General features: G+C 34.6%; 45 protein-coding genes and 2 tRNA genes (1 of these 47 running past the window's edge). 26 read left to right on the top strand and 21 right to left on the bottom strand.

Going from position 1 to position 57,671, the window contains the following annotated elements:
• From priA to nadC, 4 genes are all read right to left on the bottom strand, one after another.
• A protein-coding gene (gene priA / locus O9307_RS00425; protein ID WP_298294048.1) for a primosomal protein N' crosses the window boundary here: on the bottom strand, positions 1–2,112 show its 5' portion. 339 nt of this gene lie to the left of the window's left edge; only the first 2,112 of its 2,451 coding nucleotides appear in the window; it begins with the start codon at positions 2,110–2,112; its stop codon lies beyond the left edge, outside the window.
• Between the two features lie 151 nt (positions 2,113–2,263).
• Positions 2,264–2,695: a DUF2147 domain-containing protein gene (locus tag O9307_RS00420; RefSeq protein ID WP_298294046.1), complete on the bottom strand. Its 432-nt coding sequence runs from the start codon at positions 2,693–2,695 to the stop codon at positions 2,264–2,266.
• Between the two features lie 226 nt (positions 2,696–2,921).
• Positions 2,922–3,881: a YihY/virulence factor BrkB family protein gene (locus tag O9307_RS00415; RefSeq protein WP_298294043.1), complete on the bottom strand. Its 960-nt coding sequence runs from the start codon at positions 3,879–3,881 to the stop codon at positions 2,922–2,924.
• A 26-nt stretch (positions 3,882–3,907) separates the two neighbouring features.
• On the bottom strand, positions 3,908–4,765 hold the full coding sequence (gene nadC / locus O9307_RS00410; protein ID WP_298294040.1) for a carboxylating nicotinate-nucleotide diphosphorylase: 858 nt from the start codon (positions 4,763–4,765) through the stop codon (positions 3,908–3,910).
• A gap of 401 nt (positions 4,766–5,166) precedes the next feature.
• On the opposite strand from nadC, the gene prmA reads away from it, so the two are divergent.
• From prmA to O9307_RS00390, 4 genes are all read left to right on the top strand, one after another.
• Positions 5,167–6,009, top strand: a complete 843-nt coding sequence (gene prmA, locus O9307_RS00405) for a 50S ribosomal protein L11 methyltransferase (RefSeq protein WP_298294038.1) — start codon at positions 5,167–5,169, stop codon at positions 6,007–6,009.
• 29 nt (positions 6,010–6,038) lie between these two features.
• Positions 6,039–6,314 carry an ATP-dependent Clp protease adaptor ClpS gene (locus tag O9307_RS00400; protein WP_298294035.1) on the top strand — a complete coding sequence of 92 codons (276 nt, stop codon included), beginning with the start codon at positions 6,039–6,041 and terminating at the stop codon, positions 6,312–6,314.
• A 91-nt stretch (positions 6,315–6,405) separates the two neighbouring features.
• Positions 6,406–7,671, top strand: a complete 1,266-nt coding sequence (locus O9307_RS00395) for a sterol desaturase family protein (protein WP_298294032.1) — start codon at positions 6,406–6,408, stop codon at positions 7,669–7,671.
• 65 nt (positions 7,672–7,736) lie between these two features.
• Complete coding sequence (locus O9307_RS00390; RefSeq protein WP_298294029.1) at positions 7,737–8,408, top strand: lysoplasmalogenase; 672 nt, start codon at positions 7,737–7,739, stop codon at positions 8,406–8,408.
• A 77-nt stretch (positions 8,409–8,485) separates the two neighbouring features.
• Here the strand turns inward: O9307_RS00390 and O9307_RS00385 are convergent, their stop codons facing one another.
• Together O9307_RS00385 and O9307_RS00380 are read right to left on the bottom strand one after the other, a co-directional pair.
• Complete coding sequence (locus O9307_RS00385; protein ID WP_298294467.1) at positions 8,486–8,899, bottom strand: DUF6691 family protein; 414 nt, start codon at positions 8,897–8,899, stop codon at positions 8,486–8,488.
• Positions 8,900–8,909: 10 nt separating this feature from the next.
• Positions 8,910–9,470 (bottom strand): YeeE/YedE thiosulfate transporter family protein, encoded by a 561-nt coding sequence (locus O9307_RS00380; protein WP_298294026.1) that lies wholly within the window; start codon positions 9,468–9,470, stop codon positions 8,910–8,912.
• Positions 9,471–9,654: 184 nt separating this feature from the next.
• Between O9307_RS00380 and O9307_RS00375 the strand changes: the two genes are divergently transcribed.
• The 3 genes from O9307_RS00375 to O9307_RS00365 all read left to right on the top strand — a co-directional run bounded on the left by O9307_RS00375 (position 9,655) and on the right by O9307_RS00365 (position 11,908).
• On the top strand, positions 9,655–10,107 hold the full coding sequence (locus O9307_RS00375) for a 2-dehydro-3-deoxyphosphooctonate aldolase (RefSeq protein ID WP_298294024.1): 453 nt from the start codon (positions 9,655–9,657) through the stop codon (positions 10,105–10,107).
• A 120-nt stretch (positions 10,108–10,227) separates the two neighbouring features.
• Positions 10,228–11,046 carry a 3-deoxy-8-phosphooctulonate synthase gene (gene kdsA / locus O9307_RS00370; protein WP_298294021.1) on the top strand — a complete coding sequence of 273 codons (819 nt, stop codon included), beginning with the start codon at positions 10,228–10,230 and terminating at the stop codon, positions 11,044–11,046.
• Positions 11,047–11,074: 28 nt separating this feature from the next.
• The gene (locus tag O9307_RS00365) at positions 11,075–11,908 is read left to right on the top strand and encodes a hypothetical protein (RefSeq protein ID WP_298294464.1); all 834 of its coding nucleotides are present in this window, start codon (positions 11,075–11,077) and stop codon (positions 11,906–11,908) included.
• 405 nt (positions 11,909–12,313) lie between these two features.
• Here the strand turns inward: O9307_RS00365 and O9307_RS00360 are convergent.
• Positions 12,314–12,388, bottom strand: a tRNA-Val gene (locus O9307_RS00360).
• Positions 12,389–12,572: 184 nt separating this feature from the next.
• Here O9307_RS00360 and O9307_RS00355 point away from each other — a divergent pair.
• Positions 12,573–14,357, top strand: a complete 1,785-nt coding sequence (locus tag O9307_RS00355) for an ABC transporter transmembrane domain-containing protein (RefSeq protein WP_298294018.1) — start codon at positions 12,573–12,575, stop codon at positions 14,355–14,357.
• A gap of 59 nt (positions 14,358–14,416) precedes the next feature.
• Here the strand turns inward: O9307_RS00355 and ettA are convergent, their stop codons facing one another.
• From ettA to holA, 4 genes are all read right to left on the bottom strand, one after another.
• Positions 14,417–16,111, bottom strand: coding sequence for an energy-dependent translational throttle protein EttA (gene ettA / locus O9307_RS00350; RefSeq protein WP_298294015.1), 1,695 nt, complete (start codon positions 16,109–16,111; stop codon positions 14,417–14,419).
• A 142-nt stretch (positions 16,112–16,253) separates the two neighbouring features.
• Positions 16,254–16,436 (bottom strand): CAL67264 family membrane protein, encoded by a 183-nt coding sequence (locus tag O9307_RS00345; protein WP_298294012.1) that lies wholly within the window; start codon positions 16,434–16,436, stop codon positions 16,254–16,256.
• Between the two features lie 91 nt (positions 16,437–16,527).
• Positions 16,528–18,702 (bottom strand): response regulator, encoded by a 2,175-nt coding sequence (locus O9307_RS00340; protein WP_298294009.1) that lies wholly within the window; start codon positions 18,700–18,702, stop codon positions 16,528–16,530.
• Between the two features lie 197 nt (positions 18,703–18,899).
• Positions 18,900–19,904 (bottom strand): DNA polymerase III subunit delta, encoded by a 1,005-nt coding sequence (gene holA, locus O9307_RS00335; RefSeq protein WP_298294006.1) that lies wholly within the window; start codon positions 19,902–19,904, stop codon positions 18,900–18,902.
• Positions 19,905–19,993: 89 nt separating this feature from the next.
• Between holA and O9307_RS00330 the strand changes: the two genes are divergently transcribed.
• The 3 genes from O9307_RS00330 to O9307_RS00320 all read left to right on the top strand — a co-directional run bounded on the left by O9307_RS00330 (position 19,994) and on the right by O9307_RS00320 (position 22,359).
• Positions 19,994–20,461 carry a type I restriction enzyme HsdR N-terminal domain-containing protein gene (locus tag O9307_RS00330; RefSeq protein ID WP_298294004.1) on the top strand — a complete coding sequence of 156 codons (468 nt, stop codon included), beginning with the start codon at positions 19,994–19,996 and terminating at the stop codon, positions 20,459–20,461.
• A 4-nt stretch (positions 20,462–20,465) separates the two neighbouring features.
• Entirely contained in the window at positions 20,466–21,458 is a 993-nt protein-coding gene (locus tag O9307_RS00325) for a glycosyltransferase family 2 protein (protein WP_298294002.1), read from the top strand.
• Positions 21,459–21,525: 67 nt separating this feature from the next.
• Positions 21,526–22,359: an OmpA family protein gene (locus O9307_RS00320; protein ID WP_298293999.1), complete on the top strand. Its 834-nt coding sequence runs from the start codon at positions 21,526–21,528 to the stop codon at positions 22,357–22,359.
• 253 nt (positions 22,360–22,612) lie between these two features.
• On the opposite strand, the gene O9307_RS00315 is transcribed toward O9307_RS00320, so the two are convergent.
• Together O9307_RS00315 and O9307_RS00310 are read right to left on the bottom strand one after the other, a co-directional pair.
• Positions 22,613–23,233 carry an L-threonylcarbamoyladenylate synthase gene (locus O9307_RS00315; protein WP_298293996.1) on the bottom strand — a complete coding sequence of 207 codons (621 nt, stop codon included), beginning with the start codon at positions 23,231–23,233 and terminating at the stop codon, positions 22,613–22,615.
• 46 nt (positions 23,234–23,279) lie between these two features.
• Entirely contained in the window at positions 23,280–25,613 is a 2,334-nt protein-coding gene (locus O9307_RS00310) for a UvrD-helicase domain-containing protein (RefSeq protein WP_298293993.1), read from the bottom strand.
• 341 nt (positions 25,614–25,954) lie between these two features.
• Between O9307_RS00310 and O9307_RS00305 the strand changes: the two genes are divergently transcribed.
• Positions 25,955–28,126, top strand: coding sequence for a S9 family peptidase (locus O9307_RS00305; protein ID WP_298293990.1), 2,172 nt, complete (start codon positions 25,955–25,957; stop codon positions 28,124–28,126).
• Positions 28,127–28,289: 163 nt separating this feature from the next.
• Here O9307_RS00305 and O9307_RS00300 read toward each other — a convergent pair whose 3' ends face one another.
• Entirely contained in the window at positions 28,290–28,802 is a 513-nt protein-coding gene (locus O9307_RS00300) for an adenine phosphoribosyltransferase (RefSeq protein WP_298293987.1), read from the bottom strand.
• 113 nt (positions 28,803–28,915) lie between these two features.
• Between O9307_RS00300 and O9307_RS00295 the strand changes: the two genes are divergently transcribed.
• Positions 28,916–28,989 (top strand) — tRNA-Arg (locus O9307_RS00295).
• Between the two features lie 61 nt (positions 28,990–29,050).
• The gene (locus O9307_RS00290; protein WP_298293985.1) at positions 29,051–29,629 is read left to right on the top strand and encodes a pentapeptide repeat-containing protein; all 579 of its coding nucleotides are present in this window, start codon (positions 29,051–29,053) and stop codon (positions 29,627–29,629) included.
• 153 nt (positions 29,630–29,782) lie between these two features.
• On the opposite strand, the gene O9307_RS00285 is transcribed toward O9307_RS00290, so the two are convergent.
• The 7 genes from O9307_RS00285 to glyA form a co-directional block, all read right to left on the bottom strand.
• Positions 29,783–30,463: an ABC transporter ATP-binding protein gene (locus O9307_RS00285; protein WP_298293982.1), complete on the bottom strand. Its 681-nt coding sequence runs from the start codon at positions 30,461–30,463 to the stop codon at positions 29,783–29,785.
• 1 nt (position 30,464) lies between these two features.
• A complete protein-coding gene (locus tag O9307_RS00280; protein WP_298293978.1) occupies positions 30,465–31,721 on the bottom strand; it encodes an FtsX-like permease family protein in 1,257 nt (418 codons plus the stop codon).
• Positions 31,721–32,803: an efflux RND transporter periplasmic adaptor subunit gene (locus O9307_RS00275; protein ID WP_298293975.1), complete on the bottom strand. Its 1,083-nt coding sequence runs from the start codon at positions 32,801–32,803 to the stop codon at positions 31,721–31,723. The genes O9307_RS00280 and O9307_RS00275 overlap by 1 nt, the downstream gene beginning before the upstream one ends.
• A gap of 113 nt (positions 32,804–32,916) precedes the next feature.
• On the bottom strand, positions 32,917–33,090 hold the full coding sequence (locus O9307_RS00270) for a GNAT family N-acetyltransferase (RefSeq protein ID WP_298294460.1): 174 nt from the start codon (positions 33,088–33,090) through the stop codon (positions 32,917–32,919).
• Positions 33,091–33,110: 20 nt separating this feature from the next.
• Positions 33,111–33,413 (bottom strand): hypothetical protein, encoded by a 303-nt coding sequence (locus O9307_RS00265; protein ID WP_298293972.1) that lies wholly within the window; start codon positions 33,411–33,413, stop codon positions 33,111–33,113.
• 52 nt (positions 33,414–33,465) lie between these two features.
• Positions 33,466–34,059, bottom strand: a complete 594-nt coding sequence (locus O9307_RS00260) for a tRNA-(ms[2]io[6]A)-hydroxylase (protein WP_298293969.1) — start codon at positions 34,057–34,059, stop codon at positions 33,466–33,468.
• A gap of 128 nt (positions 34,060–34,187) precedes the next feature.
• The gene (gene glyA, locus O9307_RS00255; RefSeq protein ID WP_298293966.1) at positions 34,188–35,462 is read right to left on the bottom strand and encodes a serine hydroxymethyltransferase; all 1,275 of its coding nucleotides are present in this window, start codon (positions 35,460–35,462) and stop codon (positions 34,188–34,190) included.
• Positions 35,463–35,570: 108 nt separating this feature from the next.
• Here glyA and fahA point away from each other — a divergent pair, with 108 nt between their 5' ends.
• From fahA to O9307_RS00195, 12 genes are all read left to right on the top strand, one after another.
• Complete coding sequence (fahA, locus tag O9307_RS00250; RefSeq protein WP_298293963.1) at positions 35,571–36,854, top strand: fumarylacetoacetase; 1,284 nt, start codon at positions 35,571–35,573, stop codon at positions 36,852–36,854.
• Positions 36,855–37,623: 769 nt separating this feature from the next.
• On the top strand, positions 37,624–38,103 hold the full coding sequence (locus O9307_RS00245) for a T9SS type A sorting domain-containing protein (protein WP_298293960.1): 480 nt from the start codon (positions 37,624–37,626) through the stop codon (positions 38,101–38,103).
• Between the two features lie 56 nt (positions 38,104–38,159).
• A complete protein-coding gene (locus tag O9307_RS00240; RefSeq protein WP_298293956.1) occupies positions 38,160–39,590 on the top strand; it encodes a hypothetical protein in 1,431 nt (476 codons plus the stop codon).
• Between the two features lie 72 nt (positions 39,591–39,662).
• On the top strand, positions 39,663–40,331 hold the full coding sequence (locus O9307_RS00235; protein ID WP_298293953.1) for a hypothetical protein: 669 nt from the start codon (positions 39,663–39,665) through the stop codon (positions 40,329–40,331).
• A gap of 359 nt (positions 40,332–40,690) precedes the next feature.
• Positions 40,691–42,331 (top strand): hypothetical protein, encoded by a 1,641-nt coding sequence (locus O9307_RS00230; protein ID WP_298293950.1) that lies wholly within the window; start codon positions 40,691–40,693, stop codon positions 42,329–42,331.
• Between the two features lie 317 nt (positions 42,332–42,648).
• Positions 42,649–46,212: a hypothetical protein gene (locus O9307_RS00225; protein WP_298293946.1), complete on the top strand. Its 3,564-nt coding sequence runs from the start codon at positions 42,649–42,651 to the stop codon at positions 46,210–46,212.
• 19 nt (positions 46,213–46,231) lie between these two features.
• On the top strand, positions 46,232–47,209 hold the full coding sequence (locus O9307_RS00220; protein ID WP_298293943.1) for a hypothetical protein: 978 nt from the start codon (positions 46,232–46,234) through the stop codon (positions 47,207–47,209).
• Entirely contained in the window at positions 47,194–48,015 is an 822-nt protein-coding gene (locus O9307_RS00215; RefSeq protein ID WP_298293940.1) for an arabinofuranosidase catalytic domain-containing protein, read from the top strand. The genes O9307_RS00220 and O9307_RS00215 overlap by 16 nt, the downstream gene beginning before the upstream one ends.
• 1,107 nt (positions 48,016–49,122) lie before the next feature.
• Positions 49,123–49,593 (top strand): T9SS type A sorting domain-containing protein, encoded by a 471-nt coding sequence (locus tag O9307_RS00210; protein WP_298293937.1) that lies wholly within the window; start codon positions 49,123–49,125, stop codon positions 49,591–49,593.
• 57 nt (positions 49,594–49,650) lie between these two features.
• Entirely contained in the window at positions 49,651–55,314 is a 5,664-nt protein-coding gene (locus tag O9307_RS00205; RefSeq protein ID WP_298293934.1) for a hypothetical protein, read from the top strand.
• A 131-nt stretch (positions 55,315–55,445) separates the two neighbouring features.
• Positions 55,446–56,300, top strand: coding sequence for a glycine-rich protein (locus O9307_RS00200; protein ID WP_298293931.1), 855 nt, complete (start codon positions 55,446–55,448; stop codon positions 56,298–56,300).
• A gap of 103 nt (positions 56,301–56,403) precedes the next feature.
• On the top strand, positions 56,404–57,024 hold the full coding sequence (locus O9307_RS00195; protein WP_298293928.1) for an outer membrane beta-barrel protein: 621 nt from the start codon (positions 56,404–56,406) through the stop codon (positions 57,022–57,024).
• Positions 57,025–57,671: the final 647 nt, after the last annotated feature.

Genomic DNA, 57,671 nt, shown 5'->3' with positions numbered 1-57,671 from the left:
CATTCCTTCAAAATCGTTTCTAGTGACTTGTTGAATGGTATTATGCAACGGATTATAAGTCTGAATGATCACTTTTCCTTGTTTTTCTGCACGTCCAGAACGACCAGCTACTTGTGTCATCATTTGAAAACTTCGCTCGAAAGCTCTAAAATCAGGATGATAAAGCATCGTATCGGCATTCATAATTCCGACTAGACTCACATTATCAAAATCCAACCCTTTGGCTAACATTTGGGTACCGACCAAAATATCAATTTCTTGATTTTTGAAACTATCGATAATTTTTTCGAAACCGTACTTTCCTCTTGTGGTGTCTTGATCCATTCTACCACATTTAACATTAGGAAACAAAGACAACAATTCAAGTTCTATTTGCTCCGTTCCAAAACCTTTTGTAGTCAAATCAATACTAGAGCATGAATAACAATTGGTAGGTTTTCCCATAACGTACCCACAGTAATGACATCGTAACTGATTTTTAAATTTATGATAGGTTAAACTCACGTCGCATTGAGGACATTGGGGAATATGCCCACACGTCATACATTCAATCACAGGAGAAAAACCTCTTCTGTTCTGAAACAAAATCACTTGTTCTCCTAAAGATAACGCATTACTTATTTCTCCGATTAAAGTATCACTAAAATGACCTTTCATTCGTTTACGGAAATAATTATCTTTCAAATCTACCAATTCCACAACAGGCATTTGCCCGTTACCAAAGCGTTCTTTAAGCGTAACTAATCCGTATTTTGCAGATTGAGCATTAAAATAGGTCTCTAAACTTGGTGTCGCAGATCCTAAAAGTACTTTGGACTTATGAAAATTGGCCAAAACAATAGCTGCATCGCGAGCATGATACCGAGGCGCTGGATCGGTTTGCTTAAAAGTTTGCTCATGCTCTTCATCTATAATTATACCTCCTAACTCTTGAAAAGGAAGAAATAAAGCTGATCGAGCTCCTATTACAATTTGAGCCTTTTCAGAATTATTCAAAACCTGCTGCCAGACTTCTACGCGTTCGTTGTTATTATATTTTGAATGAAAAACAGCCACTTTGTCTCCAAAATGTAATCTCAATCGACCAACCAATTGTGTTGTCAATGCTATTTCTGGTAATAAATACAATACTTGTTTTCCTTTGACTAAAAATTCTTCGATCCATTTAATATAAATCTCCGTTTTCCCACTTGCAGTAACACCATGAAGTAAACACACCTCTTTTTGAGAAAATTGATTTTGAATGGCATCAAAAGCTTTTTGTTGCGAAGTACTTAAACGCAAAACTTTGGAAGATGCTTCTCCTGAATACAAAACTCTATCTTGTTGAACAAAATATTCTTCAAAAATTCCTTTATCAATTAATGTTTTTATAGTTGCCGAAGTTACCTTTGCTGATTCTATCAACTTTTTGACAGGAATTGGCTTTTTGTCTGAGGCATTCAATTGAAAATACTGAAGCACAATTTCTTTTTGTTTGTTAGCATTTTTTAATTGCTCCAACAAAGCAGCCAAACCATCTTGAGAATTATATTGTGAATGCAAACGAATATAGCGCACCAACTTTGGTTTATAGCTCTCAGATATTTCTTCTTGCAAAACCAATATGTTTTTATCAATCATCTTATGAATAATTGGAAAAACATTTTTTTTATTTAGTACGGCAATTATATCATCAATTTTTAATGAACTTTGTTGCTGCAATGCTTGATACACTAAATACTCCTCATCTGAAAGTTGTATTTCATCAACGACAGATGACGATTGAGCAGTAACCACAGTTTCACTCTCCAAAAGTAAAGCACTAGGCATGGCACCGCGATAAACTTCACCAATACTACACATATAATAAGTAGCTATCCAAAACCAATGATCAATTTGTATTGAGGTCACAATAGGTTCGTGATCTAATATCTGATGAATTTCTTTCGCTTGATACAAAACCGGATTGTTTTGATGCAGTTCGACTGCAATCGCAGTATAAATTTTGCTTTTACCAAAAGGCACCGCCAAACGCATTCCTTTTTTTATGAAATGATATTCGGTTTCCGAGACTTGATAGGTAAAGGTTTTAGCTAAGGCTAAGGGCAAAATTACTTCAACGAAGAACATGTGATTTGGGATTTTGTCAAGCGACAATTTTTGAATAATTACTTTTTGGTCTTTGGCTCAAAAATAATAAAAAAAAATACCCTTATAACTACAATTTCAAAATAGCATCTGAAAAATGGAGTTACAAGGGCAGTACCGTAATGGTAAAATACTATTTTACTCGATGCCAATATTGGGTTCTTCCCATTAATGCAAAACCAATATAGCCTCTAACTTTTAATTTATCTTTTCCTTCTAATGTGATGAAACATTTGTATTTTTTACCCGTCACTGGATCTGTAATTGAACCTCCATTGTATTCTTCAGCATCTTTTTGAAGACCTTTAATAATAACCATTCCCAATACTGGTTTGTTTTTTTCATCACCTGTACACTCAGTACATAGCTTGTCTTTTTTTTGTGGATCTAAAATATCTACAATTTTACCAAAAATCTTTCCGGATTTTTCATAAACTTCTACGATAGATTTTGGTTTACCAGTTTCATCATCAATGGTTTTCCATTTTCCAATTACAGATTGACTTTGAGCAGTGGTTACTACTGCAAAACATAAGACACTTGCTAATAGAACAATTTTTTTCATTTGTTATTTTTTTCTTGGTTTTTTTATTTTTTTTATAGCCCTGATGGAAGCGGCATCCTTGCTTGGAGGGGTTCGCCGAGCAAGATATAGCGTACAGCAGGACACGAGCATCGCGAACTGGCGAAGCAAATAGATCCAAAAAGAACACTCTATACTTTGTAAAAAGGGTCTTTTGGTATTTCAAATTTATTCAAAAATAAAACAGTTTATCTTATTTATAATACAACTATATCGTTTTTTTTGATTTTATTTGGTTGCGATGGGACTGAATAATTGCATTGAGCTCAAAACCAAGCAAGAGCAACATACAGTTAATCCAGATGTAAAACATGAGGATCAAAAGTGTACCAATAGAGCCGTACAACTCGTTATATTTGGAAAATTTGACTACCCAAATCCCAAAGCCATAGGAAGAAACAATGATCAAAATAGTAGTAAAAACAGAGCCTACAGAAATAAATTTAGGCTTATGCCGTTGTTTGATTCCAAATCGAAGCAAAATAGAAGTGGTAAACAAAATCATTAAGGAAAGAAACAAATAACGTCCGAGTTGAATTAGCGAAATGGTATCGTTCAACACATCTTGAATCTTTGATTTTTGGATAAAAACCTCAAAAACTACGATAATCGCTACCGTAAAAAGCAATAAGAAAGATAGAAAAATTGACATACCTATAGCTACAATATATTGATCAATAAATCCTCGTTTTTCTATCACATGTCTTGATTCTTCAAAACCACCAAGAATAGCATTAAGACCATTAGCCATTAAAAAAATGGACAAAATAAATCCAGACGAAAGCAATCCTGAATGACTGTTATTTAAAATATCATTAATAATTCCAGCAATAGCATCATAGGTATTAGGTGGCACACTTTGCTCAACAAAGCGCAAAAAATCAGTTTGAAACCCTTGAATTGGAATGAATGGAATTAAGTTCAAAATATAAAGTGCAAAAGGAAACAAAGCCATAAAGAAACTAAAGGCAATAGCTCCTGTCCTTACTGACAAATTACCGTTCAAAATACCTAGTACATAAGAACGTAAAAAATCATACAATGAAACTTCTTCTAACCAAAGTAATTTTCGGTTTTGTAAAAAATGAATAAACTTGCTAACCAAGACGTTTTTCTTGATGCGGTTTTTGAGCTGAATTTCAAAAGGAACTTTATTTGTTGGGGTCATTTGAATATATCTTTTTTTTTATGTAATCAAATGGCTTTTAAACTCAAATCCATATTATACACCGAATGTGTTAACGCTCCAGAAGAAATAAAATCAACTCCACAAGCAGCATATTCGCTTATGGTAGTTTCGTTGATATTTCCAGAAGATTCAGACTGGCACTTTCCGTTAATCAACGCAACCGCTTTGCGTGTGTCTTCAAAATTAAAATTATCGATCAGAATACGATGAATGCCATCTGATTGCAAGATTTCCTCAATTTCGGCTAAATCTCTAGCTTCTACAATAATCTTTAAATCCAAATTATGCTCTTTCAAATAGTTTTGAGTTTTAGCAATAGCTTTTGTGATGCCTCCTGCAAAATCAATATGATTATCTTTTAGCATAATCATGTCGTATAATGCAAAACGATGATTTACACCACCACCAATCGTTACCGCCCATTTTTCGGCAGCACGAAAACCCGGAGTAGTTTTACGAGTATCTAAAATTTGAGTTGAAGTACCTTTTAATAATTGAACATAACTGTTGGTTTTTGTCGCAATGGCCGACATTCGTTGCATGGTATTCAAAACCAAACGCTCCGCTTTTAATATAGATTGCGAACTACCAGACACATGAAAAACCACATCACCATAACACACAGGCGTTCCATCTTGTATAAAGGTCTCTATTTGTAAGGAAGCATCAACATAGTGAAAAATCATTGTTGCCAAGGCTACACCTGCAATTATCCCATCTTCTTTTACTAGCAATCTTGCTTTTCCCGCAGCCGATGACGGAATACAAGCTAAGGAACTATAATCACCTGGGCCAACATCTTCACGAATACCATTGACAATAAACAATTGTAGCTCTTGTTCAAACTGTGCTTCTGAAATCATTCTCTTATTTTTTTTGTGGTGCTAAATTAATCAAAAAACAGTAGTAAAAGCTAGTCTAAACCCAAAATAAACTGTCAAAATTACCCGAAAAAAAACTAGCAAAACCAAGGATTTTCATCAGGCTAACAGCAATGATACATCCTCGACTACTAAATACAACAAAGTCAAGGCTTTTACTTTTTAGAAGCACCAACAAAAGGCATATTTGCCAGCATCGTTCTTGCTCTCCGCTGTATCTTTGTCTTTTTAAAGAAAAAAGACAAAGGATGCCGCTGCGATCAAGGCTAAGGAGCGGCAATGGTGCTTTTTTGGTTTCATTCGTATTCAACAACACAATAGCTTTTTGATATTTTTAACGCACCATCATTACAGAAATAGTAACTTTGCAAAAAAAACAAAACATGTCAAATAGTTACATAGGATACCATTTTAGTATTGAACCCAAAGAATTAGGTTCAGAAATTCTAATTGCCGAGTTGGGCGAAAAAGCCTTCGAAAGCTTTACCGAAACCGAAACAGGAATAGATGCGTTCGTTCAAAAAGACCTTTGGGACGAAAATATTCTAGACGGTATTTTTATTCTACAATCCGATGAATTTAAGATTAGCTATACCTTCGAAGAAATCGAACAAATCAACTGGAATGAAGAATGGGAAAAAAACTTTGAACCTATCGATGTAGACGGAAACTGTCACGTTCGCGCTCCTTTTCACCCAAAAACCAATGCCGAATTTGATATTGTCATCGAACCGAAAATGAGTTTTGGTACCGGTCATCACGAAACGACTCACATGATGATTCAACATTTACTAGACATGGATGTTGCGGGATTAAAAACACTAGACATGGGATGCGGAACCGCTATTTTGGCCATTTTGTCCGAGATGAAAGGAGCTCAACCTATTGATGCAATAGATATCGATAATTGGTGTTATTTGAACTCAATAGAAAATGCGGAACGCAATAATTGTGAACACATTACAGTTTATGAAGGAGATGCCGCTTTACTTGCCGGAAAACAATATGATTTGATTATTGCCAACATCAATAGAAACATTTTATTAAATGATATGCAAAGTTATGTCGACTGTTTAAATGAAAATGGAATTATTTTGTTTAGTGGCTTTTACGAAGAAGACGTTCCATTCATAGACACGTCTTGCATTGAAAAAGGATTGACTTTCTTCAAAAAATTACAAAGAAACAATTGGGTTTCCCTTAAATATGTTAAGCAAAAAATTTAAACCATTTATAGTATCAAAACATATCTATTATGAGTACTAAAGAAAAAGCAAGAGAAAAAGTCAGTGTAAAGGAATTATTGGGGCTCAACAATGAAATTATAGTATACAATGACGATGTAAACACCTTTGATCACGTCATTGAAACTTTAATTCGAGTATGCGAACACGCCCCTGAACAAGCGGAACAATGCTCATTAATCATTCATTATAATGGCAAGTGTACCGTTAAAACTGGCCCTTATGACAAATTAAAACCACAATGTACCAAACTTTTGGCAGCGGGGTTAAGCGCTGAAATAGTGTAATAAAAAAACTTTCATAAAAAAGCAGCATTATCAACACAATTGATACTACTGCTTTATATTTTTTATATATTTGGCAAAAATATAGTTGATTATGGAAGAATACGGGAAAATTCTGGTATTTGTAATGCCTATCTTTTTACTGCTTATTGCAATCGAAAAAATTTACGGCCATTTTAAAGGTGAAGACACCGCTCCTTACATGGATACCGTGTCTAGTGTCAGTGCTGGAATGACCAATTCGGTTAAGGATGTTTTAGGAATTAGTATTTCCATACTAACTTATGGATGGTTAGAATCACACCTAGCCTTTTTTCACCTAGAAGCCAATGTTTGGGCATATATCATTGCTTTTATCGCTATTGATTTTTATGGGTATTGGTCCCACAGATGGGCGCATCAAATTAATTTTTTATGGAACAAACACGCTATTCATCACAGTAGTGAGGAATTCAATTTGGCCTGTGCGTTGCGCCAAACCATTTCAAGTTTTGTCAATCTTTTTACGTTTTTATTGATTCCAGCAGCAGTTTTGGGAGTTCCCTCAGTCGTAATTGCAGTTACCTTACCCATTCATTTGTTTTTACAATTTTGGTACCATACCAAACACATCAAAAAAATGGGCTTTCTAGAAAAAATCTTGGTTACACCTTCTCACCATAGAGTGCATCACGCCATCAATCAAGAATATATCGATAAGAATCATTCCCAAATCTTTATTTTTTGGGACAAACTCTTTGGCACTTTTCAAGAAGAATTGGATGCAGTGCCTCCTGTTTTTGGGATTACCCGACCAGCACAAACTTGGAACCCCATTAGAATTAATTTTCAGCATTTAGGATTGTTGATTTCGGATGCGTGGCGTGCTGAAAACTGGAAAGACAAACTCACCATTTGGTTCAAACCTACAGGTTGGCGTCCCGAAAATTTTGAAGAAAAATATCCCGTTACTAAAATTAGCGATGTGTACAACTTTGAAAAATATGACACAAGACATTCTAAAAAACTAATGTACTGGTCGATTTTTCAGGCTTTGATTACTTTATTGTTGATTACCTATATGTATAACTCCATTGGCGTAATTGGTTTGCCGCATGTATTTGTTTACGGCGCTTTTATTTTTGTAACAGTTTATAGCTATACTGAATTAATGGATACCAGAAAAATCAGTATCCTATGGGAAAGCATTCGTTTTATTTATGCGATGGGAGTCCTTTGTTTTTATGGTGATTGGTTTGGCTCGTCTGATGTGTGGTCTGGTAGTACTTACCTTCTTATTGGCTATTTCGTGCTTTCGCTTAGTATGAGTATTTACTTTGTTGCTATTAATTTCGAAAAAGAAAAATTAGCTATCGCATAAATACACTTATCCCTTAATCTTACATTCATCATTCGCAAAGCATGCGATAAAAAATCATTGCTGCTATGAAACCTCAAAATATTCTAAAAAGCTATCTTGTTTTTAGTGCAATCTATTTAGTACTCCCTTTTGTAGGTTTGGAAGGTATTAGTTGGTATTTAAAACCCTTTTTATTGCCTTTTTTGCTACTAGCCGTCATTGTTTCATCTGAATTTAAAACAAAAAATCCTCTCCTAATTGCTTTAATTTTTTCTTGGATTGGAGACATCATTTTGCTATTTGCCGACCAAGCCGAAATCTATTTCATAGTAGGATTGGTTTCATTTTTATTGTCTCATTTGTTATATATTTTTCTTTTTTTACGACAAGATAAAAATCAAAATCCAATAAACAAAGGCGCTTTAGCATTGGGTTTTGTAATAATTTTGAGTTATTTCTTTGGAATGGTTAGTCTTTTGTTTCCGAAATTAGGGCCTTTGCAAATACCCGTTATGGTGTATGCCGTTGTAATTACAACAATGCTTTTTGTTGCTTACAAAAGAAGCTTGAGTTGGAAAAAACCAGCTGCTCAGTTCATCATAGTAGGAGCTGTTTTCTTTGTACTTTCGGATAGTATTCTGGCCTTCAATAAATTCTATCAAGCCTTACCACGAGCTGGCTTTTGGATTATGAGTACGTACATTTTAGCACAATACCTTATAGTATCGGGAGTACTTCGACTAAACCAAAAAAAGTAGTCCTTTCAATTTAGAAAAGACTACTTTTTTTCTGCTTTTAACCAAAATTACATTTAGATTTCCAATAGAATTAATTGCTAATGAGGAAGTTTATCCATAATCAATCCATAAACAAAAGTTCCCAAAAGTGCTCCTAAAAGCACAATAACGACAGGAAAAAATCCTGCACCCAATAATATAAAAATGGGGCCAGGACAACAGCCTACCAAAGCCCATCCTAAACCAAAAAGAATTCCTCCAATCCAATAGCGTGTAGAACTTTTTTCTTTGTCTTCTACCTGCATAAGTTCGCCTTTTATGTTTTTGATTTGGAAACGTTTCACCACTTGCATCCCAATTAATCCAGTAGCTACAGCAACGCCAATTATTCCATACATGTGAAGGGATTGAAAATGAAACATTTCGTAAATACGATACCAAGAAACTGCTTCGGATTTCGTTAAAACAATCCCGAATAAAAATCCAACGAGAAGATATTTTAATGCTTTGATCATAACTTAATTATTTTAAAAGTAAAGGCAACAGCAAGTGTGCCATAATTAATCCTCCAATAAAAAATCCAATTACTGCTTTTAGCGAAGGTAGTTGCAAATTACTCAAGCCTGTAATAGCATGTCCTGAGGTACAACCGCCTGCATAACGAGAGCCAAAACCAATTAAAAAACCACCTAAAAGCAATAGCGCTATTCCTTTTGGAGATTGAAAAACCGCACTACTAAAAAGGGCATCGGGCACTAATTTCCCATCAGGAGCATCGATTCCTAATGTTGCCAATTGCTCGACCGTTTGGGGATTGATTGCTACGTTGGTTGGAGCGCTCATATAAAGTACCGCCACAAAACCACCTAACATTGCACCAAGTACCACTACTAAATTCCAGCGAGAAGCTTTCCAATCAAAATTAAAAAAAGCTACTTTTTTTCCTGCACCAGCCAAGGTACATAAGGATCGAAGATTAGAAGACATACCGAATGTTTTTCCAAAATAAACCAAAAGAAGCATAATACATCCGATGATAAAACCAGAAACATACCAAGCCCAAGTTTGAGAAATAAAATCCATAAATTACATTTATTTTTTTTGCAAATATACTATCCTTTTTCCTCTTTTGTGTGCGTTGTGTCACAAAGCAAAAAAACATGATTAATTATACTAGAAATAAACTTCTCAAAAGTTTTATATTTGCTGGAAATCTTAATTTAAAGTTGGTACTATTATTGTAAAATAAAAAATAAATTTCACTCCTATGAAAAAAATCAGTTTATTAGTGACCTGTGTTTTACTATTTACTTCATGTATTAGTACAAAATCGACGCTTCAAAATGTTGACAACAATGCACCTGTACCCCAACTTTCTAAAAACAACACATTTGTGATTACCACTTACAGCAAAGACAAAAAGTATGGCTATGATAAAGATTACCCAATTAATATCTTTTATCGAGGCACAAAAGACGATGCAATTAATCAGCAGCGCTTTTTGAAGGCTTTAGCAGGACCAAATGGGGAAGCGATCACTTTTTCGAAACTGGAAAGTTGTTGTCCTTTTCCTTCGAAAAACACCGAAATGGGCGCTGGATTTCTAGATGTTTATGAAATAAAATGGGAAGGCCAAAAAAAACCAATCTTGTTATATTTAAACATCTACGAGAGAGGGTATTTGATGGTTCCAATGGGACTAACATTGAAGAAAAATTAAGCTGAATTTGATTCAAAACTTAAGACTTTCTTAATAATAACTCTACATACATTATTTTACACGCTATTTATAATCAAAAATCGTAAAAGCTAATTACCTTTGCACACAAAATTTAAAAAAATGAACATACATCATATCCCGCAAATTAAGCATACCGATAGTGGTAATTTTTTCGTTCTAGCAGGTCCTTGCGCCATTGAAGGCGAAGAAATGGCCTTGCGTATTGCTGATCGATTAGTTAGTATCACAGACAAATTACAAATTCCCTACGTTTTTAAAGGTTCCTTCAAAAAAGCCAATCGTTCTAGAATTGATAGTTTTTCTGGAATTGGAGATGAAAAAGCCTTAAAAATCCTTCGTAAAGTATCAGAAACTTTTGGTGTTCCAACAGTGACGGACATTCATACTAATGAAGACGCGGCTATGGCTGCTGCTTACGTAGATGTACTACAAATTCCTGCTTTTTTGGTAAGACAAACTGATTTGGTGGTTGCTGCTGCCAATACTGGTAAAGTGGTAAACTTAAAAAAAGGACAATTCATGAGCCCAGAAAGCATGAAGCATGCGGTTCAAAAAGTTTTGGATTGCCAAAACGAAAATGTAATGGTTACCGATCGTGGCACCATGTTTGGTTACCAAGACATGATTGTAGATTATAGAGGAATTCCAACGATGCAGCAATATGCTACTACTGTTTTAGATGTAACACACTCTTTACAACAGCCCAACCAAACAGCGGGTGTAACTGGCGGAAGACCTGATATGATTGAAACTGTAGCCAAAGCTGGAATAGCAGTTGGTGTAGACGGCATCTTTATCGAAACTCATTTTGATCCAGCGAATGCAAAAAGTGATGGTGCAAACATGTTACATTTAGATTATTTTGAAGCTTTAATGACCAAATTAGTAGCTATTAGACAAACCATCAATCATTTTTAATTTTTATATCTTGAAAAACTCAATTTATATAGTAATTGCTTTTTTAACGACTACAATTACAATAGCACAAGAAAATAACAATACTCGCTACACGGCACACAATAAAGGTAAATTCTTTATTTCATGGGGAGGAAACAGAGAATCTTATACCAAATCTGATGTTACCTTTACGGGTAAAGATTATCATTTTACCATAGCGGACATGAAAGCTCAGGATAAGCCCAAAGGCTGGCATATAGATTACGTTAATCCTGGTAGAATGACGATTCCACAAACAAATTTGCGTTTAGGGTATTTTTTCTCCGATCATTATAGTGTGGCTATTGGTGTAGATCACATGAAATATGTCATGACACAAGATCAAACGGCTAATGTAACAGGAACTATTAATCTTCCAGCAACAGATGCTGGGTCAGTGTTTAATGGTACTTACAATAACACTCCCGTTAACTTTACTGACGAAAAATTTTTAACTTACGAACACACGGATGGTTTAAATTATATCAATACTGAAGTTTCTCGTCATGATGACATTTCTAAGTTATTCAAAATTGGAAATACCGATAAAATTCAAGTTAACTTAACAGAAGGAATTGGTTTTGGGTTATTATATCCAAAAACTAATACCAAATTACTAGGAAAGGAACGCCATGATGATTTTCATGTTTCAGGTTTTGGAACTTCAGTAAAAGCGGGTTTAAACATTACTTTCTTTAAATATTTCTATGTTCAAGGAGAATTAAAAGGAGGTTATATTAATATGAATGATATTAGAACAACCGTAAGTTCAGAAGATAAAGCCTCACAAGACTTTTTCTTTTTTCAAAGAATTATTGCTATAGGAGGAAATTTTAGAATCTAATCTTACAACACTAATCAACAAAAAAAAGTGATTTGAAGTAGTTCAAATCGCTTTTTTTTATTTTAATTTAATAACAATTGCTATGGTGAAATATTAAAATCTAGATATTTATATTTACAATATATACCCTAATACAAACTTCTTTTATCAATATCTTAAGTTGTTATTACCTGAGATAATTGTAGACTGCTTTGAACTCACTTCTTATAAAAAAGAGGATTAAACACTGCATCTGTATTTATAAGAGATTAATTCGATACCTAAAGAATATCGAGAATCAAAATTGAGCTCAAAAGGATTCTTCGAAGAGATTACGTCTTGATCCCTGAATTACGTCTTGATCCTAAAAATGCAAAATAGAAGAAAAAAAAAAAAAACTCCTTAATTGCTTAAGGAGTTTATCGGTGGGCGATGAGGGGTTCGAACCCCCGACCCCCTCGGTGTAAACGAGGTGCTCTGAACCAGCTGAGCTAATCGCCCGATTGCGTGTGCAAATATACACCTAGAATTCGTATTTGCAAGGCTTTTTTTTGAAAAAAATTAAAAAAATCAAACCTAATTCCATTAAAACCTCACGTACAGCATTTTAGTTTCAAACACTAAGTTCATTATTTTTTTGAATTCCATTTTCATAATGGTACATTTGAAACATAAATTAAAAACAATGGGAAGATTTAAAGAAAACGATTTACCGAAAGCCAAAATCACAGCCTCGTCAATAAATAAAGCCAAAATAATTTTTAAATATGCAGGCAATAATACTTGGAAATTTTACCTCGGATTACTATTCTTACTACTAACAAGTGTCACTGCTCTCGCCTTCCCAAAGTTCATGGGAATGCTGGTAGATTGCGTTAATAAAAAAGATAGTGCATTGGCTAATCAAATTGCATTAGGTTTAGCATTGGTTCTGGTTTTACAATCTATTTTTTCCTTTTTCAGACTCTCACTGTTTGTGAATTTTACCGAAAACACTTTGGCCAATGTTAGATTAGCTCTTTACACTAATTTGGTCAAACTACCAATGTCTTTTTTCTCTCAAAAACGTGTGGGCGAATTGAATAGCCGAATCAGTAACGACATTAGTCAAATTCAAGATACCTTAACTACCACTATAGCTGAATTTTTACGACAATTCATTCTGATTATAGGAAGTTTTGTAATGTTGGCCAGTATCAACATTAAGCTGACTATAATGATGGTTTCAGTTGTTCCGCTAGTTGGTGTTGCAGCAGTATTCTTTGGTAGATTTATTCGTAAGTATTCTAAAAAAGTTCAAGATCAAGTAGCCGAAAGCCAAGTAGTGGTTGAAGAAACGATGCAAGGTATTAGCATAGTAAAAGCCTTTGCCAACGAATGGTATGAAATTGAACGCTACACTACAAAAATTAAAGAAGTCGTAAAAGTGGCTATAAAAGGTGGACAATTACGCGGCTATTTTGCTTCTTTTATTATTGTTTGTTTGTTCGGAACAATAGTAGCAGTAGTTTGGTATGGCGTACAATTAAGCATTGCGGGCGAAATCACGGTGGGTGAACTGTTTACTTTTATTCTTTATTCGAGTTATGTTGGCGCTTCCTCTGGTGGCATAGCCGAATTGTATGCACAAATGCAAAAAGCCATTGGAGCTACAGAACGTGTCTTTGAATTATTAGAAGAAATTCCGGAAGAAATCAATAGCACCGAAAATCAAAATTTTCCAAAAATAAAAGGAGATGTCTCATTTAAAAATGTTGCCTTCACCTACCCTTCTCGTAAAGAAATTCAAGTTTTAAAAGAAGTAAGTTTTACCGCTTTATCAGGTCAAAAAATTGCTATTGTTGGTCCGAGTGGCGCAGGAAAATCAACTATTGCCTCTTTGTTATTGCGCTTCTATGATACCACAGGCGGTAGCATTACTATAGATGACAAAAATATGTTGGATTATGATTTAGAAGCCTTGCGAGGCAATATGAGCATTGTTCCTCAAGATGTAATTCTGTTTGGAGGAACCATCAAAGAAAATATTGCTTACGGTAAACCCAATGCTACCGACGATGAAATTATGTTGGCCGCTAAACAAGCCAACGCATTACAATTCATTCAAGGTTTCCCAGAAAAATTTGAAACTGTGGTCGGAGAAAGAGGAATTAAACTTTCTGGAGGTCAAAGACAGCGTATTGCGATTGCAAGAGCCTTACTCAAAAACCCAAGTATTTTGATTTTGGATGAAGCCACTTCCTCTTTAGATAGCGAAAGTGAAAAATTAGTTCAAGAAGCTCTAGAAATTTTAATGGAAGGAAGAACAAGCATCATTATTGCGCACCGTTTATCAACGATTCGTAGTGCGGATCAAATTTTGGTTTTAGACCAAGGACAAATTACCGAAAAAGGAACCCATCAAGAATTAATTGCCATAGAAAATGGAATTTATAAAAATTTAAGTAATTTGCAGTTTAGTCATTCATAAAAAAATCCACTAGTTACTGCTAGAGTAAATAGTGGATTAAAAAAAATGCTGATTAGTTTTTATCCTCTAATCAATTTTCTGTATTTTAAACGTTTTGGAGTCAAATCGCCACCTAAACGTTTCTTTTTGTTTTCTTCGTATTCAGAGAAACTACCTTCGAAGAAATACACTTCTGAATCGCCTTCAAACGCTAGAATGTGTGTACAAATTCTATCCAAAAACCATCTATCGTGTGAGATAACTACGGCACAACCTGCAAAGTTTTCTAAACCTTCTTCAAGTGCACGTAATGTATTCACGTCCAAATCATTGGTAGGCTCATCTAAAAGCAATACGTTACCTTCTTCTTTCAAGGTCATCGCTAGGTGTAAACGGTTGCGTTCACCACCAGAAAGCATCGATACTTTCTTGTTTTGCTCGCCACCTCCAAAGTTAAAACGTGACAAATAAGCTCTAGAATTCACTTGCTTACCTCCCATCATAATCAATTCTTGCCCATCGGCAAAGTTTTCCCAAATGGATTTATTTGGATCTATATTGGAATGTGATTGATCAACATAAGCGATTTTTACCGTTTCTCCTACCGAAAACTCACCTGCATCGGTTTGCTGTTCGCCCATAATCATTTTGAAAATAGTCGATTTACCTGCACCGTTTGGCCCAATAATTCCAACAATTCCGGCTTGTGGTAAAGTGAAATTCAGGTTATCGTATAATAACTTTTCTCCAAAGGCTTTGGCAACATTTTTAGCTTCGATTACATTGGTTCCCAAACGAGGACCATTAGGAATATAAATCTCTAATTTTTCGTCTAATTGTTTTTGGTCTTCATTCAAAAGTTTGTCGTAGTTCTGCAAACGGGCTTTTTGCTTGGTTTGACGACCTTTGGCACCTTGACGTACCCAGTCCAACTCACGCTCTAAAGTCTTTCTGCGTTTAGAAGCCACTTTTTCTTCTTGAGCCATACGATTTGATTTTTGATCCAACCAAGAAGAATAGTTACCTTTCCAAGGAATACCTTCTCCACGGTCTAATTCCAAAATCCATCCCGCAACGTTATCTAAGAAATAACGGTCGTGTGTCACGGCAATTACAGTTCCTGAATACTGAGCTAAATGTTGCTCTAACCACAATACAGATTCAGCGTCTAAGTGGTTGGTAGGCTCATCTAAAAGCAATACATCTGGTTGCTGTAATAACAAACGACATAAAGCTACACGACGACGCTCTCCACCTGAAAGATTTTTTATTGGTGTATCACCTTCAGGAGTACGTAAAGCATCCATTGCGATTTCCAATTTGGTATCGATTTCCCAAGCGCCTAAAGCATCAATTTTGTCTTGTAAGGCAGCTTGACGATCCATCAATTTATCCATTTTGTCTGGATCAGAATAGTTTTCTTCAAGACCAAACAAATCATTGATTTGGTTGTACTCCTCAAGTACCGCCATAGTTTCAGCAACTCCTTCTCGAACAATTTCGATTACAGTTTTGGAGTCATCCAAAATTGGTTCTTGCTCTAAATAACCAACCGTATATCCGGGTTGAAAAACCACATCTCCTTGGTAATTTTTATCAACTCCAGCAATAATTTTTAAAAGAGAAGATTTACCAGAGCCGTTAAGACCCAAAATACCAATTTTGGCTCCATAAAAGAAACTCAAATAGATGTTTTTTAATACCGGTTTATCTGCACCTTGATAGGTTTTGCTCAATTTCTGCATCGAGAAAATGACCTTCTTATCGTCTGACATATTCTTGTTTTTTTTTGTTTAAAGTTTGTGGTTAATGGTGTGTTATTTATTGTTCAATCTTTACATTTTTCGCGGTACAAATCATAATAATTTATCACCTAGTTTTTGTCATAATTACAAACTACGGACAATCATTAAAAACCTACACTCGTCCCTTCAAAGAGCTAAACACCCAAGCGTTGGCTAAAAAACCTATTCCTACAGCTGCAAATCCCCATCCAGAAACATCTCTGTAGCGAAAAGCACCAAGGCCAATTAATAATAATCCCATCAAAGCCATTATAAATGTTGCCCATCCTAAGATAGTATTTTTATTCATTCCCATAATAGAGGTATTTTTTTGTTTTTTTTTGGAATTGCAAATATACAACAATTGAGATTTATTCAAATTGAAATAATTAGTATAGTTAGTAGATTCAATAACAATGTTTATCGATAACAAATAAAAGTTCATCTACGTTCAATGGTTTATTCAAGACTTGTTTTATATTGGAATTTTCAAATTTTTCTTTGTTTATATCTTCTGAAATAGCAGTTAAAGCCACTATAGGTATTTCCTTTTTCAATTCGCTAATAATTAAAGAAGCTTCAAATCCATCCATTATTGGCATCATAATATCCATTATAATGATAGAAAAATTCTCTTTCTCAACACATTCCACAGCTTCTTGTCCGTTGAATGCAGTTTTAAATAGAAAACCGTTATTTTTTAAAATTTGGGTAACCAAGAGCATGTTAATTTTATTGTCTTCTACAACTAAAACTTTAATCTTACTTCTGTCTTTTATTGGTACAGTAATCAACGCTTCTTCAACAACGTTTAACATATCTTTTTTAAAACTCAAACAAAATGAAACACTTGTCCCTTTTCCTAATTCTGATTGTATGTCTATATGAGAGTCATAAAGCTTTACTATTTTATCAGCTAAAGCTAATCCAATTCCTGTTCCACCGTACAACAAATTTATTTCATCTGAGCCATAGCTAAACAAATCATAGACATTATCAATTTTTTCTTCTGAAATACCAATACCAGTATCATTTATCAAGAAGATTATCTTCTGAAACTCTTCATTTGATTCTACAAATTTCAAATTAACATCTATTAATCCGTTGTCTGTAAATTTGAATGCATTATCTAGAATAATATTAAGCACCATAGTTAAACGTGTACTATCAAAAAGTATATTTTGATGAATCTTTTCATCTATAGAAATGGAAGTTCTATTTTTATTCAGATACAAACTTTCAAAAGATGCAATTAAGTTATTAATAAAAACCTCAAGATTAATTTTTTCTTCAACTACAAGCTTCAAACCATTTTTACTTATAAAATTGTATTCAAAAAATTGATTGATAAGATTATTTAGATAATTAGTTGAATTCTCAATTATCTTCAATTTATCGGAGTTATTTTCGTCTTCATGAAGTAAACTCAATGTCCCCATAATAGCATTTAATGGTGTTCTAAACTCATGAGAAATAGTATTTAAAAACTTACTTTTAATTTCTAAAGCGTTCGTTAATTCTGTGTTTTTTAGTTGTAATTGAGCGTTAGCATTACTTTTAAATGCAGATCGTGACTTTTGAATTTTAATTATAATTAATAATGAAATGATTAAAACAATACCCAAGATGATTATACTGTTTTTATATAAATTATTTTGTAGTACATGAAAATTCTCATTCTTAATTTTATCAAGTTCATGTGAAATTTGTTGGATTTTTTTTTCGCTTTGTGCTTTTTCAATTGAATTAATTAAATCTTTTTTTCGTTCTTTTTCAGCAAACTCCCTTGATTTAAGAAACATCATTGAGGCATTTTTATAATCCCCTATCTTCATAAAATAATTTCCATAAATATGATAATAGTTTCGACATTTACTAAGGTAAGATTGATCTTTTGGTATTGCATTAACATCTATTGTTTTAAGATACTGGTAAGCTTTTGCTAAATCATTTTTGTGCATGTATGCATCAGCAATAAACAATGGCATAGTTATTGATTTTTTTTCTTTAAAAATCTCAGCGTTTGAAATATGTAAAAATCCATACTTCAGCACTTTTGGCCAGTCTTTCTTGCGATAATAGGATTGATTAAGGTTATAATACAAATCTACCCTGTCCTTAAGAGGCGCATATTTTGTTAAATATTTTTCTGAAAGTAAAATCATTTCAAATGATTTCGACTCTTCACCAATTAAATCAAAAGACACACCAATGATTTCATAAAATTTACCAACAAAATAATAATCCTTACTTTTTTTAGAAAAATACAACCCTTTATTTGCGTAGTAATTCGTTTCGTTAAAATTTGAAAAAAAGACAAAAAAAGAAGCACAATTGTAATAATAATCAACAATTAATTTGCTGTTTTTTGATTTAAGAACATCTATCTCAAAACTTTTAAGCTGAGAAACAACATTAAATAGATCTATATAATTATTTGATTTATATAGCTTTACAATATCATCAAATTTTTTTTCAAACTCTTTTTGCCTGAATACCGATTTAAATTGAGAAAAAGCATTCAATGAAGAAAAACAAAAGAGAGAAACTAAAATTATTCTTTTTAGATGAACTGAAAACATACCATATTGTTATAAATTAATACCCATCAATTTTGAAATTTTGATTTAGCATATTGGATTATAATAATAAACAAAATATGTTAAAAAACACAAAATAAACAATTATTAATCACAAATAACACATAATAGTTAATTTTAAAAAACTTTTAATAAAACCATTAGCTCTTGATAGCAATAATTACATTAAAAAACCTTGACTACTTAAAAATCTGAAACAACATTTCTTTCAATAGATCCCCATTCGAAAGTGCGTTGGCGCCAACGCCTTTACTTTTTACATCAATCACTCGCAATGAACCTATTATTTGACTGACTTTTTTCATGGGATAATTTTTTACAGCTACATCATAATCTTTAAGAAAATAAGGATTAACCCCTAACACAGACGCCACATTTTTGGGGTTTTTATCTTTTAACCCGTGATACTTTAGGAGTTGAATAAAAAAACTAAAAACCAGCCCTGTAGTCATCACCAAAGGATTCTCTTTAGGATTTTGAGCAAAATTCTCAGCAATAGTATACGCTTTGAGTTGATTGCGTTCACCAATGGCTTTTCGCAACTCAAACACGTTAAAATCTTTACTAAAACCAATGTTTTCTTCGATATGGTGGGCCGTAATTGTACTACCGATGGGTAAAATAATCTTTAGCTTCTCCAATTCATTATTAATTCGGCTTAAATCGGTGCCTAAAAACTCGACCAACATCGCCGACGCTTTGGGTTCAATGGCATATTTTTTACCCGCCAATACTCTTTTAATCCAATCCCCAACTTGGTTTTCATATAACTTTTTACTCTCGTATACCAAACCATTTTTAGCCAAAACTTTAGTTACTTTTTTTCGTTTATCCAACGTCTTGTATTTGTAACAAAAAACCAAAACCGTAGTTGACATTGGGTTTTCAGCATAGCGCTCTATTTTATCAATGGTTCTAGAAAGTTCTTGTGCTTCCTTTACAATCACCACTTGACGTTCTGCCATCATTGGGTACCTTTTGGCGGTACTTACAATATCCTCTATCGATACATCTCGACCATACAACACCGATTGATTAAAGCCTTTCTCTTCTTCGGTCAAAATAGTTTCTTCGATATAATTGGATAATTTATCAATGTAATAGGGCTCTTCTCCCATTAAAAAATAAATAGGTTTGATATTTCCTGCTTTAATATCGTTGACAATTTTTACTACTTCGTCCATTCTAATGATTTATGATTCGCCGTTTTAAAGAATAGTAGTTATTTAAAGAACCAACCATAAACTACAAACAAAATAACTATTTTTGCGTTATGCAAGAACTCAATTTTCCTTCTTACTCTTTTCGATTCAAAAATAGCGAAAATAAAGTGTCTATTTTTGATGAAATTCGGAAAAAATTTATAATTCTTACCCCAGAAGAATGGGTGCGTCAACATGTAGTACAATTTTTAATGCATGAAAAGAACTACCCAAAATCCCTTATCAATGTTGAAAAAGTATTACATGTGAATGGGTTACGAAAACGGTATGATATCGTTTTATTCAATCCTAATGGAACTATTTTTGCATTAGTAGAGTGCAAAGCTCCACACATTACTATCAGTCAAGCTACTTTTGATCAAATTGCGCAATACAATATGACTTTACAATCCCAATTTTTGATGGTAACCAATGGTTTAAAACATTATTATTGTACGATGGATTTTGAAAATGAAAAATATGATTTTCTAAAAATGCTTCCTGATTATTCTTCAACATTTTTAAATAACAGTAAATAAATCAATGAAATTAGCCGTAGTTATACTAAATTGGAATGGACAATCGCTGCTAAAACAGTTTCTTCCAAAAATTGTTCAATATTCGCCAGAAGCCACCATTTATGTCGCTGATAATGCTTCTACAGATGATTCTGTAGCTTATATACAAACAAATTTTCCTGAAGTTAAAATCATTATTAATAATGCTAATTACGGATTTGCTGGAGGGTACAACGAAGCTTTACAACAGATAAATGCAGATGTTTATGCCTTAGTAAACTCAGATATTGAAGTCACTCCCAATTGGTTACAACCTATTATCGATACGTTCAAGAACGAGCCAAAAACAGCAATTATTCAGCCCAAAATATTAGACTTTAAAAACAAAGAATACTTTGAATATGCTGGAGCAGCTGGTGGTTTCATCGATAAATATGGTTATCCGTTTTGTAGAGGACGCCTTTTTGATACTATAGAAAAAGACAATGGACAATATGATGACAGTATCGAAATTTTTTGGGCTTCGGGTGCTTGTTTTTTTATCAAAGCTCCAGTTTATCACGATTTAAAAGGTTTTGATGCTGATTTCTTTGCTCACCAAGAAGAAATTGATTTATGTTGGAGAGCAATTAATTTAGGGCATACTATAAAATACGTACCAACTTCAGTCGTATATCATGTAGGAGGCGCTACATTACAACAGGGAAATCCTAAAAAAACTGAATTAAATTTTAGAAATTCTCTTTATATGCTCACTAAAAATTTGCCAAATTCTGTTTTATACCGAACGCTTTTCATCAGAATGGTTCTAGATGGTATTGCAGGGGTGCAATTTTTAACAAAAGGTAAACCCGCGCATTTTTTTGCAATTTTAAAAGCACATGTTACTTTTTATCAGTATTTTAGCAAAAACATAAAGAAGAGAGGATCTTTTCAAAAAGCATCTTACTATAAAATAAAAAGCATTGTATATGCCTATTTTATTAAAGGTGGCACTGTTTTTGAAAAGCTAGTTTAACAATATTTTATACCTAGGTATTCATATTAAAATTTAACTTTGTACAATATTTTTAAATTAAAAAATTATGAGAAAAATAGTAATTGCTTTATCGGTTTTGACTCTTTTAACTTCTTGTGTTTCTAAAAAGAAATACACTGATTTGGAAGCTAAGAACAAAGAAACTCAAGATTTACTGAACACTGCTACTGTAAAATTAAATTCTTGCTTAGAAGAAAAAGCGGGACTTGCAGCTACTGTTGAAGGATTAAAAGAGAAAAATCAATTGTTAATCAACACTTCAAAAGATATGACAGTTCTAACCACAAAAGGAGCTGAAAATATTGAAAAAGCACTAGAAACAATAAAAGAAAAGGATTTAAAAATTAGTAGAATGCAAGACGCATTAACTAAAAAAGATAGCGTAACTCTTGCTTTAGTAACTAGTTTGAAAAGTTCTGTAGGTATCTCTGATCCAGATATTGAAATTAATGTAGAAAAAGGAGTTGTATTTATCTCAATTGCTGATAAATTATTGTTTAAAAGCGGTAGTTATGAAGTAACTGATAAAGCTAAAGCTGTTTTAGCTAAAGTGGCTAAAGTAGTAAATGACAAACCTGATTTTGAATGTATGGTTGAAGGTCACACTGATAATGTTCCTTACAGAAGTAATGGAATAATGTTAGACAACTGGGATTTGAGTGTAAAACGTTCTACTTCTATTATCCGAGTATTGACTAATGATTTGGGGGTAAAACCTGCTCAATTGATTGCAGCTGGTAGAAGTTCATATGTACCATTGGTAGAAAATGACACTCCAGAAAATCGTTCTAAAAACAGAAGAACTCGTATCGTAGTATTGCCAAAAATTGACCAATTCTATGATATGATTGAAAAAGAAATGAAGAAACAACAACAATAAGTAATACTTCGGTATTTTCAAAAAGCGTCTTTTTAAGACGCTTTTTTTATGCAAAAAAGGCAGGTCTCTCGACCTGCCATCATGTATTCTCAATATTATTTTAATAACCAATTAAATATATTAAGAATAGCATTTTATTGTGTTTTTTTCTATGTTTTTAAACATTGCTTATAGTAAATTTAAAAAAAATTTATACAAAAAACAACAGTTATTTCTATTTTTTTAATAAAAAACAACTAAAAATACTATTTTTTTATAATATATCTAAACTCCCTTTACCCTCTCGAACAACAACAGGTTCATAATCAGACAAATCAACTATGGTAGAACCAACATTATCTCCATACCCTCCATCAACAACAACATCTACCAAATTTTGCCATTTTTCAAAAATCAATTCCGGATCTGTAGTATACTCAATCACGTCATCCTCATCGCGAATTGACGTTGAAACGATAGGATTTCCTAACTGACGTACCATCTCTAAAATAATGGAATTGTCAGGAATCCTGATTCCGACTGTGGTTTTTTTCTTGAATTCTTTAGGCAAATTATTGTTTCCCGGCAAAATAAAAGTATATGGACCAGGCAAAGCACGTTTTAAAATTTTAAAAGTTGCGGTATCAATTTGGCGAACATAATCCGAAAGATTACTTAAATCGTGACAGATAAAAGACCAATTGGCTTTTTCTAACTTAATCCCTTTAATTTTAGCAATTTTTTCAAGCGCTCTAGAATTAGTAATATCACAACCCAAACCATAAACAGTATCTGTTGGATAAATCACTAAGCCTCCATCTTTTAAAACTTTCACCACTTTAGCAATTGCTGCTTCACTGGGTTTATCTTCGTATATTTTAATAAATTGTGCCATCTTTTATCTAGATTTTTAATTAGAAGCTTCAGTATTGTATTCTAGATTACCCAATCACTTCTAATTTTGCGAAACGCAATAATAACTTTTTGATACCTCCTACTTCAAACTTAATTTCAGCTTTTTTATCGGCTCCTACCCCTTCTAAATTAAGGATTTGCCCCTTCCCAAAACGTTCATGCATCACCACATTTCCTACCATTAATTGATTGTCAAACAAATTGGCGCTGCCTGAAGAACTTGAACTCCCTACTGGCTTTAATTTACGAATAGTAACTTCTGGTTTAGGCTCATTATCTGTAATGTATTTTGGAGGAGTTCCGGCAACGGGTTTAGCTAATCTTAGTTTTGATTTATCTACATCACCAAAAATATCACTATCAATTTGAGGTTTATAGCGATAATTACTCTCTGCTGGAGTTAAGTATTCTAAAAATTGTCCATCAATTTCTTCAATAAATCTAGAGGGTTCGCTATCCGTTAATTTTCCCCAACGGTAGCGAGATTGCGCATAAGTCAAATATGCTTGATGCTCCGCACGAGTAAGAGCCACATAAAACAATCTTCGTTCTTCTTCTAATTCACTTCGAGTGCTCATACTCATAGCTGATGGAAACAAATCTTCTTCCATTCCAACCACAAAAACATGAGGAAACTCTAACCCTTTTGCTAAATGTATGGTCATTAATGCCACACGATCCTCATCGCTAGTATCTTTATCTAAATCGGTGGCTAAGGCAACATCTTCCATGAATTCTGACAATGCACCGCGAGCCCCTTCAATTTCTTTTTGTCCTTCGGTAAAATCTTTAATACCGTTCAAGAGTTCTTCTATATTCTGGATTTTTGCCATTCCTTCAGGCGTAGCATCTTTTTTTAATTCCTGAACCAGACCTGTTTTTTTGGCCACATGATCTGTTATATAAAAAGCATCTTGATTTTCATTAATAACCTGAAAACTCTGAATCATCGTAACAAAATCCGAAAGTTTTTGTTTGGTTCCCGAGTTCAATTTCAAATCAATTTTATCTACATTTTGCATGACTTCCCAAATCGAACGCTTGTAATGGTTGGCTGCAATCGTCAACTTTTCGATAGTGGTATCTCCTATTCCTCTCGCAGGATAATTAATCACACGAATCAACGCTTCTTCATCTTTGGGATTAATTACTAAGCGTAGATAACACAGAACATCTTTAATTTCTTTCCTTTGATAAAAAGACAATCCACCATAAATACGATATGGTATATCTCTTTTTCTCAAGGCGTCTTCCATAGCTCTTGATTGCGCATTGGTTCTATACAAAATAGCAAAAGCACCGTTATGCAACTGATTTTGCATTTTTTGCTCAAAAATAGTACTCGCGACAAAGCGACCTTCTTCGGCATCAGTCAAACTTCGATGTACTTTGATTTTGGGACCAAAGTCATTGGCAGTCCAAACCACTTTATCTAACTTAGTTTTATTTTTGTCAATAATCGTATTGGCAGCCTCTACAATATTTCGGGTAGAACGATAATTTTGTTCCAAACGAAAGGTTTTTACCCCTTCATAATCTTTTTGAAAATTCAGAATGTTGTTGATATTCGCTCCACGAAAAGCATAAATACTTTGCGCATCATCTCCAACCACACATATATTTTGGAATTTATCCGACAAAGCGCGTACAATTAAATACTGCGAATGATTAGTATCTTGGTACTCATCTACAAGTATGTATCGAAAACGGTTTTGGTATTTAGCCAAAATCTCAGGAAAACGAGTCAATAACTCATTCGTTTTTAGCAATAAATCATCAAAATCCATAGCACCAGCTTTGAAACAGCGTTCTACATATTGCTGATAAATCTCGCCTAACCTTGGTTTTTTGGCCATGGCATCGGCTTCCATCAATTCTGGATTATTGAAATAGGCCTTAACCGTAATCAAACTATTTTTATAACTCGAAATGCGACTCAGAACCTGTTTAGGTTTGTAAATATCCCGATCCAATTGCATTTCTTTGATAATGGACGAAATCAACCGAGCCGAATCCTGCGAATCATAAATCGTAAAGTTCGAAGGATACCCCAAATGATCCGATTCTGCTCTCAAAATTCTAGCAAAAACCGAGTGAAACGTTCCCATCCATAAATTCTTGGCTTCCCCAGAACCCACAATCTGAGCAATACGATTTTTCATCTCTCGAGCGGCTTTATTGGTAAATGTCAAGGATAAAATATTAAAAGCATCAACGCCTTGATGCATCAAATACGCAATCCGAATCGTCAGTACTCTTGTTTTTCCAGAGCCAGCACCTGCGATAATAATCATTGGCCCGTCTTTTTGAAGTACGGGTTCGCGTTGCGCTTCGTTGAGTTGATCGATATATTGATGCATGTCTATTTTCATTAAAGATAGGCAAAAATAAGGATTTAGGCACAATATCCGAAGGCCTTATATCAATTTACTAAATTAAAAAGGAAGGGGATTTACAATAGAAATTAGGGCGTGACCACAGTCATAAAAGGGGCTTTTTAAAACAAGCGTGCTAGTCGCCCCTTTCATTACTGAGGTCGGGCTATCCGCGCTACTTCGGTAGCTCGCTACTATCCCTCACGCAAAAAAAACAAGCACCCAAATGAATTATAAAAAAAATAACACAAAACAGCATAAAGCAAAACCATAATAGTTAAATAGAATTGTTTAAATTTATCCAAAACTAAAATTATAGAACAACTATGACCAAAAAAAGCTTTCTATTAATCGGTGCGGTGCTCTTAGCATTTTCAATCCAAGCCCAAAACAATTCCAAAACACTCACCGCAACCGATTATGAACAAGCGGTAAAGTTTTTAGGATTCAATACCAATAAGTTAGTTTTCAACAGCGCTGTAAACCCAAATTGGCTACCAAATGGTGATTTTTGGTATAACAACACCACACCCAAAGGAAAAGAAATCGTAGTAATCCAAACCGTTGATGGCACTCGAAAAATAGGGGCAGATTTAAAATCGTTACTTCCTGAAAACAACACAACATCTATCTCAACTTATACAGTTAGTCATTTTGAAGTAAAATCTCCAGACGGTAAAAAAGCCGCTTTTATCAAAGATTGGAATCTTTGGATCAAAGATTTGGCTACTCAAAAAGAAACACAACTCACCTTCGATGGTGTAAAAGATTATGGTTATGCCACTGATAATGCAGGATGGAAACATAGCAACAAAGCCATATTATTATGGTCTCCCGATTCTAAAAAAATTGCGACTTTTCAACAAGATCAGCGTCATGTAAAGGATATGTATTTGGTTTCAACCAATGTGGGAGCACCCAAATTAGAAGCTTGGAAATATCCGCTTCCTGGTGATGAAAAAATAATTCAAATTGAGCGTGTAATTATCGAAGTTGAAACGCCAAAAGTTATTCGCTTCAATATAGCTCCCGATCCGCGAAGAGGAACCTTGTGCGATGATATTTCGTGTTCCGGTTCTTTTGATGATAACGAATGGAATGCTGACGGAACAAAATTAGTCTTTGTTTCTACTTCTCGAGATCATAAAGAAGCCAAAGTCAGAATTGCCGATGCCCTAACAGGTGCCGTAAAAGACATCTTTGAAGAAAAAGTGGCTACACAATACGAAAGTGGTCAAGGGAAAGTAAATTGGCATTTTTTAGAAAGCTCTAATGAAATCATTTGGTACAGTGAACGTGACGATTGGGGACATTTGTATTTGTATGATGCCAAAACCGGTAAATTAAAATCGCAAATCACCAAAGGGAATTTTGTAGTGACCCAACTTTTGAAAGTAGACGAAAAAAATCGAGTACTCTATTTTGAAGCCAATGGAAGAGAATCTGGTCGTGATCCTTATTTTAGTCATTTTTACAGAATTGATTTCAGTGGAAAGAACCTTCAATTGCTTACTCCAGAGGATGGAAACCACACCATCTCACTATCTCCGAATGGAGACTATTTTGTCGATACGTATTCGCAACCCAATGTGGCACCCGTTTCGGTGTTGAGAGCTACAAATGGAAAACTAATTGCAACCCTTGAAAAAGCAGATATTTCAAAACTAGTAGCAACAGGTTGGAAAGCACCAGAACCCATCAAAGTAAAATCAAGAGATGGAAAATGGGATTTGTATGGATTGCTTTTTACGCCTACTCATTTGGATCCAACTAAAAAATATCCTGTAGTTAATTACATTTATCCAGGACCCCAAGGCGGCGGTGTTGGCAGTCGTAATTTTTTATCAGCACGAAGTGATCATCAGGCTTTGGCTGAATTAGGTTTTGCAGTGGTTATCATTGATGGAACATGTAATCCAGATCGTTCCAAATCATTCCACGATGCCTGTTATGGCAATATGGCCGATAACACCTTGGAAGATCAAATTTCGGGAATTAAGCAATTAGCTACTAAATACCCATTTATGGATTTGGGCAAGGTGGGGATTTGGGGACATTCAGGTGGTGGTTATGCAACGGCAGCGGCCTTATTCAGATATCCTGAGTTTTACAAAGTGGGAATTTCTGAATCAGGCAATCACGAAAACCGAAATTATGAAGACGACTGGGGAGAACGATATATCGGGCTTCTGACCAAAGACGCCAACGGAAAATCAAACTATGAAGATCAAGCCAATGCTAATTTTGCTTCAAACTTAAAAGGAAAATTATTATTAGCGCATGGCGGAATGGATGACAATGTACCTCCTTACAACACTTATCTAGTGATTCAAGCCTTGCAAAAAGCCAACAAAGATTTTGATTTTATTCTTTTCCCAAATGCACGTCATGGTTTTGGTGCAGACACCTATTACATGATGCGCAAACGATGGGATTATTTCGTAACCCATTTGCTGCAAGCGCAACCTCCGAAGGAATTTTTGATTCAACCGAAATAACAAAGAAAGCAATGTGTAAGCATTGCTTTTTTGTTTTATAAAGCTCATCCACTCAATTTACCAGATTCAAGTTCCAACATTAAGACAACCCAAATTTTTAATTATAAAGCAATTTAAATCGGTTGCTTTTTACTAGAAACTGAATGCAAAAAATTAAATCATTTCAATATTGAATGGCTGCAAATATCTCGTTATTTCCCAGTTTTTCTCTACCGCTTAAAAAAGTGAGTTCCATAATAAAATTATACTGAACGATAATTCCACCTAATTGTTCAACCAATTCCCCCACCGCTTTGGCTGTTCCTCCGGTTGCCAAAACATCATCATGAATGAGTACACGATCTGCTTTTTGTATGGAATCGGTGTGAATTTCTAACGTATCTGTTCCGTATTCCAAGGCATAGGAAGCCGAAATTGTGTCAAAAGGTAATTTATTGGGTTTTCGAACAGGAACAAAGCCTACATTTAGCTCTTGTGCAAGTAGCGTTCCAAAAAAGAAGCCCCTACTTTCTACTCCAATTACTTTGTTTATGCCTTTATCTCTCAAGGTAGAAACCAAGATATCCAAACATTCTTTCCTAGCTATAGCATCAATTAGCAAAGGAGTAATGTCTTTAAACAAAATTCCTTCTTTAGGAAAGTCCTGAATATCACGGATGTATTGATCAACTGTCATTTTTTTTTATTTTTATACAATTTTACTCTTGCAAGTTACACATTTATTCCTATCTTTGCACCCGCAATAAGGCACTAGTACTTTTTTAAAAAGTCGTCTTAAAAAGCAAAAAAGGCCTCGTGGCGCAACTGAATAGCGCATCTGATTACGGCTCAGAAGGTTACTGGTTTGAATCCAGTCGAGGTCACTAAAAAACGCAATTGTCTCTTGATAATTGCGTTTTTTGCTTTAAAACACTTCCTTTGTGTATGCCAAAATACAATCTAGACCAACATTACCAAAAAATTATCTATAACAGAGACGAATTAAATCATCATGAATTCGAGTGCTGTACTTTCGAAAACTGTGATTTTACGGCTTGCAATTTTATGGATGTAACATTTATTGATTGTGTGTTTTCAAAGTGTAATTTTAATGGAGCACACATCAATCACGTGGCGTTACGAACCGTTACTTTTAACCATTGTCAAATCAGAGAAGTTAATTTTGCCATGTGCGATAAATTAATTTTTGAAGTACATTTTCAGCATTGCGTGTTGGACTTTTCAAAGTTTTACACTTTAAAACTAAAAGGCACCACTTTTAAGAATTGTAGCTTAATCGCCGTTGATTTTATGGCAACTGACTTAACCGAAAGTATTTTTGATAATTGCGACTTATATCGCACCGAATTTGACAAAGCTATTGCCAACAAAGCGAATTTCAAAACAAGCTATAATTATACTATAGATCCTTCCAGAACCAAACTCAAAAAGGCAACTTTCAGTCTCAACGAAGTAAAAGGCTTACTCTTTAAGCACGAAATTCTAATAGAACCCATGGTCTGAAATTGCTTTTTTCCACATAGGAGAAACATTGAATTTATGGGTTCTAAAAGAATGAAATAGACGTTTTACTATTCACATAGCAACTAGAAACGAATAAGTATTATTTCTTTTAATTCTTTACTCAATTAGCTTTGAACTAATAAATTACGTAGACTAGCTCTTTATAATTCGACCGTCTTGCATGGTTATTGTTCTATCTGAACGCTCTGCAAAATCATTATCATGCGTTACAATCAATAGTGTCTGCTTCTGCTCATGGGTCAATTGCTTAAAAATATCAAACACTAGGTCGCTGTTTTTTTTATCTAAATTTCCTGTAGGCTCATCTCCCATAATGATTAAAGGATCATTGATTAACGCTCTCGCTATAGCTACCCTTTGTTTTTGTCCACCGCTCAATTGATTGGGCAACTTCAAAGCATGTTCGTGCATGTCTAATGTTTTTAGATGCTCCATTGCACGATGTTCCACTTCTTTTTCAGAAAATTTAGCCAATTTCAAACCAGGAAGCATCACGTTTTTCAGCACATTATATTCATTGAGCAAATAATGAAATTGAAAAACAAAGCCAATTTTTTCATTGCGAATCAAAGCCAATTCTTTATCGGGTTTTCCAGTAATCAATTCGTTATTCACAAACAATTGTCCATCATAATCCGTATCCATGGTCGAAAGCAAATACAACAAGGTTGACTTTCCACAACCCGACTTCCCTACAATCGAAACAAACTCTCCATGATTGATATTCATGTCAATTTCCTTCAATACTTGAAATTTAACGGGATCATAAAAATATTTACTCAATCCGATAGTTTGCAGTACTTTATTTTCCATTTTATTTCCCTCTAATAATTTCTACTGGATCTACTTTGCTGGCTTTTAAAGCAGGAAACAAACCTGCAATAGTAGTAGTGAACAACGCAAATACAATTCCGATGATATAATATAAAATATTGAAATTAATTGGATACGTTTTAACCGTTGGCAAAGCCGCAGTTTCAAAAGGAATCACATCAATAATTGAAGTAAAAATAAAGCCAAAAATGAGACCAAAAATACCACCCGCCAAACCAATAATTATAGATAACGAAACAAAAATCCACTTGACGTCATTTCCTGAAAAGCCAGTCGCTTTCAAAATAGCAATACTGTCCATTTTCTCGTAAATCATCATGTTTAGAATATTGTAAATTCCAAAACCAGCCACAATCAACAACACGATTCCAACCGCATAGGAAATTATTGTTCGCACAGAACTTCCGGTCTCAAATTGTGAATTGGCCGTTTGGTAATCAATAGTGTCCAATTGATACGTAGCTTGCAATTCTTTGGCTACAAGGGGTGCCGAAGTCATATCAAACAATTTAATCTGAATATCTGTAATGTAATTTGTGGCTTCACCCAACATTTTTTGAGCCGTATCTAAAGAAGTATAAGACATTGTATCGTCTATTTCTGCAATACCAATTTGTGAAATCCCAACTACTTTTAAGGTGGCCAAATTCCCTTTGGATGTGGTGACTTTGATTCGGTCTCCAACAATTAATAGCATTTTATCCGCCAACCCTTTACCAATAACAATACTATTGTTTTGCACCAAATCGGTTATCTTTCCTTCGATGATATAATCACTAGTTTGAAACAATTTTTCTTCTGCCAAAATAGCTATCCCATTCACCACTCCAGAAATCTCGATAGTTCCCGAATTATAAAAAACGGGTGCCACTACTTTGGGAGCCACATCAATGATTCTTTTATCTTCTTTAAGAGCTTTGATAATTGGAATTCCGTTATAAATTGATTTTCCTCTATCTTTAGGCTTTATCGAACTGATAAAATTGGTACTATTTTTATACGCTTTAGCTAAATAAACAGGCTGATCTTTAGTGGGTTTTATCTCGTTATACAACCTTACATGCGGCGTTCTGTTGAGCATTAATCCATCTAATAAATCATTGAGTCCGTTCATAAAACTCACCAATGCAATAAACATAGCGATACTAAACGTAACCCCAATTGCTGCCACAATCGTTTGTTTTAATCGCGCACGCAACAAATGCAAAGCGATGTTTAAGATAAGTTTGTAGTTCATTAGTTCGGTTTATAAAGTGTTTCATTAGCTTTTAACCCTTCTAAAATCTCTACTTTTTTATAATCACTTAAGCCGACTTTTACTTTACGTTTTTCATCTTTATTGACTAAGACATACGTACCCTCTATTAAATATTCTTTCGGAATAGTGATGGCATTTTTCTTGGTATGAATTATAATATTTGCTTCTGCGGTTAGATTGGGAAATACGTTTGGAGGTGTTTTTAAAAATCGAGCTTCAATTTTAAACGTTCTAGAGCGCTCATCCATAATTGGATATATTTTTGAAACGATGGCATCAAATACAATTCCTTTGTAACTATCCATCGTAACTACTATTTTTTGACCTAATTGCACACGAACCATATCGTTTTCGTCCACATCAAGCTCAAGAATAAAATTATTGCTTTTACCAATTGTAGCAATTGGCATTTGGGTTGTAACAAAAGTACCGTCTTTAACCGGAAGATCAAATAACTGTCCTTCAAACTCACTTTTGACACTATAATCACTTTGGTTTTTTAGACTAATTTTTAGATTATTGGCATTTTTATTTTGTTCATTTTGGAATTGAATTTTTTGTTGTGTCAACTGATTTTTAGCCATTTCAAGACTACTTTTAGAACTTTTATAAGCTTGCTCTACTCTTTCAAAATCAACTTGTGAAATACCTCCATACTTCAAAGCATTCTTATTTCTACTATATATTGATTCGTCAAGAACTAATTTGTCTTTTGCTGCTTGAATCTTTAACTCTAATTCAGCAATTTTATCCTGAATGTAGCGATTTTCTTTCTTACTTATTTCATAAGCTAATAAAGCATTTTGAGTATTCAAATCCGCTTTATCGTTATCTAATTCAAATAACACTTGTCCTTTGTTGATTTTCTGACCGACAACTACTTTTGTTTTTTTTAAAATTCCATTTACGGTAGAAAAAACGGTGTATTGATCTTTAGCTTTTATCACACCCGAAGCATAGACGCTTTCGGTAATATTACCAATAGTTGGTTGGATTTCTTGAGATTCTTTTTTGGAACAATTTATTAGAAGTATCGAAAGAAACGACACTAATACATACATTTTTGACCGCATGGTATTTATTTATTACGAAGAAAATTATATCATAAATATACGACTTTTCTACCTAGCAATATAATATAATACAAAAAACAAATTAGCATATAAAATGCCCCCTATATTGATCGTTCCATCACATAATCCTCCATCATGTAGCCATGTTCTAACTCGATGTTTACCTCACTACTGATAGAAAAACCCATTTTTTCATAAAAAGTAATCGCTTTATTAAAGCGATTGACATTCAGACACAAGGTAAGAGAACCTTGCTTTCTCGCTTCAGAGGCGATATAATCTATAAGTACTTTACCTACTCCTTTGCCTTGGGCGGAAGGAAGTATATAAATTTATGAATCTTAGTTTGTTTTTGATGGTCGTAATTGCATTCAAAAGAAGCAAAACCTAAGGTTTGGTTTCCTTCATTTTCCAAAATAAAATGATGTCCTCTTTGCGTTACACTTTCCTTTAAAGCCACATCGTTATAAAATGCGCCCAACATATACTCTAATTGAGTTTTGGCTAAAATTTGACCGTAAGCCACTGGCCATGTTTCGTAGGCAATGGAACGAATCGTAGCAAAATCGTTGTCGGTGGCAGAATGAACTGTAATCATAAAATTAGAAAATTAAATTTACACTTAAACGAGGTCTTTTTATGATAAAAAACTAACCATGAATCGTTTCGTTTTTACCATAATTTGTGATGATAGATTCTTCAAAAACCAACCATTCTCTCCAGCGTTTTTCCACATCAATTCCTACTCCGTATTTACGTGCATAAGTAATGAAAGTAGTGTAATGTCCAGCTTCACTTTCCATCAAATCACGATAAAAAGAAGCCAATTCTTCATCTTGAATATTCTCAGAAAGTACTTTGAAGCGTTCACAACTTCTAGCCTCGATCATGGCAGAAAACAACAAACGCTCCACTAAACCCGAAACTCGACTACCATCAATACTTCTTTTCATATACAAATACAATTCATTCACATAATCATCTTTGCGTTCTCTACCAAGTTTCAAACCTCGCTTGATGATAATGTTATGTACTTGCTCAAAATGATCAATTTCTTCTTTGGCTAATGCCAATAAATCTTGCACTAAATCTTGATGTTCCGAATTATTCGTAATTATTGTAATGGCATTGGTAGCTGCTTTTTGCTCACACCAAGCATGATCGGTTAAAATTTCTTCAATATTTTTCTCCACGATATTGACCCATCTTGGATCTGTTGGTAATTGCAAACGTAATACGCCCATTGTTTTATTATTTAAAAGTTTGAAATTGTTTAAAGTTGTATTAAAAATGAAAAAAGTTTAAAGTTTTGAAATGCTTTTAAACATCAACAAAACCTTAAACCTTTAAATTTTAAATTTTAAAACAAAAATTAGAATACAAAAATGGCTCTTTCACTCATCATTTCATTGACTTGAGCAGCCACTTCTTCTATAACATCCTCATTTGTATGATTCATTAATACTTTATCAATCATAGCAACAATAGTTTCCATATCTTCTTCAACTAAACCACGAGTTGTAATAGCTGCAGTACCTACACGGATACCTGAAGTTACAAAAGGAGATTTATCATCAAAAGGAACCATGTTTTTATTAACGGTTATTTCAGCTTTTACTAATGCATTTTCTGCATCTTTTCCTGAAATATTTTTATTTCTTAAGTCAATCAACATCATGTGATTGTCTGTTCCTCCAGAAATGATTTCGTATCCTCTAGCTACAAATGCCTCAGCCATAGCTTTAGCATTTTTTTGCAATTGCATAGCATAAGTAAAGAACTCATCTTGTAAAGCTTCACCAAAAGCAACTGCTTTAGCAGCAATAATATGCATTAATGGTCCACCTTGATTACCAGGAAAAACAGCTAAATCCAATAAAGATGACATCATACGAATTTCACCTTTTGGCGTTTTGTGTCCCCAAGGGTTTTCGAAATCTTTACCCATCATAATCAAACCACCACGAGGGCCACGAAGTGTTTTATGCGTAGTAGTTGTTACAATATGACAATGAGGAATAGGATCATTCATTAAACCTTTAGCAATCAAACCAGCAGGATGAGAAATATCTGCCATCAAAATTGCACCAACACTATCCGCAATTTGTCTGAAACGAGCAAAATCCATATCGCGAGAATAAGCAGATGCTCCAGCGATGATTAATTTAGGCTGCTCTTTAGTAGCAATTTCTTGAATTTTATCGTAATTCAAACGACCCGTTTCTTTGTCTACTCCATAAAAAACAGGATTATAGAGACGTCCTGAAAAATTAACTGGAGAACCGTGTGTTAAATGCCCACCGTGAGACAAATCAAAACCTAAAATAGTATCTCCTGGTTTCAAACAAGCGTGATATACCGCTGTATTGGCTTGAGATCCTGAATGAGGTTGAACATTGGCATATTCAGCACCAAATAAAGCTTTGGCTCTGTCTATAGCAATTTGTTCCACCACATCTACTACTTCACAACCTCCGTAGTATCTTTTACCAGGATACCCTTCAGCATATTTATTCGTTAAAACAGAACCAGCTGCTTCTAAAACTTCATCACTTACGAAGTTTTCTGAAGCGATAAGCTCTAATCCGTGTATTTGTCTATCTTGTTCTTCAAGAATAAGGTCAAAAATTTGTTCGTCGCGTTGCATTTTTTTGTTTTTCGTTAATTATGGCGCAAAAATACAAAAAAACGTTTGGTTACTACTTAGATTATAATATATTTGGCGTGTAATTTTCAACAATATAATTAACACTTTATGCCAATAATAGCAAATAATCCTAACATAAAATCTTGGTTAGACGTTCCAGCTGATAGCGATTTTCCAATTCAAAATATTCCTTTTGGAGTTTTTCTTACCAAAGAAAATATAGTAACTGTAGGGACACGTATTGGTGATTACGCCATTGACCTTGGAGCTTTGCAGCAACTCAATTACTTTGAAGGTATTGAACTAACAGATGACATGTTCATGCAAGATACCCTAAATGATTTTATATCAGATGGTAAAAAAACTTGGCGTTTGGTAAGAAATCGAATCTCAGATATTTTCAACGAAAACAATCCAAAGTTAAGAGACAATAAAGAACATAGAGAAATTGTAATTTTCAAAATTACTGAAGTTGAAATGCAACTTCCGGTTTTAATTGGTGATTATACTGATTTTTATTCCAGCAAGGAGCACGCGACTAATGTTGGAAAAATGTTTCGTGATCCCGAAAATGCCTTACTACCCAATTGGCTTCACATTCCTGTGGGCTATCATGGAAGAAGTTCTACTATTATCCCTTCAGGAATTCCTGTGCACAGACCTATGGGACAAACTTTACCTAATGGAGAAACAACACCTGTTTTTGGCCCATCGCGATTGGTTGATTTTGAACTAGAAACTGCTTTTATTACCACTGATGCTAATATCATGGGCGAAAATATTCCGGTTTATGAAGCCGAAGATTATATTTTTGGAATGGTTTTGCTTAATGATTGGAGCGCAAGAGATATTCAAAAATGGGAATATGTGCCTCTAGGACCATTCTTAGCCAAGAATTTTGGTTCTTCAATTTCTCCTTGGATTGTCACACTAGATGCTTTAGAACCTTTTAGAACCAAAGGACCAAAACAAAGCCCAGCGCCACTTCCCTATTTACAATTAAAAGGAAAGCACGCATTCGATATTAATTTAGAAGTAGCAATCACTCCTAAAAATGGTATTCCAAATGTGGTATCTCAAACCAATTTCAAATACATGTATTGGTCTATGAGTCAGCAGCTAGCTCACCACACTTCAAACGGATGCAGAGTTAATTCTGGTGACATGATGGGATCCGGAACCCTTTCTGGCCCAACTCCAGATAGCTTCGGCTCAATGCTAGAACTAACATGGGGAGGTAAAAACCCTATCCAAATGAATGATGGAAGCGAGAGAAAATTCATTAACGATTATGACACCGTTACTATAAAAGGATATAGCAAAAACAATGAAGTTCGTATTGGTTTTGGAGAAGTTTCTAGTCAATTACTACCGCCATTTGTTAGGTCATAAACACTAAAATTTAATTTTAAAAAAAGCCATTCTTACTGTATATAAGAATGGCTTTTCTTTTTAAAATTCAGTTTTTTTTTAACTCAGACTTCAATAAAGTGGCAAACTAGAACAAATGAAATCTAACTTGCAAGTGTGTATTAAGCCAATGTCATTAAGTTATGAGGTTTTAGTTTGAAGATTAACGGTTCTTTATTTAGATTTTGGAGCAAGTGAATAAAAATCAAATGTTTTTCAAAATCTTATACATCAACGTACAGCCAAAAATCGTTCATCAAAAATTAGCAATCATTTTATCATTTAACCTTTAACTTAATGATATTGGGTTTCTTTATACTAATGATTCATAAGTTAGTACTAATAAATACCATAATAATCCATCAGGATGCTATAAAGAGCAAGTTTACCATATTTCGAATATGCGCTTTAAATTACCTCACCCCATACATTTTGATTTTTTTTAGAGACTAAAATACTTTTTTTGGAATTTGTTCCAAAAAATGGAATTATTTACGATTTCATCGTGCCATTTTTTTTCTTTACAGTGGAAAAATTTTAAATAATTACAGATCTAAAGATTAAAGTACTAAATAATATAATCTCTTTATTTTATTAGTGATTACAAGGTTTTGCATGACTCTTCAGACCTCTTTTTTTTATAAGTTAACCTATTAATTTTAAGCAAAACAAACATAATATGTTTTTGGTTTATTAAAATGGTTTCTTTTTTGACAATGATATATAGAAGCTAACTAAATTAATTACCAAAATGCGTCTATTATTAATAATCATATTTGTTTTAACTAGTACAATAACTACTGCACAGCAGCTCCATCATGAAATGATAAGTGCTCAAGGTGGTTCAAAAATAACAGCTAGTGGTCAATTTGTGAGCTACACTATTGGTCAACAATCCGTAACTGGTACTTCATCTAATGGTTATGTTGTGCAACAAGGTTTTCAGCAAAGCAATTGGAGTAAAATTTTAGAACAAAACACAATTTCAGTAGTAACTACTGTCTACCCTAATCCTTTTGTCACAGATGTTAATTTTTCATTTTCAACTTCTCCTGGAAACAAAATTGAAGTAATGGTATTTGATGTTTTAGGCAGAGTAGTTTACTCAGAGACCGCAATAAATCAAAATAATGTTATTGCCTTAAATTTAAGCAAGCTTTCTAGCGCATTATACTTAGTAAAACTTGTAAGTGAAAAGTTTGTTTATTCTGCAAAAATTATTAAAAAATAATGAATCAAAAATTCCTAAAAAGAACAAATAATAAATATATAATAACCCTTTAAATTATGAAAAAAGTATACTTTATATTGATTTTTTTTATATCGTTAATAGGTTTTTCACAAAATGGAATTTCTTATCAAGCATTAATAATTAATCCTTCAGGAGAACAATTACCGGGTGCGAATAATTATAATGTGCCCTTGTCAAATAAGTTAATTTGTTTAAAATTCTCCATCATTGATTCAAAATCAAATTTAGAATACATTGAAACTCACACAACAACTACGGATGCTCATGGTATTGTAAATTTAATTATTGGAACAGGAAGTCAAATAGGTGGATATGCATCTACATTTTCAACTATTTTATGGAACAATACCACTAAAAGCTTGAAAGTAGATTTAGATGTGGAGGCAAGTTGTAGCAATTTTACAGAAATTAGCAATCAACCTTTTACGTATGTTCCTTTTGCTCTCTATGCCGCAAATGCTCATGTTGACAAGGCAACTACTACTAGTACTGGGGTCATCAAATTAGCTGGAGATTTAGGAGGAACAGCAGATTTACCAACTGTTCCTGGATTGGCAAAAAAAGAAAATACCATTACGCCAGGTACAACCTCTCAATATTGGCGAGGCGATAAAACTTGGCAAACCTTAGATAAATCGGTAGTTGGGTTAGGAAATGTTGACAATACATCAGATGCTAATAAACCAGTATCTAGTGCTGCTCAAACGGCATTAAACAAAAAAGAAGATGTTGCCAATAAGTCTACTAACATAGATCTAGGAACAAGTGATGTGTTGTATCCAACACAAAATGCAGTAAAAACATATGTAGATTCTCAATTAATATCGGGTTTTGCTCTTAATAATACACCAGATGCCACAACAACTGTAAAAGGAAAAATAAAAATAGCTGGAGATTTAGGAGGAACAGCAGATTTGCCAACTGTTCCTGGATTAGCAACAAAAGAACCTACAATTACTGCCGGTACAACTTCGCAATATTGGAGAGGCGATAAATCTTGGCAAACTTTAGACAAAACGGTAGTTGGGTTAGGAAATGTTGACAATACCTCAGATTTAAATAAACCAATTTCTAATGCTACCGCTACTGCTTTAGACACAAAACTAGACAAAACCTTAGCTAAACCTGAAACCATAACGACTACGGCAACAAATACATTAGCAATTAAAGGGTTGCAAAATGAGACCTCTAGTACCTACCAAATACTTACAACTGATCCGGCAACTGGTGAAATAAGAAAAATTAACCCATCGTCAGTTGTGAGTATTCATGAGGTAGTTTATAGTACTACTGCCAATGCTAACCAATTCACTACTCCAAGAGCATTTAGTGATATTAGTAAAGTTCATGCGTATAGAAATGGCGTTAGAATTGGTTTGATTGTTATAGACACAACCCATGTCCAGTTAGAAGCCGGCATTGTATGCGACCTTAATGACGAAATTAGAATAGTGCAATATGAGTAATAGTAAAATAGTAACCAAATCGATTAAAAATTAACAATTAAAAAATTAAAATTAAAAATTAAAACTAAAATTATGAAAAAAAGTGTGATAATTAAAGGTTCATTTTTGTTTGTATTCTTTCTATTTACAACCATAAAAATGAGTGCGCAATCAGGTGTTGATGTTGCAAAAGCTGCTACAGCAGTACGTTTGATAGATAATAAAGGAACTATCAAATATTTACAATCGAATAATGGTATCACTCAAATTGTGAACACTACAGCCGACAAAACAACTACAACTTGGCAATTAGGAGGAACATTAACAGATAATACGTATATTGACGTTAGTGGAAAAGTTTTTGGGTTAGATAAGATTGACTTAGTTCCGGCTGGAACAGCGGCTTCTACTGATGCAACAGATAAATCCGTACATGGAACTGGTACAAGTTGGACCTTATTAGTTCGTGATGAAGCTACTGGAGCCATTAAAAAGTTGATGGCATCTTCCTTACTAGAAAGTGGGGAAACCACTAAAACAGCTACAGCAGATGTTGCGACTTTAGATATTGATGCAATTGGTGTAAAAGCAGATGCTCAATACAAAAGCAGAATTTGGGTGTACAGAAATGGAGCCAAGTTACTTCCAACAGATTTTGTAGTTGTAGCTGATAAAGTCACTGTCAATGCAGTGACTGGTACAGGCAATGACGCTTGGTCTATTCTTACTGGAGATGTTTTCGAAGTACAATGGTTGAAATAATTTAATTATAACCCGTTGATTGTAAACATTTTACCAACGGGTTAACAACTATTTTTTTGGTTACTTTTATTTTACTGCACTACTCGATTGAAAAAAATATAAAAAAGTAAAGGTTATATCTTTTACCCTATTAATTAAAAGATAAAATCAAGAATTTGTTTTAAGAATACCTATTAAGTATTTGTATTAATAAATACTTAATTAAAAATGAAATATTTAATTTTATTTTTAAAACACGCCATTAACTTAATGTATACCCCTAATTATTAGGTAGTAATAAGATTGAAACCTTTTAATCTGTGAAAAAAAACAGTTAAATATAGAGGATAATATTTTATCTCCTACAAATATTTTACAATATGAATTTTTTAAAAAAAATAGTATATATTTTTATTTTTATAACTTCTTCCTTTTCTTTTGGACAAAAAGTAAGAGTTATTGATAATAAAGGAACAATTAAGGAAGTTGACAACAGTAAATGGAGTACTTCTGGTAATGACATATATAATAAAAATTCAGGTAATATAGGAATTGGAGCAACTCCTGACGCATCTGCAAAATTAGAGGTAAAAAGTACTACTAGTGGTTTTTTACCCCCTCGTTTAACTACTTTACAACGTGATGCAATAGTACTGCCTGCTACCGGATTAGTTGTTTTCAATCTAACTACTAATGCATTAGAAATTAACAATGGTACCAATCTAGTTCCTGTATGGACCTCCTCATTTACGCCAGATGCTACTACAACCTCAAAAGGGATACTACAATTAGCCGGTGACTTAGCAGGAATAGGTTCAACAGCTACAAATCCAGTAATTTCAAACAGCGCAATTTCTACTATTAAATTAGCCGATAATGCAGTTACTACCCTTAAAATTGCTGACGCCAATGTGACCAATGCAAAATTAGCTACAGATGCCGTAACTACTGGTAAAATACTAGACGGTACAATTATTGGCGCAGATTTAGCAAATAGTATTATAACCAATGCCAAATTAGCAGAAACAATTAGTGTTCCAAATGGAGGAACGGGAGCCACAACACTTACGGGTTATGTAAAAGGGAATGGAACAAATGCAATGACGGCGGTTGCTACAATTCCAGTTGCAGACATCGTTGGCGCCCAAACAACAGCAAATCTAGCCTCAAATATCACAGCAAATACAGGCTCCACAACACTTTATCCTAGTGTAGCCGCAGTAGAAGCTTATGTAACAAATAGTGCTACTCCAGACGCTACCTCAACGGTAAAAGGAAAAGTAAAATTAGCAGGTGATCTTGGTGGAACAGCTGATTTGCCAACCGTACCAGGTCTTGCCACCAAAGAGCCAACAATTGCAGCGGGAACTACCACTCAATATTGGAGAGGAGATAAAACTTGGCAAACACTTGATAAATCAACAGTTGGTTTAAGTAATGTAGATAATACATCGGATACAAATAAACCCATTTCAACAGCCACTCAAACTGCCTTGAATAACAAGGAAGATGTTGCCAACAAATCAACTAATACTGCTTTAGGAACAAGTAATGTGCTCTACCCTACACAAAATGCTGTGAAGACCTACGTAGATGCTCAAATAACTTCAAATAGCACTCCAGACGCTACTACAACTGTAAAAGGAAAAATTCAATTAGCAGGAGATTTAGGTGGAACGGCTGCAGCGCCATCAGTTGTCAAATTGCAGGGTACAGCGGTAAGTGCTACTACTCCAACAACAGGTCAATTATTACAATTTGACGGTACGAATTGGAAACCTGTGAATGCTAACATAATAGTAAAAATGGAGACCGATGAATTTGTAGCTACAGCTGCACAAGTTTCTTTCACTTTAACAGCGACCCCTATCGGTAAAATTGCGATGTATGTGAATGGTGTTAGAGTACCAAAAGCAGCAATAACTGTTACAGGAACAACTGTGGCCTATACAAGTTCAAGTAATGGAGGATATGTAGTCTTAGTTAATGATCGAATCACATTTGATTATATTACCAATTAAAATCAAAGAAAGCTGTTACAGTACTTTTCTAACAAAAAAAGATTCAAAAATTTGGGTCGAACAAGTACAATAATCACATAATTAATTCAAAAAAAAGCAACTTAAACTCTCTTAACTTATTTTTTTAGTTCTCCGAAATGATAAAATTAATAACTTAGACCTATTACAATTAAAAAATAAAATCATTAGATCTTATTTAAACCTAAGAGTTGCTATATTAAACTATGAAATCAACATTAACATTACTTTTTCGGAAGTAAAACTAATGATTATTAGGTAGATGCTATATTTTACCTCAAAAAATAAAATTTAAACATATGAAAAAGGTATTAATTTTAGTTTTAATTTTTAATTTTATTTTGGTGCAAGCCCAAGATAAAGTGGTTACCAAAAATGGAAAAGAAATAGAGGTCAATAATGATGCCTCAACTACTTCAAAAGGAATGGTTAAATTAGCAGGTGATCTTGGAGGAACTGCTGATTCACCTACTGTGCCTGGTTTAGCAACCAAACAAAATACCTTAACATTAACAACAACAGGAACAGGAGCTGCAACCTTGACTGGAGCAACTTTAAACATTCCAACACCTACATTTGGAACTCCTTTTTCGTTACTAGGCACTTCAACAGAGGCAGGTAATGACAAAACTTCAGGAATTTGGAGAACAGGAGGGCTATTTACAGGCGGTAGCTCTACTGCTACACTATTTGGAAATTTATCTACTATAGGCGGAACAAATTTTAGTGGTGGTTTTCCAAAAGGGTTAGCTTCAATAGGTCTAATAAGTAATTCAACAGCAGGCTGGACCGGATCTGGCTTTTTGTTTTCGAATTCAGTGACTGGAAATAATGCTTTTACAGCTACTATAAATAATGACAAGATCTATCAAGCTTGGTTAACACCTGCTAACACCTATACTATGACATCTATTGCTAATAGCTTAGGATGGGGTTTTGGAACAAATGTTCCTACTGGATATTCTCCAACGTATGGTCTAGAAGCGGTAACCACTTTTAAAATCGGTACTTTACCTACTATAACTAATGCTACAGAGGTTTTGGTGCCTGATCCAACCACAGCGCAAGTATCTAAACAAACTATTGCAAATATTAGAAATACCCCATGGTTTACCGCAGGTACAACAACCGATGCTGGTGGGGATAAAACCAATGCTATTTATCGAAATGGATCAACGCTAATTGCCACAGGAACTACTACTCAAACCACGCCACTTAAATCATTTCATTTGCAGGCGGGAGGAGCTTCCAATTTAACCTCAGCTTTTGGCTCGGGGCAAATATTTTCTACAAATGATGGTAGTGGCGCAAGATTCTTTTTAGAGCATACCACCTCAAATGTAAATGAGAAGACATCTGTAATTTACAATCAATCCGGATTAACATATCTTGGCGCTATCGTAAGTGATAATGGAGGTTCATGGATTTATGGAGCTCCGCTTGTTGTCAAACATTCTAACGGATTTGTTGGATTTAATCAAACTAACCCTTCATATCAAGCAGATATTAATGGAACAGCAAGGATTGCCACATTACCAGCAATTACTACTGCAACAGAAGTTATGGTGCCTGATCCTACAACTGGACAAGTATCTAAACAAACTATTGCAAATATTAGAAATACCCCATGGTTTACCGCCGGAACAACAACAGATGCTGGAGGGGATAAAGCAGGAGATATTTATAGAACTGGAAAAATTGGAATTGGAGCTACTTCACCATTAACAAATCCAATATCAAGGGTTGAAATCATCCAAAATTCTTTGTTTAGTGGTACTGAAACCTCAACACATGGAATGCAAATTATCTCAGGAAAAACAGTTGGTACTGATATTACCTTATATATGGGGGCTGATAATACTAATGCTAATTCCTACTTACAATCGGTAAAATGGGGTACTACAACAGCTCCATTAGTTTTGAATGGAAGAGGTGGAAATGTAGGTATAGGAACTCCAACACCAGCCAACAAATTAGAAATTACACATGGGACTGCAGGTAACTCTGGATTGCGATTTACAAATTTAAATTCATCAAGTGCTGCAACGACATCCGCTAGTAAAGTACTGGCATTGAATAGTACAGGAGATGTTATTTTAACCAATGTTCCAGGCACACAAAATATTGTTTCATTTTCTACAGCAACCCCAACAACATCTGGTGTAGTTTTTACACCTAATACACCTGCTGATCAAACCGTTATTTATCAATCAGCAACAGATAATAGTATGTGGACCTATAACGGAACGGTTTATACTACGTATACTGCACCATCTTCTACAGCTTGGAATTTAGCCAATACTACCAATGATGCAGGAAGTACCAAAACATCATCTATTTGGAGAACTGGGAATATAGGTATTGGAACCAATAATCCAACCAATAATTTAGATGTAGTAGGAGGTTTCCATTTAAGAAATACCTCAGGAGCTGCTGGTTCTAATTATGGCATAGAGTTGAATACTAACTCAAATGCACCTCGCATTGACTGGGTTTTTAATGGAAGTTATATTGGACAATTTTCTTCAGATGCAAATAATTTTTTATTACAGAACAGTAAAACAAGCACTGGAGGTTTTCGATTTACAACCAATCCAGGTTCTGGAGCCTTAGATCGTTTAAATATTTTAAATAATGGTAATGTGGGTATTGGGATTTCTACTCCCCTTTCAAAATTACATGTAAACTCAGAAACTACGGAAGTTGCTAGATTAGTAACATCTCTAACTGGAACAAATTATGCAGGGATTGGAATTGGAAATGGATCAGGTGTTTGGGGAAAAATAGCTTCTGGTGAAGGTAAATTTCAAATTAGAAATTTCACTACAGATGCAGTGATTATGAATGCAGAGTTAGGCACTGGTAATGTAGGTATTGGAACCACTGCTCCAGCTAGTAGATTAGATGTAAATGCAGGTGTAACAACAGCTAATACTGTAGTAAATGCTACTGGAAGCGTTAATGATTTCTTACAATATAATATTCAAAATACAAGCACGGGAACACAAGCTCAAAGTGGCTATTCAGCGACGGCAAACAATGGAAGTGCTACAACCGGTTTTGCATGGATGGGTATCAATAACTCAAATTTTAACTTCCCCACAGCCTATAATATAGGAGGAGCTAATGACGTATCATTCGTAGGTAGTGGGCAAGATTTGTATTTAGCCAATGCAAATAACACAAAAAGTATCATTTTCAGTACAGGTACAGCAGCTACTCCATTTTTTAATGAAAGAATGCGTATTATGAATAGTGGTAATGTAGGTATTGGAACCTCTGCTCCTTCACAACGATTAACTATAGCAGGAACAAATAATCAACCAGCTACTACAGGTACAACATCTAATGCAACTTTACGCATAGATGGTAGTAGCAATCATGCATTGGATTTTGGTACCTATACAAATAGCCCATTTGGCTCCTATGTACAATCGGTAGACAAAGCAAATTTCTCTACAAATTTGCCATTAAACCTTAATCCAGTAGCAGGTAATGTAGGAATTGGAACCTCAAATCCAACTTCAAGATTAGAAGTAAACGGCGCTGCAACAAATACAACGGCATTCAATGCTGCTGCTGGAACGAGTATTGATTTTTCAAGAAGTAATTTAGCCTATACCACTGCTAGTGCAGGAGCATTTACACTTACAAATCTTAAAGATGGTGGAACCTATACCCTAGCGGTTCAAGGAACGACTTCTGGAACATCTAGTTTTAGTGGGACAAATCCATCAGGAACTACATTGACTATTAAATATGTTAACAATGGTGCTACTATAGTAGCAGGAGGAAAACACACACTTTATACCTTTTTAGTAATGGGAACCAATGTTTATGTATATATGGCAACAGGATTTTAGAATTAGCTAAGTTTTTAATATGAAAAAAGTTATTTTATTTTTGCTCATTGTTCCTTTTTTTGTTCAAGCGCAATTGTTGGGATTTTTTCCTCCAAATGTGGATTTGAATGTTTTAGATAATACAGCCTCAAGTAATATCAGTTTTTTGTATAGTTTTAGAAAAGCAAGAGCATCCTATACAGGGTTTTGTTTTCGAGCACGACGAACCGATACCAATGCTCAAGTTGATGTCGCTTTTGACACGAATGGTATTGCGAGTGCTAGTTCTATTTGCACAGTTGCTATTGTAGGCACAAGTTCTTACACCTTAGGACAGCAAATGACTTGGAGTACTTTTATTTCAGGAGCACCCCAACTTAGAGCTACCATATGGTACGATCAAAGTGGCAATACTAGAAATGCTATTCAAAACACAACCTCAGCTCAGCCTCTCATTACTGGGAGTCAAAATGGTTTATTTTATTTATCATACTCAGGAGTTGAAAATTTGTATTGTCCCTTTGCTTCCAATGTATTACTATCAGCCAATGGAGCCGTACAAGGAGTTAATGGTACGCTATTCTTGGTAGTAACACCATCTGTAGCTGCAAATCCTGGTTCATTTGGGTATTTGTCAGGGACAAATGTAAGATGGGCAGCACATATCAATTGGTCGGATGGAAATGTCTATTTTGATGCAGGAGAGATTTGTTGTTCAGGAACTAATCGATCGTTTTTCAATGGCACTAGCAACGGCTTATGGAAACAATATACTATGCAACGTTTAAATACTAATAAGCTAGTTAGAGTTAGTAGTGTTCAAAAAATAAACGGAACTGGTAATGCGGATAGTTACGATGCTACTAATACTAGTTTTGGAATTGGAAATAACAACCAGGGAACAATTAGTGGTCATACAGGTTTTATAGGAGAGGCAGCATTGTTAAAAAACGTCTTATCACAAGCAGAAATACAAGACATAGAAAATAATCAAATGAGATCATGGAACGCATTTTAAGATTTACTTTTACTTTATTATGTGGATTTTATGCCACTGCGCAAGTTGTAGGTACGCCTTACATAATTCCTGTTTATAATAGACCCATTTTGGACCAAGTAGGTATTACGCCCTCTTTTGCATTTAGCACTCGAAAATTACGTGAATTATACACAGGGCCTGCTGTTCGCATACGCAGAGCAACAGACAACGCCCAAGCAGATGTAGCTTTTGACACAAACAATGTAGTTTCTGACAACAGTACCGTAACTGTTGCTGTAGCGGGTGGTGCATTATCGGTTGGTAATACGCTTACGCTAGCTAGTTTCAGAAGTGGAAATACCCTGTTCGTTTCTACCTGGTACGATCAAGGAGCCAATGGATATCACGGAACACAAAGTAACACCAGTAGACAAGCTGTGTTTAACTTAAACGTAATTGGTCCTTCTAATCAATATGCCTCGTTAGTGTTTACAGGTACGGCTAAACATAACGTAACCGTAAATCAAACGCTGCCGGTCTTATTAGGCAGTGGATTAAGAGGAAGTGTCATGATGATTGCTTTTATACAAAATAGTACAATTAGCAATAACTCATTCGGGTATTCTGATAGTAGCGACAACAACATTCGATGGTCTACACACATGAACTGGCCAGACAACAATATGTACTCCGATTTAGGATCATCTTCAGATTTAAATAGGAGTTTTTTTAATGACGGCACCATTGGTTTAGGTAGGAACAAACAATACACCATCATTAGAGCAACATCTAGTAAAATTGTTCGAGTTAGTGGAATAGATCGAATAATAGTTCACAAAATATAACTTCTCGAACTTGGTCAGCCGGTTCTACTTTTGGCGTAGGTTTAACAACCGGTTCTTTAGATACGGCTTTTAATCAAAACGGCTTTACAGGAAATATACCTGAATTTATTTTATTTTCAGAACCCCTAACTGCTGCGCAATACGGATTAATAGAAAACAATCAAATTTTGTTTTGGGGGGCTTATTAGTGCTTTGTACTTTATTTGAATTAAAAACTTAATCAAATCAACTATTTATAGTAATTCGTCAAAAAACAAAAAATAGACACTCAGCTGCTTAATTTAATAATGCGTGTGTCTATTTTTTATGCTAAAAATTTGATTTAAAACTACTTCATCTTGCTATTATAGCGTTTATCAAATTATACTTCCATTATAAAACACAAGAATACTTCAAGCCAAAGATTTTGATTGGAAAATGGAAAATTCATTTAATTGGAAATTATTCCAAAAAATGGAAATAATATACTTTTTATAATACCATTTTTTTTCTTTTTTATAGAAAATAAAAAAAAAGTATCCAGCTTTAGGTTCAAGTCTAGAACAAAACAATCTCCTTGTTTTACAAGCATTTACTGCGTTTTACATCACTTCTCTCCTTCCCTTTTTTAAAAAAACATCAAAATTTCAAGTAGAACTGACCAAATAGAAGTGCTACTGTATTCAAATGGTTTCTTTTTTGCAAACAATAATTAAGTGGTTAAAAAACTAAATATTTAATCAAGTTCTTAAATATTTAAAAGATTAAACTAAAGATCAAACTTTAATTATTAATGTAGAAATAATAGTGTTGTTTCGATGCAATTTGATTTTTTTTTTGTATATCAGCTTCATTTGATAAAACAAATCTTACGCTATATGGAATGATTTATTAAAAATTTGATTTTTAATGTTTTACAAATACAAAAAAATAGTATCATTGCAACCAAATATTTTTTTTATAATTGTTTAATTACGCAAAAATACGTGTATTTAAAATAAAAAAATAATGATCTCTGTGTTATCAAAATAATAAACGTCTCTATTTATTTATCAATTCAGGAGCTGATCAATGAATTTTATTTTTTTTATAAATGTTGAACAAATTAAATTTCCAAAAATGCGCCTATTGTTTATAATTTTACTTACTTTTATTTACGAAATGACTGATGCACAACAACTTCACCATGAAATGATAAGTGCGCAAGGTGGTTCAAAAGTTACTGAAAGTGGCCAATTTGTAAGTTATACTATTGGTCAACAATCTGTAACAGGTACTACATCTAATGGTTACATTGTGCAACAAGGTTTTCAACAGAGCAATTGGAGCAAAATTTTAGAACAAAACACAATTTCAATCGTTACTACTGTTTTCCCCAATCCTTTTGTTACTGATGTTAATTTTTCGTTTTCAACTTCGCCTGGAAACAAAATAGAGGTAATGGTATTTGATGTTTTAGGACGAATAGTGCATACAGAAACAGCTATAAATCAAAATAATGTACTAGCATTAAATTTATCCAAACTAGCTAGCGCATTATATTTAGTCAAACTTAGTTCAGAAAAATTTGTTTATTCCGTTAAAGTAATCAAACAATAATATATAAAAATTACCAAAAAAACACCAAATAATAAATGTATCTAAACCGGTTAAACTATGAGAAAAGTATACTTTACATTGATTTTTTTTTTATCGTTACTAGGATTTTCGCAAAATGGAATTTCTTATCAAGCTTTAATAATTAATCCTTCAGGAGAACAATTACCTGGGGCAAATAATTTTAACGCTCCTTTATCTAATCAGTTAATTTGTTTGAAGTTTTCATTTCTAGATTCCAATTCAAATTTAGAATACATAGAAACACATAAGATTACGACAGACGCTCATGGTATTGTAAATTTAGTAATTGGTACGGGGCAACCAATTGGTGGGTATGCTACTACATTTTCCAATATCTTATGGAATAATACCGCAAAAAGTTTAAAAGTAGATTTAGATGTAGAAGCAAACTGTACTAATTTTACGGAAATAAGCAATCAACCTTTTACCTATGTTCCTTTTGCTTTTTATGCGGCAAATGCTAATGTTAACAAAGCGACAACAATTAGCACCGGAATAATTCAATTAGCAGGTGATTTAGGTGGTACCGGAACAACCGCTACAGCCCCAATAATCTCAAATAATGCCATTACTTCTGCTAAAATTTTGAATGGCGCTGTTACTCCAATTAAAATTGCCCCAGGCGCTAATAATACCGTCCTAGTTACAGACGCCACTGGAAATGTTGCTTGGGTAAATAGCAATTCATTTCTAGCAGTTTCAGACTTGAATACCATTGAAGGAACTGGTACAGCGACAAATCCTTTTAAAGTAAAAGACTTAGGAATTGTTTCCGCCAAAATAGCAGATAATGCAGTGACAACTACAAAGCTTGCCAATGGAGCCGTTACGAATGCTAAAATTGGGGAAATTATTTCTGTACCCAACGGAGGAACTGGTGCGGCTACTTTAACCGGATATGTAAAAGGAAATGGAACCTCTGCAATGACAGCTAGTCCTTCCATTCCTGTCGCAGACGTTGCAGGGGCGCAAACAACTTCAAATTTAGCGTCAAGTATAACTTCAAATACCGGATCAACAACTTTGTATCCGAGTGTATCCGCTGTTGAAACTTTTGTTGCTAATAATGCCACTCCAGACGCTACTGCAGCCCTAAAAGGAAAAGTAAAATTAGCGGGAGATTTAGGCGGAACAGCTGATGCTCCTACCGTTCCAGGATTAGCAAACAAAGAAAATACAATTACCGCAGGTACAACTGCACAATATTGGAGAGGCGATAAAACGTGGCAAACCTTAGATAAATCCGCAGTTGGTTTAAGCAATGTAGACAATACAACAGATGCAAATAAACCCGTTTCAACCGCTGTTCAAACCGCATTAAATACAAAAGAAGATGTGGCTAATAAAGCGACAGATATAGCTTTAGGAACAAGTGATGTGTTGTATCCCACACAAAATGCAGTTAAAACCTATGTCGATAATCAATTAATTTCAAGTTTTGCTCTTAACACTACTCCAGATGCTTCCACTACCGTAAAAGGAAAAGTAAAATTAGCAGGAGATTTAGGCGGAACAGCAGATTTGCCAACCGTACCAGGACTGGCTTTAAAAGCTCCTTTGGCTTCTCCTGCATTTACAGGAACACCAACTGCTCCAACCGCTACTGCTGGTGATAGCAGTACGCAAATAGCTACAACAGCTTTTGTAAATGCTACAGTCTCAAATGCGGTTTCTGCAGCGGCTACACCAGACGCCACCTCTGTAGCGAAAGGAAAAATTCAATTGGCAGGAGATTTGGGCGGAACAGCAGATGCTCCTACAGTTCCTGGACTGGCTTTAAAAGCACCTTTGGCTTCTCCTGCATTTACAGGTGATGCTACAGCTACAACAGCTACAGCAGGAGATAATGATACATCAGTGGCAACAACAGCCTTTGTAAGTACAGCCGTTTCAAGTGCCGTTTCAGCAGCGGCTACACCAGACGCTACTACCACCCTAAAAGGAAAAGTAAAATTAGCGGGAGATTTAGGCGGAACAGCTGATGCTCCTACCGTTCCAGGATTAGCAAACAAAGAAAACACGATTACCGCAGGAACAACAACTCAATATTATAGAGGCGATAAAACGTGGCAAACCTTAGATAAATCTGCAGTAGGTTTAGGAAATGCAGACAATACTTCGGATGCTAATAAGCCTATTTCAACGGCCACACAAACGGCATTGGATACGAAAGAAAACGCAGTAAATAAATCTGACGTTACTACCTTAGGAACAAGTGATGTGTTGTTTCCAACTCAGAATGCGGTAAAAACCTATGTTGACACTCAGATAGGAACTAATGCAACGCTTGACGCAACGTCAACCGCGACAGGGAAAATTCAATTAGCGGGAGATTTAGCGGGTACAGGAAGTTCAGCTTCAAGTCCGGTAATATCTAATGATGCTATTACAACGGTTAAAATACTTGATGCAGCAGTTACACCTGCTAAAATAGCACCAGGTTCTATTGAGTCGGTTTTAATTACAGATACTACAGGAGCAGTGGCCTGGATAAACAAAGGGTCATTTGGTGCAGTGGCTGATTTATCAACTATTGAAGGTGTTGGAACTACTGCAACCCCTTTTAAAGTAAAAGATTCAGGAATTAGCACAGCTAAATTAACTGACAATGCAGTTAACACAGCAAAACTTGCAGATGATGCGGTAACGAATGCTAAAATAGGTGAAATAATTTCTGTTGAAAACGGAGGAACAGGATCAAATATGACTACAACTGCTGGTTATGTAAAACAAGCATCCACTGGAGCTAATTTTACAACGGTATCAACAATTCCTGTAGCCCATGTAACAGGGGCCGTTCGTTCTGTAAATGGTGTTCAGCCAGAAGCAGACGGTAATGTGGCAGTAGTAATTGGTAGGGTTTTTACGGGGAATACCATTGACCCAAACTTAGCAACTTCAATTATAAATGCAAGTCCTCCTAAAAAGCAATCAGATATTTATGTAGTTGCAGAAAGTAATAATCCTAACAATGGCCGTACTTTCATATTTGATGGAACCAATTGGTTAGAAGTAGCTGTAGATATATCAGCAACAGATAATCGATACGTTAACGTTGGAGGAGATAGTATGGTGGGTAATTTAACAGTACCTACCGGAACAAAAATAATAATAGCTGATGCACCTACAGCAAGTACCGATGCAACAAATAAAGGATATGTTGATGGGTTAATTACGTCATCTGCCACTCCAGATGCTACTACAACTGTAAAAGGAAAAATCAAATTAGCAGGAGATTTAGGAGGTACAGCAGATTTGCCAACAGTCCCAGAATTAGCCTTTAAAGCACCTTTAAACTCTCCTAGTTTAACGGGTACACCATTAGCGCCAACAGCTGCTTCGGGCACCAATACCACGCAAATTGCTACTACAGCCTTTGTTACAGCTGCAACTTCTGGTAAACAAGATGCTATCACTTTAACAACTACTGGAACTGGAGCTGCATCATTGGTAGGTGCAACGTTAAACATTCCAACACCAAATAACGGAACAGTAACAGAAGTAAGTGCCTTAACTATTGGAACTTCAGGAACCAATATTTCTTCAACAGTTGCTACCTCTACCACCACACCAGTTATTACATTAAATATTCCAACGGCTTCTGCTGCTAATAGAGGCGCTTTGAGTAGTGCCGATTGGACTACATTTAATGCGAAAGTTGGAGGCAGTGGAACAACTAATTTCGTTCCAAAATTTACAAGCTCAAATGGAATTGGAGACAGTTCAATTTTTGACAATGGAACTAATGTAGGAATAGGTACAACTGCGCCTGCTAACAAATTAGAAATCACACAAGGCACAGAAGGTAATTCAGGATTACGATTTACAAATCTAAATGCTTCGAGTATAGCAACAACAACTTCAAATAAAGTTTTAGGTGTTAACAACAATGGTGATATTATTTTAACAAACGTTCCCGGAACACAAAACATTGTTTCTTTTTCAACCGCTACCCCAACTACTTCTGGAGTGGTTTTCACACCCAATACTCCTACTGATCAAAGTGTAGTATATCAATCAGCAACAGACAATAGTTTATGGACCTATAATGGCACTACTTATGTAACCTATACTGCTCCTGCTTCAACAGCTTGGAATCTTGGAGGCACAACTAATGATGCAGGAAGTAATAAAACTAGCTCCATTTTTAGAACTGGTAATGTAGGAATAGGTACTGGAACAAATTCACCAGCTGGAGTATTGAATGTATTCGGAACTACATTAGGAAACTCAGGCGCTAGTGGCGCAGGCTCTCTAGTATGGTTAAAGCAAAACAGTACTTGGGGAGTAAATGCTCCTTATGCACTTTGGGTTGATGGTTATTCATATCTAAACGGCTTTAGAGTTAATGGCGCAGATGGACAAAGAGCTATTCATAACCAGCTAGTAAACACAGAACTTGGATTTGGAACGAATGGAGGAGATATTACATTTAGTTTTAATAACGGAACAACAAGAGGTATGGTTTTGAAAAATGATTCAGGAAATATTGGTATTGGAACCAATTCCCCTATTGCTAAATTAATTGTAAATGACAACAACTATATTGCAAATATTCCAACTTCTTCCTCCAATTTAATGGACAATTCTACTTTTAGACCCTTAACTCGTTTTCAAACTACATCTGGCGTAAATAATAATGCAATTAGCCACTATTTAACTACTACAACTGCTGCAACTCAAGCACATAATTATTCTACTGGAACATCTTTACCCTATGTTTTGCAACCCGCAGGAGGAAATGTGGGAATTGGTACGACAAATCCATTAACTAGTTTACATGTTAAGAGTTCAATTTCTGCAACTGCGACAGTAAATGCTGATGCAGAAGTATTCCGATTATCTAGATCCTATACATCAGGTTTAAAATGGGATAACATTGCCCAATTTAATTTAGGATCTTATTCTACTTCTACCAATTCCAATTCAAGATTAGATTTAACAATGAATGATGGCGGAGGCATAAGCACTTCAAATGTTATGACTTGGTTGGCAAATGGTTATGTAGGAATTAATAATACTGCACCAAGTGCACCTTTAGTTATACAAGGTACAACAGGAACAGGCGCGTTAAAATTAATCGCCCCTTCAGTAGCTGCTGGTGATAATTGGTGGATGGGATTTGGTCATGGAACTGCTTCCACAGACGCTAATGATAGAGCCAGAATAGGAGTAGATATTATAGGAGGTGGAGCAGGTAGATTATTCTTTACCACAGGTTCAACAGGAACACAAACTAGAGCTATGTTTATTGATGAAAGTCAGCGTGTGGGTATTGGTACTTCTTCTCCAACCGCCCAATTACACACTACGGGATCTGTTCGTTTTGCAGGTGCTGGAACACCAGGAGCAGGAAGAGTATTAACTTCAGATGCCTCTGGTAATGCAACTTGGCAAACAGGAGCCATTGCAACAACGGTTTCAACTAGAACAGCTGATTTTAGTATAGCTGCAGCAGACAACGGCGGTGTACTAGTTGTCAATAGTGCAACAACAGTTACCATAACAATTCCATCTACTTTATCTACAGGATTTTCATGTCAAATCATTCAAGCCGGTGCTGGACAAGTAAATGTAGTTGGCTCCGGAGTTACGATAACAAGTGCATTAGGTACGTTTAGCAGAACATCGGGCTCGTCTATTGGTATAATGTTAACTTCTGCAACTACAGCATTTTTATCAGGAGATACCTCTTTTTAATTGTTTTATTATGAAATCGCCATTACCAACAAGTTTGTTGCAAACAAGCACCGATAAGCTAAAGGCAACCCGAGCGAAGCGAATTGGTGAAGCATACCATATATGATTGATGATCAATAAATTTTACATAAATGAAAAAGATAATTGTTTTATTACTTCTACCCTTTTTTGCATTGGCTCAACTCACTCCGCAGTTTTTGCAGTTAAAGCCTGTATACACCAAATTTATTAGATTTGATTATACCGGTGCAATTCAGACATGGACAGTTCCAGCGGGGGTTACAAGAATATTTGTTGATGTAGCTGGAGCACAAGGAGGAGGGTCAGGAGGTACATTTATAGGTGGAAAAGGCGGTAAAGTTAGCGGTATTTTAACAGTTACCCCCGGCAATGTATTGCAAATTACAGTTGGCGGGCAATCGACTACTAATATCGCAGTATATGGTTTTGGTGGAAATGGAGGTCAATCTACAATTTATGGAACTATCGCTAGAGCTGGTGGAGGTCTAAGTGCTATTTCTACTGCAGCACCAGTCACACAAGCCAATGCTTTGTTAATAGCAGGTGGCGGTGGCGGAATAGCTACAGCTACAAATATCTATGCTGGCAACGGTGGTGCAGGAGGCGGGTTAAACGGTATAAGTGCTACCTCAAATTATGGAGGAACCCCAACAAGAGGTGGTGGAGCGAGTCAAACCGCAGGAGGTATGGCTGGTTCGCCTTTTGATGGTAATTCAACGAATCCTACTGCTGGTACGGCAATCAATGGTGGTGCGGGTGGAATCGTTGGTGGCTTCAGTGCTGGATGGAATGGCGGTGGCGGTGGCGGCGCTGGATATTTTGGTGGTGGTGGTGCTGCTGGTGGCGGTAACGCCCAAGGTTCAGGAGGTGGCGGCTCTTCATGGACTCATGCGTCTGTTGTGCAAGTTTCTAATATTTCCAACTTTAATACAGGAAATGGAAGGATAATTATTTACTATAACTAAACCGTGGTCAAAAAAAACTATTCTAATACTTTTTTTTGCTACTTAAAATACTCTGAAAGGCTTTCAGTTCAAAAAATAAACAATCTTTTAAAAAACGAAAAAAATGAGACAATTAACTTTTATTATTCTATTATTCCTAACTGTTGCAGCGGCAAAAGCGCAAGGTTATTATTTTAACTTAGGGCAGAATTTTACGAAATATGATTACAAGAATTCTTCAGGCCAAACAAATGCTAATGTCAAATCCGATAACGGATTTATGATTGATTTTGGCTACCAATGGAATATTTCGTACGATTCAAAATGGCAATACAAAGCAGGTCTTTCCTACCAACAATTCAATGCTAAAGGTAAAAATGACACATTTGATTATTCGTGGAATACAAATTATATAGGCATTCAAAATACCATAAGCTATGAAATTTATACTTCATATGGCAAAGAAGTAGCTATAAAAATCAATTCTGGATTTACAGGTGCAACAATAATCAATGGAGAACAAATGATTAATAGCACTAGTTACGACTTAACTAAACAAGAAGAATTCAAGGGATTATTCATACAGCCCCATATCGGTGTAGAAAACGATTTTTATATTAACGAGTCGATTCGATTAGGTATTGGCTACCGATTTTCTAAAGCCTTTCGAATTAATTCAGGTTCAAAAGAAAGTTTAAATTTTATAAATAATACTTTCTATTTAAATTTTAAATACATCATTTAAGCTAAAGGATAATTGTAAGTTAAAAAGCATGAAGGTTTGTGCAAGCTTTCATACTTTTTTAATTGAATATTTAAATCCAAATCTACTCCTAATTCTTGTTATTGTGAATTTATCTTTACTGTTTTTCTAAAAAAAAAATTACTTTCAAAAAAGAACATATTAGCGCATTAGGTATTTATAACCCAATCGTTTTTCAAAGTGTTAAATTAACAACAATAAACTATTTAATTAAGACTACAACTTTATGCCTGTTTTTTAATCCTAAAGTATTTTTCATTTACTAACTAAACCACTTTGAACTGAATGTCCATAGATTTGGTTGTCAGACTGAAAGTCTGCAAGGTTGGAATATGATTTAACCGCAGATTCGCAAATTATTATAATTAACCTGTAGGGTGAAATTTATATAAAATAAAAAACTTAACCACACTTCGATGCCTCAGTGCAGGCTAGAGCTATAGAATTTATGTGGTACAAAATATTTTCACCCAACGGATAATAATTATTAACCTGAACTCGATTAATAATTTGGGTTGAAAATATTGCACAAAAAGGTAAAATTTAGTATATTTAAATCTCTGACAATTAAATATTTAACTAAATTCTACCTTATGATTTGTTTCGATAAAATTACTGATATTTTTTCT

It is taken from the genome of Flavobacterium sp., from assembly GCF_027531905.1.
Lineage (GTDB): Bacteria > Bacteroidota > Bacteroidia > Flavobacteriales > Flavobacteriaceae > Flavobacterium.
This window is presented reverse-complemented; position numbering and strand designations above follow the sequence as displayed.

What these genes read in the sequence shown, in the direction of transcription:
- O9307_RS00420 (WP_298294046.1), bottom strand. Translation starts at nt 2,695, where the DNA reads ATGAAAAAAATTGTTCTATTAGCAAGTGTCTTATGTTTTGCAGTAGTA.
- O9307_RS00415 (WP_298294043.1), bottom strand. Translation starts at nt 3,881, where the DNA reads ATGACCCCAACAAATAAAGTTCCTTTTGAAATTCAGCTCAAAAACCGC.
- nadC (WP_298294040.1), bottom strand. Translation starts at nt 4,765, where the DNA reads ATGATTTCAGAAGCACAGTTTGAACAAGAGCTACAATTGTTTATTGTC.
- prmA (WP_298294038.1), top strand. Translation starts at nt 5,167, where the DNA reads ATGTCAAATAGTTACATAGGATACCATTTTAGTATTGAACCCAAAGAA.
- O9307_RS00400 (WP_298294035.1), top strand. Translation starts at nt 6,039, where the DNA reads ATGAGTACTAAAGAAAAAGCAAGAGAAAAAGTCAGTGTAAAGGAATTA.
- O9307_RS00395 (WP_298294032.1), top strand. Translation starts at nt 6,406, where the DNA reads ATGGAAGAATACGGGAAAATTCTGGTATTTGTAATGCCTATCTTTTTA.
- O9307_RS00390 (WP_298294029.1), top strand. Translation starts at nt 7,737, where the DNA reads ATGAAACCTCAAAATATTCTAAAAAGCTATCTTGTTTTTAGTGCAATC.
- O9307_RS00380 (WP_298294026.1), bottom strand. Translation starts at nt 9,470, where the DNA reads ATGGATTTTATTTCTCAAACTTGGGCTTGGTATGTTTCTGGTTTTATC.
- O9307_RS00375 (WP_298294024.1), top strand. Translation starts at nt 9,655, where the DNA reads ATGAAAAAAATCAGTTTATTAGTGACCTGTGTTTTACTATTTACTTCA.
- kdsA (WP_298294021.1), top strand. Translation starts at nt 10,228, where the DNA reads ATGAACATACATCATATCCCGCAAATTAAGCATACCGATAGTGGTAAT.
- O9307_RS00355 (WP_298294018.1), top strand. Translation starts at nt 12,573, where the DNA reads ATGGGAAGATTTAAAGAAAACGATTTACCGAAAGCCAAAATCACAGCC.
- ettA (WP_298294015.1), bottom strand. Translation starts at nt 16,111, where the DNA reads ATGTCAGACGATAAGAAGGTCATTTTCTCGATGCAGAAATTGAGCAAA.
- O9307_RS00345 (WP_298294012.1), bottom strand. Translation starts at nt 16,436, where the DNA reads ATGGGAATGAATAAAAATACTATCTTAGGATGGGCAACATTTATAATG.
- O9307_RS00340 (WP_298294009.1), bottom strand. Translation starts at nt 18,702, where the DNA reads ATGTTTTCAGTTCATCTAAAAAGAATAATTTTAGTTTCTCTCTTTTGT.
- holA (WP_298294006.1), bottom strand. Translation starts at nt 19,904, where the DNA reads ATGGACGAAGTAGTAAAAATTGTCAACGATATTAAAGCAGGAAATATC.
- O9307_RS00330 (WP_298294004.1), top strand. Translation starts at nt 19,994, where the DNA reads ATGCAAGAACTCAATTTTCCTTCTTACTCTTTTCGATTCAAAAATAGC.
- O9307_RS00325 (WP_298294002.1), top strand. Translation starts at nt 20,466, where the DNA reads ATGAAATTAGCCGTAGTTATACTAAATTGGAATGGACAATCGCTGCTA.
- O9307_RS00320 (WP_298293999.1), top strand. Translation starts at nt 21,526, where the DNA reads ATGAGAAAAATAGTAATTGCTTTATCGGTTTTGACTCTTTTAACTTCT.
- O9307_RS00315 (WP_298293996.1), bottom strand. Translation starts at nt 23,233, where the DNA reads ATGGCACAATTTATTAAAATATACGAAGATAAACCCAGTGAAGCAGCA.
- O9307_RS00310 (WP_298293993.1), bottom strand. Translation starts at nt 25,613, where the DNA reads ATGCATCAATATATCGATCAACTCAACGAAGCGCAACGCGAACCCGTA.
- O9307_RS00305 (WP_298293990.1), top strand. Translation starts at nt 25,955, where the DNA reads ATGACCAAAAAAAGCTTTCTATTAATCGGTGCGGTGCTCTTAGCATTT.
- O9307_RS00300 (WP_298293987.1), bottom strand. Translation starts at nt 28,802, where the DNA reads ATGACAGTTGATCAATACATCCGTGATATTCAGGACTTTCCTAAAGAA.
- O9307_RS00290 (WP_298293985.1), top strand. Translation starts at nt 29,051, where the DNA reads ATGCCAAAATACAATCTAGACCAACATTACCAAAAAATTATCTATAAC.
- O9307_RS00285 (WP_298293982.1), bottom strand. Translation starts at nt 30,463, where the DNA reads ATGGAAAATAAAGTACTGCAAACTATCGGATTGAGTAAATATTTTTAT.
- O9307_RS00280 (WP_298293978.1), bottom strand. Translation starts at nt 31,721, where the DNA reads ATGAACTACAAACTTATCTTAAACATCGCTTTGCATTTGTTGCGTGCG.
- O9307_RS00275 (WP_298293975.1), bottom strand. Translation starts at nt 32,803, where the DNA reads ATGTATGTATTAGTGTCGTTTCTTTCGATACTTCTAATAAATTGTTCC.
- O9307_RS00265 (WP_298293972.1), bottom strand. Translation starts at nt 33,413, where the DNA reads ATGATTACAGTTCATTCTGCCACCGACAACGATTTTGCTACGATTCGT.
- O9307_RS00260 (WP_298293969.1), bottom strand. Translation starts at nt 34,059, where the DNA reads ATGGGCGTATTACGTTTGCAATTACCAACAGATCCAAGATGGGTCAAT.
- glyA (WP_298293966.1), bottom strand. Translation starts at nt 35,462, where the DNA reads ATGCAACGCGACGAACAAATTTTTGACCTTATTCTTGAAGAACAAGAT.
- fahA (WP_298293963.1), top strand. Translation starts at nt 35,571, where the DNA reads ATGCCAATAATAGCAAATAATCCTAACATAAAATCTTGGTTAGACGTT.
- O9307_RS00245 (WP_298293960.1), top strand. Translation starts at nt 37,624, where the DNA reads ATGCGTCTATTATTAATAATCATATTTGTTTTAACTAGTACAATAACT.
- O9307_RS00240 (WP_298293956.1), top strand. Translation starts at nt 38,160, where the DNA reads ATGAAAAAAGTATACTTTATATTGATTTTTTTTATATCGTTAATAGGT.
- O9307_RS00235 (WP_298293953.1), top strand. Translation starts at nt 39,663, where the DNA reads ATGAAAAAAAGTGTGATAATTAAAGGTTCATTTTTGTTTGTATTCTTT.
- O9307_RS00230 (WP_298293950.1), top strand. Translation starts at nt 40,691, where the DNA reads ATGAATTTTTTAAAAAAAATAGTATATATTTTTATTTTTATAACTTCT.
- O9307_RS00225 (WP_298293946.1), top strand. Translation starts at nt 42,649, where the DNA reads ATGAAAAAGGTATTAATTTTAGTTTTAATTTTTAATTTTATTTTGGTG.
- O9307_RS00220 (WP_298293943.1), top strand. Translation starts at nt 46,232, where the DNA reads ATGAAAAAAGTTATTTTATTTTTGCTCATTGTTCCTTTTTTTGTTCAA.
- O9307_RS00215 (WP_298293940.1), top strand. Translation starts at nt 47,194, where the DNA reads ATGGAACGCATTTTAAGATTTACTTTTACTTTATTATGTGGATTTTAT.
- O9307_RS00205 (WP_298293934.1), top strand. Translation starts at nt 49,651, where the DNA reads ATGAGAAAAGTATACTTTACATTGATTTTTTTTTTATCGTTACTAGGA.
- O9307_RS00200 (WP_298293931.1), top strand. Translation starts at nt 55,446, where the DNA reads ATGAAAAAGATAATTGTTTTATTACTTCTACCCTTTTTTGCATTGGCT.
- O9307_RS00195 (WP_298293928.1), top strand. Translation starts at nt 56,404, where the DNA reads ATGAGACAATTAACTTTTATTATTCTATTATTCCTAACTGTTGCAGCG.